Here is a 43,481-nt window from a genome sequence, read left to right on the forward strand (position 1 = left end):
AACGAACTCGCGGATCTCCGCCGTGGTGAATCCTGGGCTTATCGACATTCCCCTGCCTCCTTCTGATCGTGAACTGACTCACAATCAGCCTGACGCAGAGGGACGAAGGGTGTTTCTCCGCAACTCAGCAGGGACAGCGGGGAGCGGGAGCGGGAGCGGGAGCGGGGGCGGGGGCGGGAGCGGGAGCGGGAGCGGGGAGAGGCCAGCGGGGAGAGGCAGGGGGGCGCGGGAATCTAGCGGGCGGACCAGCCGCCGTCCATCGTGTAGCTGGAGCCCGTGACCATGGCCGCGTCCTCGGAAGCCAGCCAGGCGACGAGCGAGGCGACCTCCTCCGGCTCGACCAGGCGCTTGATGGCGCTCTCGGTGAGCATGATCCGGCTCAGCACCTCGGCTTCGGGGATGCCGTGCACCGCGGCCTGCTCGGCCAGCTGCTTCTCGACCAGGGGCGTGCGCACGTACCCCGGGCTGACGCAGTTGCTGGTCACGCCGTGCTCGCCGCCTTCCAGGGCCGTCACCTTGGACAGCCCCTCCAGGCCGTGCTTGGCCGAGACATAGGCGCTCTTGAACGGCGAGGCCCGGATGCCGTGCACCGAGGTGATGTTGATGATGCGGCCGAACCCGTTCTCGTACATTTTCGGTAGCGCAGCGCGGATGAGGAGGAAGGGTACCTCGAGCATCAGGGTGATGATGCGACGGAAGTCGACCGGGTCGAAGTCCTGGATCGGGTTGATCCGCTGGATCCCGGCGTTGTTCACCAGGATGTCCACACCGTCGACGGCCTCGGCCAGGATGTCGTCGGTGAGCGACGCGGTGTCGAGAAGGTCGACGGTCCAGCTGGAGCCGCCGAGCTCGTCGGCGAGCGCCGCGGCGCCGGCCCCATCGATGTCCGCGACGACGACGTGCGCGCCGCGTTCAGCGAGAGACCGGGCCACAGCCGCACCAATGCCACTCGCGCCCCCGGTGACCAGGGCGCGTTTGCCCGTCAGCGGCCCGGTCCGCGCCCAGGTCTCGGTGTCGGCCGAGGCCCGGGGCGCGTGCGCGAGTGCTTGAGTCATCTGTGTTCCTTCGTTGAGCCGGTTATCTGCCGTGGCGGTTAGCGGAGGGCCGGGGCCGGCTCCAGCCCGTGCTTGCGGGCGTCGACAGCGTCGATCTCGCGCAGCGATGCTCCCTTGGTTTCCTTGAGCGTGAGCACGGCGACCACGGTGATCGCGCAGGCGATCGCCAGGTAGATCGCGACCGGCACCCAGGAGCCGTACTCCTTGAGCAGGGCGACGGCGATGATCGGCGCCATCGAACCGGCCAGGATCGAGGTCACCTGGTAGCCGAGTGACACACCGGAGTAGCGCATCCGGGTCGGGAAGAGCTCGGCCATGATCGCCGGCTGGCCCGCGTACATCAGGGCGTGGAAGCAGAGGCCGAGGGTGATCGCCAGGACGATCAGCACCGGGTTCTTCGTGTCGAACATCGGGAAGGCGAACAGCGCCCAGCTCGCGCCGAGGAGGGCACCGGCCAGGTACACCGGCTTGCGCCCGAACTTGTCGGACAGGCGCCCGACCTGCGGGATCACGAGGAAGTGCACGAGGTGGGCCAGGAGCAGCGCGAACAGAAGCTGGCTGGTGTCGTAGGCGTGCACTGTGACGAGGTAGACGATCGAGAAGCTCACGATGATGTAGTACAGGATGTTCTCGGCGAAGCGCAGGCCCATGGCGCTGAGGATGCCGCGCGGGTACTTACGGATGACTTCCTTGACTCCGTAGCTGATGGCCTGCTCGGCTTCCACCTGGGCGCGTGCCTCGAGGAAGATCGGGGCCTCGTTGACGTGGGTGCGGATGTAGTAGCCGATGACCACGATGATGGCCGAGAGCCAGAACGCGATGCGCCAGCCCCAGCTCATGAACTGTTCAGCGGGCAGGAGCCAGGACGTGGCCAGCAGCACGAGCGTGGCGAGCAGGTTGCCCACCGGCACTGCGGCCTGCGGCCAGCTGGACCAGAAGCCCCGCGACGCGTTCGGGCTGTGCTCGGCGACGAGCAGCACGGCGCCGCCCCACTCACCGCCGACGGCGAAGCCCTGGATGAAGCGCAGGGCGATCAGCAGCGCCGGAGCCCAGTAGCCGATCGTGTCGAAGCCGGGCAGGCAGCCCATCAGGAAGGTCGCGACACCGACGAGGATGATCGTCACCTGCAGGGTGTGCTTGCGGCCCAGCCTGTCGCCGATCTGCCCGAAGACGATGCCACCCAGCGGACGGGCGATGAACCCTACCGCGTAGGTCAGGAAGGCGGCGAGGATGCCGTCCAACTCGCTGCCGGCGTTCGGGAAGAAGACCGTGCCGAAGACGAGGCTGGCGGCGGTCGCATAGAGGAAGAACTCGTACCATTCGACGACCGTGCCCACCATGGAGGCGGCAACGATCTTCTTCAGGCCCGACTTTTCCGAGTTTTTGCCGCCGGCCGATGAGGTTCCTCCGGAACCTGCCTCGACGCGCTGATTGACGCTCATGTCTGTCTCCTTCAGTGTCGCCTCTGACACCTGGTGGGTTTGTCCGGTCCCGTGTGTGCAGCACACACGGCTCCCCCGAGTATTCCTGCAGTCGGGCCGTGCCTCAATGACCACTTCGCCAGACGCCATGTGCATAATTGCAGATATGACCCTCCTGCCCGCGCCGACGCCGCAGTCGCTGCCGAACGCCGACGACCTCCTGATCCTGCTCGCCGTCGCGCGAACCGGCCGGTTCACGACGGCGGCCGACAGCCTGGACCTGAACCACACGACCGTTTCGCGCCGGATCGCGGCGCTGGAGAAGGTGCTCGGCGGCCGCGTGCTGTCGCGAACCGTCGGCGGCTGGGAGCTGACCGACCTGGGCACACGGGCCGCCCAGGCAGCGGAAGGCGTCGAATCGGCCATCGCCCTGCTCGGCGGAGAACCCGAGCGGCCGAACCAACTCACCGGCGTCGTGCGGATGTCGGCCACCGACGGCTTCAGCGCCTACATCGCCGCCCCGGCCGTCGCCGCCCTGCAGCGCCGGCATCCCTCACTCCGGGTGGAGATCGTCACGGTCACCCGGCGCGCCCTGCAGCACCGCTCCGGCCTCGACATCGAAATCGTCGTGGGCGAGCCGCAGGTGCACCGCGCCGAAGCATTCCGCCTCGGTCACTACATGCTCGGGATGTACGCCTCCCGGAGCTACCTCGCCGAATACGGCGCACCGACCACGGTTGCCGGGCTGACGGAACATCCGCTCGTCTATTTCGTGGATTCGATGCTGCAGGTCGACGACCTGGATGCCCCGCGCCGACTGGTGCCCACGATGCGGGACTCGCTCAGCTCGACGAACGTGTTCGTGCACGTGGAGGCCACCCGGGCCGGCGCGGGCATCGGGTTCCTGCCCTGCTTCATGGCGGACCGCCACCCCGACCTGGTGCGCCTGCTCCCGGACGACTTCCAGGAACGCCTTCCCTACTGGATGGTGCTACGACCCGATTCCCTGCGGCAGCCGGCCGTCGCCGCGGTCGTGGACGCGCTGCGCGCGCAGACAGCCGCGTACGAGCAGCCCCTGCTCGGCCGCCCGCGTCCGGCCGAGGCGACGGCTCCTGGCCTGCACGGCTCAGTAGACTAGGACGGCACTCGCGGGAGTGGTGAAATTGGCAGACACGCAGGATTTAGGTTCCTGTGCTTTCGAGCGTGGGGGTTCAAGTCCCCTCTCCCGCACCGGAGCCGAGTCGGCTGTGGCGAACGTGCACGGCCTTCGTGCGCAGCACCCGCCCCGCCTCCCGAAAGGTGAGGAAGACGACACCGGCGAGCAGCACGAATCCCGAGTCCGTCCACCCGAGCGGCCCGGTCTGGAACAACACCGCGACCCACGGCACATACACGATCACGATCATCCCGGCCAGGCCGACCGCGCAGGCCAGCCAGAACGTGGGATTCGAGAACTGATAGCGGGTGAACAGGCCCCGCTGGCTGCGGCGCTGGATGATGTTGAACAGCTGGCAGAGAAGGATCGTGACGTACGTCATCGTGGTGGCCTGCCGGGCGATCGCCTCGCTCACGGGTCCGGAGAACGGGTCGGCGCCGGCCCGTCCGTAGAAGAGCAGGTAGTTCGCGATCGCCAGCAGTCCGATGAGCGAACCTGCATACAGCACGTCACGGATGCTGCGGCGGTTGACGATGTGCGATTTCGGCCTGCGCGGCCCCTGCTGCATCACCCGGCCTTCTTCGGGATCGCGCCCGAGCGCGGCGATGGGCAGCAGCTCGCCGAGCAGGTCGATCGCGAGGATCTGAAGCACGTTGAGCGCGAGCGGCACCCCCGCGGTCATGGCGAGCCCGAGGCTCACGACGTTGACGACGAGTTCGGCGGCATTTGACGTGAGACACGCGAGCACACCCTTGGTGATGTTCGAGTAGATCACGCGCCCGTACTCGACGGCGCGAACCAGCGTGGAGAAGCTGTCGTCGAGCAGAACGACCTCGGCGGCCTCCTTCGCGACATCCGTGCCGGACGCCCCCATGGCGACGCCGACGCTCGAATGACGCAGCGCCGGGGCGTCGTTGATGCCGTCTCCCGTGACGGCGACGACGTGGCCCGATTTCTTCACCAGGTCGACGATGCGGGTCTTGTCCTCGGGGTCGACCCGGCTGAACACGGTGAAACCGCCGAGCGCGTGGGCGAGCACCTCGTCGTCGTCCATCGCGCCGAGCTCTTCGGCCGTGACGACGGTCAGCTCGCCGGTGCTGTCGAGCCCGGCCTGCCGCGCGATCGCCTCGGCGGTGCGCGAGAAGTCGCCCGTGATGATGTTCACCCTGATCTGCGCCCGAAGCGCCGTCCGCATCGCGTCGGGCACCGACTCCCGGATCGGGTCGACCATCGAGACGAGTCCGAGCAGCAAGAGGCCACGCTCGACGGTCTCGGGATCGACGGCTGCGGCATCCGCTGCCGTGGCCTCGCGAACGGCGTAGGCGAGATTGCGCAGACCGCGATCGGCCTGTGCCGTGTGCATCTCGAGGAAGGTCTGCCGGTCGGCGTCTGTGATGGGGCGCACGGACTCGCCGTCGGCGATGCGCGTGGCCCGTTGGACGACGCTCTCGGGCGCGCCCTTCACGTAGGCGGTGAGCGTGCCGTCGGGCCGTGCGCGGATCGAGGTCATGAGCTTGCGGGCAGAGTCGAACGGGAACTCCCGCACCTCGCGCTCGCTCGCCCTCTCGGCGGCCGGGTCGATGCCGGCCTTCGCGGCCACCGTGAGCAGCGCTCCCTCGGTGGGGTCGCCGAGGATGCGCCACCCGGCATGTGAGTCGTCGGGGGCGAGCAGCCGAGCATTGCTGCCGAGCACCCCGGTGCGCAGGAAGGCTCTCAGTCGGCCACCATCGGCGGATGACTCGGACGGGGCATCCGGAGCCGTCGGCTCGATGGTGCCCGCCGGCTCGTAGCCGATGCCGTGCACGGCATATTCGCGGCCGGCCACGACGAGTTCGGTGACCGTCATTTCGTTCTTGGTCAGCGTTCCGGTTTTGTCGGTGCAGATCACCTGGGTTGCGCCGAGCGTCTCCACCGCACTCAGCCGCTTGACCAGGGCCTGGCGCCGCGCGAGAGCCCTCGCCGCCTGTGCCAGCGCCGTATTCACCTCGGCGGGGAGCCCCTGGGGGATGACGGCGCTTGCGAACCCCACCACGAACAGCAGCGCTGTGTGGAAGGGAAGGTTCGCCTGCACGGCGACGACCAGCAGAACAAGAGCGAGACCCAGCGCGACATAGGTGATGAGGCGGGCCAGGTAGCCCATCTCGCGCTGCAACGGGCTCAGCGTGCGCGGTGCCGACTGGGCGAGGCGGGCGATGCGTCCAAGCTCGGTGCGGGCGCCCGTGGCAATCACCACGCCGATCGCCTGGCCCGTAGCCACCGTCGTGCCGGCATGGGCGGTGTTGTGCCGCTCAGCCACCGACACCGGGGTCATGATGGCGTGCGCGTACTTGCGGGTCGGGTCGCTTTCGCCGGTGAGGGCGAACTCGTTCGTCGCGAACGCGGTCGCCTCGATCAGTCGGATATCGGCCGGAACGGAGGCGCCCTCGTCGAGACGCACGATGTCGCCCACGACCAGCTCGATCGAGTCCACCTGGCCGGCCGCGTCATCGCGGAGCACCTGCGTGAGCGACTGCGCGAGGTGCTGCAGGGCCTCCATGGTCTTGCCCGCCCGGTACTCCTGGACGAATCCAATGCCCGTGTTCAGCAGCACCAGGAGCACGAGTGCGCCCGAGGTGACTGTGTCGCCGAGGTAGCCGGTGACCGCAGCGCAGGCGAGCAGCAGCACGATCATCCAGTCCTTGAACTGGCGGGCGTACCGCAGGAGCAGGGACTCCCGCAGCACCTGCACGATCACGTTGTCCCCATAGCGCTCGCGGTGCGCGGTCACTTCGGCGCTCGTGAGTCCCGTCCGGCGCGTGTCGAAGCGTCGCACTACCTCCTGCTCGGGGTACCGATAGGCGTCACCCGCGGCGATTGCGGCGGCGACGGGGTCGGTATCCGACGGCACCGAGGAACGGCTGCGGTCATCGCCCTGTGGTGCCGGGTTCTCATTCATGCACACTCCCCGAGTGAGCGGGCCGGGTGCCACATCCGGACCGTCGGATGTCGCGAGCCTAGCCAGCACGGGTCACGCGCGTCAGTGTTGTCCGGATACCGGGGAAGTTTCCCGAGGATAGGCGGTAGCCTGTGACAGCACCCGCGCCTCGCTGCCGCCCGGCCACTTGCCGCCGCCGACTGGAGTTCCCTCGTGATCCACACCGCACTGATCCCCTGGCTCGACCCGGAGCTCCTCATCGACGGGTTCGGCGCCTGGGCACTGCTCGGAGTGTGTGCGATCGTCTTCGCCGAGACGGGTCTGCTCGTCGGTTTCCTCTTCCCCGGCGACACCCTGCTCGTCATCACCGGACTCCTCACCTATGCCGGCGTGATCCGGATCGACATCTGGTGGGTCGCGCTGGCGATCGGCCTGGCCGCGTTCCTCGGCGGCGAGGCAGGCTACTTCATCGGCCGTCGCTTCGGCCCTCGCGTCTTCGAGCGCAAGGAATCGGGGCTGTTCAGCATCAAGAACGTCGAACGCACGAACGCCTTCTTCCTGCGCTTCGGCGGCGTCGCCGTGATCGTCGCCCGCTTCGTTCCGATCGTGCGAACCTTCGCCCCGGTCGCTGCCGGAGTCGGCCGCATGGACCAGCGCAAGTACACGCTCTACAACCTGATCGGCGCCCTCCTCTGGGGCACCGGACTCACCTACTTCGGGTTCTTCCTCGGCTACATTCCGCCGGTTGCCGACTTCGTACGCGAGTACATCGACCTGATCCTGATCGGCGCTGTCGCCATCACCCTCATCCCGACGGTCTTCCACTACATCCAGTCCGCGCTGAAGGCCCGCCGCGAGATCCGCGAGCGTGAGGTCCTGCCGACGACGGAGAGCCTCGTGCTTGATCCCGACGCTTTCGACACCGAGAACGACGGCAAGCACGAGGCCTGAAGCGCCGCCCCACACGCCGCCCCACACGCCGAACTGTGAGTTTGGCACCTTCGTGGGGCCCGGGAAGGTGCCAAACTCACAGTTCGGCGAAGGGGGTTCGGTGAGGGGGGCTCGGCTCAGTCGTGGGCGTGGGAGTCGTGGCCGGTACGGCCGGCCGGTTCCAGCTGGAACGTTGAGTGATCCACGTCGAAGTGGTGCGACAGGCAGTCGGACAGCTCATCGAGCAGCGCACCGGTCCCGCCCGATTGCAGGACCACCGGGTCGACGACCACGTGGGCGCTGAAGACGTGCGCCCCGGAGGTGATCGCCCACACGTGCACATCGTGCACGGCGACGACGCCGGCCGTCTCCCGGATGTGCTTCCGGATTTCCGCGACATCCGTGTCTTTGGGCACCGACTCGCTGAAGACCCGCACCACGTCACGGAGCAGGGACCAGGCCCGCGGCAGGATCATGGCCGCGATGAGCAGTGAGGCGATCGAGTCGGCCTGCTGGAACCCGGTGGTGAGGATCACCCCGGCCGCGATGATGACCGCGACCGAGCCGAGCGTGTCGCCGAGCACCTCGAGGTACGCACCGCGCATGTTGATCGAGTGTGCCGCCGCCGGGCGAAGCAGGAGCAGGGCGCCCACGTTGGCTACCAGCCCGATGACGGCGACGATGAGCATGGGCGTCCCGCTCACCTCGGCCTGGTCGGCGGAGATCAGCCGGGACACCGCGCCGATGACGACGCCGACGGCCACGGCCACCAGGATCAACCCGTTGATGAGCGCTCCGAAGACCTCGGCGCGCTGGTAGCCGTAGGTCTGCCGGTCGGTGGCCGGGCGTGCGGCGACCACGGTGGCCGCGAGCGCGATCAGGAGGCCGGCGAGGTCGGAGAACATGTGTCCGGCATCCGCAAGCAGCGCCAGCGACCCGGTCAGCCAGGCGCCGATCGCCTCGACGATCAGCACACAGGCGACGATGCCGATGGCGATCGTCAGCCGGGTGCGATTGCCGGCAGCCGCCGGGGAATGATCGTGAGCCATTAGGGCGAGAGCAGTGTCTCAAGTACCGGGATGAGGTGCTCGAACGCCCGCGCACGGTGGCTCTGTTCGTTCTTCACGTTGGTCGTCAGTTCGGCCGCGGAGATCGCGTAGCCGTCGGGCAGGAAGATCGGGTCGTAGCCGAAACCGCCGCTGCCGGACGGTTCGTGCAGGATGTGCCCCGCCCACTCCCCCGTCACGTGCCACTCGGTCTCGTCGGGGAGCGCGAGCGCCGCGACGCAGGTGAAGTGGGCGCCGCGATGCTCGTCCGGGATGTCCGCCAGCTGCCAGAGCAGCAGGCGCAGGTTCTCGCCGGCGTCTTTGCTCGGCCCCGCCCAGCGTGCCGAGAAGATGCCCGGCGAGCCGCCGAGCACGTCGACGCAGATGCCGGAGTCGTCCGCGATGGCCGGCAGCCCGGTGTGCGCTGCAGCCGCGCGGGCCTTGATCAGCGCGTTCTCGGCGAAGGTGGCCCCCGACTCGACCGGCTCGGGACCGTCGTAGGCGAGCACCTCGACCCCGGGGAGCTTGGGCTCGAGGATGCGACGCAGCTCGTCCACCTTGTGCTGGTTGTGGGTGGCGAGAACGATCCGCACGGCTCAGCGTCCCAGGGCGGTGGTCTGGAACTCGGTCAGGGTCACCGTGCCGGCGAGGGCGAGGTCGAGCAGCGAGTCGAGTTCGCTGCGGTCGAAGGGCGCGGCTTCCGCGGTTCCCTGCACCTCGACGAAGAGACCCCGGCCGGTGACGACCACGTTCATGTCCGTCTCGGCGCGGACATCCTCCACGTAAGCCAGGTCGAGCATCGGCTCACCCTTGACGATCCCGACGGAGACGGCGGAAACGCTGTCGAGCAGCGGCACGGCCTTCTGGCCGATGAACCTCTTCTCCCGGCCCCACTCGAGGGCGTCGGCAAGGGCAACGTACGCGCCCGTGATCGCTGCCGTGCGGGTTCCGCCGTCCGCCTGCAACACGTCGCAGTCGATCACGATGGTGTTCTCGCCCAGGGCCTTCATGTCGACGACGGCGCGCAGGCTCCGCCCGATCAGCCGGCTGATCTCGTGGGTCCGCCCGCCGATCTTGCCCTTGACCGATTCGCGGTCCATCCGGGAGTTGGTCGAACGAGGGAGCATGGAGTATTCGGCGGTCACCCAGCCCTTGCCCTTGCCGGCCATCCAGCGGGGCACGCCGTTGGTGAAGGAGGCCGTGCAGAGCACCTTGGTGCGCCCGTAAGAGATCAGTGCCGAACCTTCGGCCTGGTCGCTCCAGCCGCGTTCGATCGTGACCTCGCGAAGCTGGTCGGTGGTGCGTCCGTCGGCGCGCAGGGTGTCGCTCACGAGTTCTCCTTGGGGGTAGCTTGATTCTGAATAGCGGCGAACTCGGCAAGTTCGCTGAGGCTGATGGAGCCGGTCTCGATGAGGTCGACCCGGGAGATCTCCGGGCCGATCAGGCGGTGGGCCAGGGCGAGGAACTCCTCGGCGCTGTCACCGGTCGCCTCGTACCGGTAGGTGGGCGGGCCCGGCGCATCGCGCTCCAGGCCCTGGCTCACGAGCGTCCGGTACACATCGTTCGCCGTCTCGGTGTCGCTGGAGACCAGGGTCACGGCGTCGCCCATCACATAGGAGATCGCGCCGCGCAGGAACGGATAGTGGGTGCAGCCCAGCACGAGGGTGTCGACGCCGGAGTCTCGGAGCGGCGCCAGGTATTCCTCGGCAACCGCGAGCACCTCGTCGCCGGTCGTCACGCCGGCCTCGACGAACTCGACGAATCGCGGGCAGGCCTGGGTGAACAGACGGATGTCGGTGGCTGCGGCGAACGCATCCTCGTAGGCCAGGGAGTTGACGGTGCCCACCGTGCCGATCACCCCGACCCGTTTGTTGCGCGTCGTGCCGACCGCCCGTCGGACGGCCGGCTGGATGACCTCGATCACCGGCACGCTGTACCGTTCACGGGCATCCCGCAGCATGGCCGCGGAAGCGGTGTTGCAGGCGATCACGAGCATCTTGACGTCCTGGGCCACGAGGTCGTCGAGCACGTTGAGGGCGAACTGGCGCACATCCGCTATCTTCTTCGGCCCGTAGGGAGAATGCGCCGTGTCGCCGATATAGAGGAGCGATTCGCCCGGAAGCTGGTCCTTGATCGCCCGGGCGACAGACAGGCCGCCCACGCCGGAGTCGAAAATTCCAATCGGTGCATCCGTCACGTCAAACAACCTTAGTGGCGCGGGCTCCGGCCGGGCTGTGTCCGCCCGGCCGAGGCCGATAGGCTGTGCCGCGTGATCGAGTCCCCAGCCTTCCGCACCGACCGCTACGAACTCACGATGGTGGACGCCGCCATTCAGAGCGGCACCGCCGATCGAGAATGCATGTTCGAGACGTTCGCGCGGCGCCTGCCGAACGGACGTCGGTACGGCATCGTCGCCGGCACCGGCCGGCTGCTCGAGCTCATCCGCGATTTCCGGTTCACGGATGCCGAACTCGACTGGCTGCGGGAGCATGACGTCGTGCGCGCGCCCACCCTCGACTGGCTGGCCGACTACTCGTTCAGCGGCAACGTCTGGGGGTACCAGGAGGGCGAAGCCTACTTCCCGGGCTCGCCGTTGCTGGTGGTGGACGGCACCTTCGCGGAAGCCGTCATCCTGGAGACGCTCGTCCTGAGCACTCTCAACTACGACACGTCGGTCGCCAGCGCGGCCGCACGGATGGTCTCCGTGAGCCTCGGGCGTCCGATCGCCGAGATGGGCTCCCGGCGCGCGAACGAACACGCGGCGGTCGCCGCTGCCCGCGCGGCGTACATCGCCGGCTTCGCGTCGACCAGCAACCTCGAGGCCGGGCGCACCTGGGGCATCCCGACCATGGGCACGGCGGCGCATGCCTTCACCCTGCTCCATGACACCGAGGAAGACGCTTTCCGCGCCCAGGTCGACGCCTTCGGGAGCGCCACAACCCTGCTCGTGGACACGTACGACATCTCCCGCGGCATCGAACTGGCCGTGCGGGTGGCCGGCACCGGGCTGGGCGCCATCCGCATCGACTCCGGGGACCTGCCGACCGTGGCGGCCGCCGCCCGCGCGCAACTCGACTCGCTCGGCGCCGTGAACACGACAATCACCGTCACCAGCGACCTCGACGAATACGCGATAGCCGCTCTCTCCGGTTCCCCGGTCGACGCGTTCGGCGTGGGCACGTCCGTTGTCACCGGGTCGGGAGCGCCGGCGGCGGGAATGGTCTACAAGCTCGTCGCCCGGCGGGATGACGCCGGACCGTGGATGTCCGTGGCCAAGACCTCGATCGGCAAGGTGTCGGTGGGGGGACGCAAGAACGCCGTGCGCCTGCTCGACGGGGGCGGCACCGCGCGCGAGGAGGTCATCCTGGTCGGTGCCGAGCCGTCCGGCGACGTCGACGACGCCCAGCGCGAGGGCGTGGAACGGGGGCTGCTCGTGCCGTTCATCACCGATGGCGAGGTCGACGAACGGTACGTGGGAGCCTCGGGCACGCAGCGGGCCAGGGCGCACAACGCCTCCGTGATGCAGGAACTGCCGATCGAGGCGTTCCGGCTGGGGCGCGGCGAGGCCGTCATCCCCACCTCGTACCGGTAGCCGGGTGCGGCGTTACTTGGCCTTCATCTTTTCGTAGATGGCCTTGCAGGTCGGGCAGACCGGGAACTTCTCCGGGTCGCGCCCCGGCAGCCACTTCTTGCCGCACAGCGCGCGCACCGGCTTGCCGGTCATGGCCGATTCAAGGATCTTGTCCTTGGGCACGTAGTGCGAGAAGCGCTCGTGGTCGCCCGGTTCAATCTGTTCCTGCTTGATGAGCTCCTCGAGCTCACGATCCAGCGTCGACGTTCCGCCGCCGGGCTGGCCTGGTTCTGCGATGCTCGCGCGAAAGTCAGTCATGCGCCCAGTCTAAAACAGCCGCGAGGCTGTGGCCATGCGTGCGGCGTCGGGTCAGGCACGAAGCGCCGAGGCGAGGATCTCGGGACCGCGGCGTTCGAAGGTGCGCGCGCCCAGCCAGACACCCGCGACGAGGGCGCTGACACCGATGCCGAGGCCCCAGAACAGGGCCGGCAGATGCCAGACGGGATCGGAGAAGATTCCCAGCAGACCCATGATGATCGCCGGCAGCGACAGCAAGATCGCGCCGATGAAGGTGAGCGACTGGATCAACGCAGCCGTGGTATCCGACGATTGCGGCTGGGAGAACGGGCTGTCGCCCGGCTTCGTGGCCGGGTACGGGAAGCGGGCGGAGGTGAAGCTGGAGAACCCGAGGCCCGACAGCAGGATGCTGGTGCTCACGCCGAGCATCGACGGGAGCACGCTCCAATCGCCGTGCAGGAAGATGCTGATGGCGGATCCGAATCCGATCAGCGGAATACCGACGAGGAGCACCGGGATGAGCCGGCCGACCCGGTCGGCGGTTCCCCGGGTGCCCGACACCACGTGCAGCCAGACGGCGGTGCTGTCGAAGGCGACGTCGTTGTGCGTCGCCCAGCCCAGGAACACGCACATCAGCGGCACCGGCAGGAGGGCCAGGTATTCGCCGGGGACTCCGGCGATCGACAGCGGTATGACGGCCAGCACGGGCACGACGGGGATCATCACCAGCGAGACCCAGTAGCGGGAGTCACGACCCCAGTAGGTGAGGCTGCGCGCGGCAATCGCCCCGACGGAGTTCGGCGGCAGGCGATCGAACCAGCCGAGTCCACCGTAGTTCCTGACCTGCGCCTCGCGTCCGGGTGTGACGAGCATCTTCGCCACCAGCGCCTGCCAGGCAAGCCAGAGCAGATAGACCACGGCAGCGGCAATGAGCAGCTTGAGGAACGCGGCGCCCCACTGCCCCGTCGCGGCATCTCCCGGCACCGACCAGCCGGCTCCCAGGGGCGTCCAGCCGAGGATGCCGCCGAGGCCGCCGAGCACCGCGACGCCGTCCCGACCCCAGTCGACATTGAGCAGGAGGATGACCAGGGGCGAGATCATGACGAGGAGGAGCACTCCGAGAATTCCGGTGAACTCCCGCGACCGTCGTGTGGCCAGCAGGAATGCCGCGATCGACCTGCTCACTCTGGCGGCCAGGGTGCAGGTCGCCAGCAGCAGCGCAGCGGCGACCAGCGCGAGCAGCGTCTCCATGACTCCGCGGGACCAGGTCACCACCGTGCCGAGCAGCACGATCGTGAGCACGATCGCCGGCACCCCGAGGAGCGCGGACACCGCCAGGCCCAGCGACAGCCGGCGATTCGGGATGCCGAGCACGGCGAACGCGCGCGGGTCCATGCTGTCGTCCACACCGAAGACCAGCGGCACCAGGAAGAAACCGAGCACGACCAGGGACCCGGCGACGATCATCCCGTCGCGCACCAGGGCCGCATCGCCCACAGAACGCAGGCCGACCAGCACGACGACAATTCCCACCGCCAGGGCCAGCCCGTAGAGGAGGCCCACCGCGATCCCCACGACCTGCCAGGGACTACGCCGGAAGAGATTGGCGAGCAGCCGGAGTTTCAGTCCGAGAAACTGTGCAACCATTCCATGCCTTCCACAACCTTGCGCCCACCGGCCAGCTCGACGAATCGCTCCTCGAGCGTCTTCGCACCGCGAACCTGGGCGATGGTGCCGGCGGCGAGCACCTTTCCGTGCACAATGATCGCGACATGGTCGCAGACCCGCTGGATCAGGTCCATGCCGTGGCTGGAGATCACGACGGTGCCGCCGCTGGCCACGTATTTCTGCAGGATTTCGGTGACGTTGACCGCCGAGACCGGATCGACTGACTCGAACGGTTCATCGAGAACGAGCACGCGGGGAGAGTGGATCATGGCGCAGGCAAGCGCGATCTTCTTCGTCATGCCGGCGGAGTAGTCGGCGACCAGCCGGTTGAGCGCGTCTTCGAGGCCGAAGGCGGCCGCGAGGTCCGCGGACCGCAGCCGCACGGTCTCGGCGTCGAGTCCGCGAAGGATCCCGGAGTAGTACAGAAGCTGGGCCCCGGTGAGCCGGTCGAAGAGGCGCAGGCGGTCGGGCAGCACTCCGATGATCCGCTTGGCCTGGACCGGGTTTTTCCACACGTCGACGCCGTTCACGCGGATGGATCCCGAGTCCGGGCGGAGCATGCCGGTGATCATCGACAAGGTCGTCGTCTTGCCGGCGCCGTTCGGACCAACGATGCCGTAGAACGAGCCGGCTCGCACCTCGAGGCTGATGTCGGACACCGCAACGTTCTGCCCGAAGCGTTTGACCAGGCCGGATGCGTCAATCACGACCGGCGCTGCTTCCAGTGCGGATGCTGCTGACGGCGCTGCGGCCGGCGCGGCCACCGGCTTGCGCGCGTCGCTGGGCTTCTGGCTGCGAGCGGGGGCGGGACGGCCTGCGGCCGGGAGTGTCCTGGCCCGCTCGACGTCCGGGGCGGACACGGCGGGCGCAGCCTCGACCGGCACCGACACGGCGGCGGACTCGGCGACAGTGTGTCCGCCGTCGGATACGAGCGCGGCGGCGGTTGCGGCGGCTGACGTCGCCGCGGCCGTCGTCGTCGTCGCAGACTTCGCCGCCGCAGACTTCGCGGCTGCCGACCTGGCGGCGGTCGACTTGGCGGCGGCGGACCTGGCGGCGGCGGATTTGGCGGCCGTCGACTTTGCCGCGGCCGACCTGGCGGCTGTCGATTTGGCGGCCGTGGAGCGCGCCGCGCCGGTCTGTGCCGCCGCGTCCGACTTCGCCGCGGCGGTCCTGGCCGCACTCGTCCGGGCGGCGGTCTGCGCAGCGGTCGACTTCGCCGCCGGGGGCTTGGCAGCAGGCGGCTTGGCAGCGGCCGGGCGGGTCGCTTTCGGTGCTGCCGGGCGACTCCCGGAGGTGGACGTCGAGGCGGACGTCTCGGTGGACGTCTGGCTACCGCTCACGGCGCCGCTGGCGGGCTTCCGAACCGGAGGCTTGCGCACGGTTTTCGCCTTGTCGACGAGGGGCGCGGTTGCCGCGGCATCCGTCGACGGCCGCTTCCCGAGGGACGACTCAACGGCCGCCGCGCGGGAGGCGGAGGCCGTCTCTTCGGGCTCAGAGTCGGGCGTCAGGGGAGTCACCTCGCTAACCTACCAAGGACCGTCTGGACACGTGCGATCGATCCGAAATCAGTGCCGCCAACCTGTGAAAATCCTCCACGAACCACCACAAAACCGACACACGGGCCGGGGCAGGGTTCCCTCCGCGAGGGGCGACGCGGTACACTGACGTTGGCATAATGGTGTGTCTTAACGTGAACTTATGGGTGAACCGCAGGCAAACTTTCGACTTGAGAGTGCTGTGCCGCGGTCATCTACCCCCGTTTTGAGGAGATAATCGTGACCACCCAGGTAGTCATTCTTGCAGCAGGCATGGGCAGCCGCCTCGGCCGCTCGCTGCCCAAGCCCCTGACCGAGCTCAGCGACGGCCGCACGATCATGCAGCAGCAGTTCGACAACATCGCGCACGCTTTTGGCTCCAGGGCCAAGGTCACGATCGTTGTCGGCTACAAGCTCGAGCACATCATCGAAGCGTTCCCGCAGGCATCCTTCGTCTACAACGAGCAGTACGACCAGACGAACACGTCGAAGAGCCTCATGCGCGCCTTGCAGGCATCCGCTCCCGGCGGCGTGCTGTGGATGAACGGCGACGTCGTCTTCGACCCGGCCATCCTCGACCGCGCGGCCGCCATGATGGCCCGCGACCAGTCCTTCGTCATGGTCAACACCGACAAGGTCTCTGACGAGGAAGTCAAGTACACGACGAGCGCCGAGGGCTACATCAAGGAGCTCTCCAAGACCGTGAAGAACGGTCTGGGCGAGGCCGTCGGCATCAACTACATTTCCGCCAAGGACAAGGCGATGCTTCTTCGCCACCTCGCCAAGGTCGGCGACCAGGACTACTTCGAACGCGGAATCGAGCTGGCGATCGAGAAGAACCGACTCCTCGTCGAGCCCGTCGACATCTCCGACTTCTACGCCGTCGAGGTCGACTTCGCCGAAGACCTGGAGCGCGCAAACCTCTTCGTCTAGTCAACCGCGGCACGAGATCTGAAATAGGACGGGTGCAACCGGGCGAACAGCCCGGCTGCACCCGTCTTTCACGTCTTCCGTTCGGGGGCCGGGGCGGGCGCCCCTACGATAGACCGCGTGAGTAGTTACGCCGAAGTGCGCCCCGAGCAACGCACCCCGTTCGCGCGATACCGCCATTCGCTCTGGCTGCTCACCCAGCGTGACCTGCGGGTGCGCTACTCCACCTCGGTGCTTGGCTACTTCTGGTCCATACTCGACCCGCTCGTGATGGCCGGCATCTACTGGTTCGTCTTCACCCAGGTCTTCGACCGCACGGTTGGCAACGATCCGTACATCGTCTTCCTGCTCGCCGCGCTCCTGCCGTGGATGTGGTTCAACGGGGCGATCTCCGACTGCACGAGAGCGTTCCTGCGCGAGGCGAAGCTCATCCGTTCCACACGGATACCGCGCACGATCTGGGTCAACCGACTCGTGCTGTCCAAGGGCATCGAGTTCCTGGCATCCGTTCCGGTGCTGGTGATCTTCGCGGTGGCCTACGGCGCCCCCGTGACCCAGGGCATATTCCTCTTTCCGCTCGCCATCCTGATCCAGACGGTGCTCACGGCCGGAATCGGGCTCATGGTCGCGCCGCTGGTCGTGTTTTTCCGCGACCTCGAACGCGCCATCAAGCTCGTGCTGCGCTTCCTCTTCTACGCGTCCCCGATCATCTACGCCACGAGCGACCTTCCGTCCGGGCTGCAGCTCTGGGCCGCCTTCAACCCGCTCAGCGGACTGTTCAGCCTCTACCGCGCCACGTTCTTCCCGGAACAGGTCGACTGGTTCGTGGTCGGCGTGAGCGCCGTGATGTCGCTGGTCTTCCTCGCCCTCGGCCTGTTCGTCTTTGCACGCACGGAGCGCGCCGTATTGAAGGAGATCTAGTGGCGGCCCCCGTGATCGCACTGACCGATGTCGGAATCCGGTTCCGCCGGAATCGGCGCGGACGTCGAAACTTCAAGGATCTCTTCGCCGGCCGGAAGCGCCGCAGCCGCCCGGGCGAGTTCTGGGCGTTGCGCCATGTCTCGTTCACGGTGCAGCGCGGGGAAGCGATCGGTGTCGTCGGCCGGAACGGCCAGGGCAAGTCGACGCTGCTCAAACTCGTCACCGGCGTCGTGCTGCCCGACGAGGGCACCGTGCACGTCGTCGAGGGCGTGGCTCCGCTGATCGAGATCACCGGCGGATTCGTGGACGACCTCAGCGTGCGCGACAACGTCTACCTGACCGCCGGTCTTCACGGCATGACCCGCAAGCAGATCGACTCGCGCTTCGATGACATCATCGAGTTCGCGGAGATCGCGGACTTCATCGACACCCCCTACAAGCACCTCTCGAGCGGGATGAAGGTACGCATCGCCTTCGCTGTCATCTCACGCCTCGAGGAGCCCATCCTCCTGGTCGACGAGGTGCTCGCCGTCGGAGACAAGGCGTTCCGCGAGAAGTGCTACCGGCGCATCGAGGAACTGCTCGCCGGCGGACGCACGCTCTTCTTCGTCTCGCACAACGAACGCGACCTGCGCCGGTTTTGCACACGCGGTCTCTACCTCGACAAGGGCGACCTCGTTCTCGACGCGTCCATCACTGAGGTGCTCGTCCGCTACAACGCCGACTACGGCATCAAACCAGCCTGACCTCGCCCCGCGGTCCGGCCGGGGTGCGGCGCGCAGCCCGGCCCGGCGTCTCCTCCACAAGGGCCGCCCCCACCGCCTTGCCACCGCATCCGCCGGCCGGCGCCGCGGGACGCGCCGGCACGTCGGATGCCGCCGCTACCGTGACCGCCATGACAGCCAACGACAAACAACGGGTGCGACGCCTCTCCTCGACTCCCCTGGCCATGGCCTACCGCGTGCCCTGGCGCGTGGACCGGCGTCACGCCCCCACCTACCTCCTGGTCAATGCCGGGCCCGAGCCACTCTGGGGCGTGTCCGCGAGCATCGTCGGCGCGGCCGTTATGGGCGCCTCCGCGCCGCGGCGACTGCTCCCCGGCGAGGCTCTCCCCGTCACGGTTCGCGGCCGCGAGATCGCACGGGACACCGTGCTTGTCATGCGCTGGTTCCGGCCGTGCGGTGACGAGTACCTGTGGCGGGTGAGCTTCTAGCCGCGTCCCCGGCGCGCCCGGGCTTCCTGCTCGCGCCGGAAGTCCAGGGCCGTGTAGCTGTCGCGAGTGGGCGGCAATTGCTCGTCCGTGAGCCCGACGAGCAACTCGCTCGGCTCCAGGCCGAGAACGACGGCCAGCCGGATGAGGGTGTGAAAGGTCGGGTTTCCGTGGCCGCGGTCGATGCGCGCGTAGTTGGACACGTTCAGCCCGGCGAGGTGAGCCACCGTCTCCTGGTTCAGGGAGAGGGCGAGCCGCCGTTCGCGAAGCCGGAGCCCCAGGATCCGGGACGCTTCAGATTTCGGCTCAGGCATCCCTCATGTTTAGTTGCACGGTTTCTTGGGCACCAGATTGTGTAGGCGCAGGGCTTATATACGTGACGAGTCTTGACAGGCTCGACCACCGGAGGGGTCTCGCCCACCGGGGGCGCATGCGTAAACTCGAGGGACGACCATGGAGGGATGCGCAATGGCCAGGAAAGCGAAACCGATCATTTCGGAAACGGGCGGGACGCCCATGGGCGGGCAACTGCCGTCCGGGGTCGCCAAGGGGTTCGACCGCCTGATGGCGATCCATCGCCCGGCGGTGCTCGCTCACATCCGTGACATCCGTCGCCGTAACCCCGGCGCGACCCCCGATCAACTCATCGTGATCCTCGAGCGGCGCTACCTGACCGCGGTCACGACCGGGGGCGCCGCCGTTGGCGCAACCGCCGTCATCCCGGGAGTCGGTACCGGCATCACACTGGCCCTTTCCGGCGTGGAGACGGCCGGGTTCCTCGAAGCGACGGCCCTCTTCGCGCAGTCGGTCAGCGAGGTGCATAACATCGCCATCGAGGACCCGGACCGCGCTCGCGCGCTGGTGATGACCATGATGCTCGGCCGTGAGGGTTCGGATCTCGTACGCCAGCTCGCCGGGCAGTTCTCCGGAGGCGGAACCGCCAGGACCGCGTACTGGGGGGAATTGGTCACCACCAGCATGCCGCGCGCGATCCTCGGGCCGCTCACCGACCGACTGAAGAGCGCGTTCATCAGGCAGTTCGCGGCCAAGGGCGGCGCAAGCCTGATTGGCAAGGCTGTTCCGTTCGGGATCGGCGCCGTCATCGGCGGGGTCGGCAACCGCATCCTGGGCCGGAAGGTCGTGCTGTCCTCCCGCCTGGCCTTCGGGCAGCCCCCTCAGCATTACCGCCAGGAGCTTGACCCTCGTGTGCGCGAGATCACGGTCGGTGCCGGCCGGATGGCCCAGCTCGGCCAGGGCGCGCGCTCGGCGCTGCCGCGGGCCCTGCAGCGGCGGAAGCCTGTCCCGCACGCGGACCTCATGCCCGAACCGCCCGCCGGACCGGTGGTCCCGATTCCGCCGACCGGTGGCTGAGGCGGCCGGGGCGGCTGGGGCGGCTGGGGCGGCTGAAACGACTGTGGCGGCTGACTAGGCCGCGTCGCTGCCCTCGGTGTCTTCGCTGGCGTCTTCGCTGGCGTCTTCGCTGTTGCCGTCGCTGCCCTCGAGCATTCCTCGCTCGTCGACGACTTCCGGTTCGCCCGCGTGCAGCGCGGCGAACCGCTCCCACTCGTCCATCAGGTGCTGCACCGCGGCGTGGAACCGGGCCGTGGCCGCTCCCGGCGTGGTGTCGCCGAAGTAGCGCTGCACCCACACAGCAAGGCGCGCCTCGGCCGTCGGGTCGTGCGTCAGTCGATCCACGTCAGCCACGATGTCGGCGGCATCGGCGGAGTGCAGCCACTCGCAGTCGGACAGGTAGCCGCTCGTGTCGATTTGCGCGACCGGGTTCAGCGGCCGGGTCACCATGAGCGGCTTGCCCGTGGCGAGCCGATCGTAGACCATCGCTGAGATGTCGACGATGGCGACATCGGCCGCCGAGAGCTGCCAACCCAGGTCTGCCCCGGTGTCGTAGATGTGCTGGGCCGAGGAATCGCGGCCGTTGGCCGCCTCGATCGACGCGATGATCTGTTTGTTCGCCGCCGCGTAGACGGGATCGATGACGCCGCTGCGGGGGTGCGGGCGGTAGATGACGCGGTGCCGTCCGGTGCCGAGCAGCGCCGACACGAGGGCGACGCCGTGCGTCGCGATGGAGCCGTAGGCGGCCGCGGGGCGGTCGCCTTCCCAGGTCGGGGCGTAGAGAACCACCTGGCGCTCATCCGGCGCGTAGGGCAGCTCACCGGTGAAGTAGTCGGCCTGGGGCCGCCCGATCTTGATCGCCCGCTTATCGAAGTCGTAGTCCCACAGCACCTTGTTCAACCGCGCAAGCGCGGCATCGCCGGCCACGAACGAGTAGTCATACGCCTTGAACTGGTTCGTGACCATGTACATCTTGTCGCTCTCACCGTGATTGATGAAAACGTGCCAGCGGCGCCCATAGCGCATCATCTGGAAGTTCCTGGCGTTCTGGTTGACGTAGAAGACGATGCGGATGTCCTGCTCCGCGATCACGCTTTCCAGCTCGGAAACCTTGCGCACGTGGGCAACCGGGAGGGGCGACTCCTCCAGGAGCGTGAGGGTGCCGCCGCCGGTACGGCTCAGCACGAGCACCGGCCAGGTCTCGGCCAGCCTGGCGAGCGGCTTGTACCACTGGCGCATCTGGTACATGTTGACCGGGCCGTCGGCGAAGTACACGGCGATCTTGAAGTGGTTCACCGGTAATTCCACACCGGCCTCGCGTCGTTCCCGCAGCAAACGCGACACCTTGCGGGACGAAACGGCGTCCTTGACCAGCTTGAACGCAAGCTTGATGTCTTTTTTGATACCCACGTTTCCAGCCTACCCAGCCTGCGGCGGCGAAAAGTCAGACGACAGGAGGGCGCCCGGCCAGCGTCATGCGCCAGAGCGTGCGGGCGGACAGGGGACGGTGCTCCCCCGGGTCGGTCGCCCATCCTTCACGCCAGCCCTCGAACCATGCGGTCAGGGCCGGCCTGTTGCGTGCCCAGCGCAGCACCTGGATGGCGGTCCACGACCCGACGTAGATCGGAATGAAGAAAGCAGGCAGGTTGCGGCGCGCCAGCCACACCCGGTTGCGAGCGTTGAGCCGGTAGTACTCGGCGTGCCTGGTGGGGTGCATCACGGGGTGATTCGCCTCGAGGTCGCCGGCGTACCAGACGCGGAGCCCCTGGTCCCAGACGCGCCAGGCCAGCTCGATGCCCTCGTGGGCGTAGAAGAACGGCTCTGCCCAGCCGCCGGTCGCGTCGAAGACGGCGCGCGGCATCAGCACGGCGCCCTCCCAGACGGAGAACACGTTGCTGGAGTGAGTTGCCTGGCCCTTGAGGATGCGCGGGATCCACCGCCGGGGCGAGCCGGGGTCCTCGGGATCGACGACCCGGGGCTGCAGCAGGCCGATGCTCGGGTCGGCGCGGAGTTTGTCGATCGCCTCGATCAGGAAGTTCGGGTCGGGAATGCTGGCATCGTCGTCAAGGAAGAACAGGAACTCGCCGCTGACCTGGGAAACCCCGCGGTTGCGGCCGGCCGGGATGCCGAGGTTCGTCGGCAGCCCAAGGGAGGTGACCTCCTTGGGCAGGCCGGTCGGCTGCCAGCCGTTGCCGACGCAGACGATGTCGAGGTGCACCCCCTGCTGGGCCAGCAGGCTGCGGATGCCGCGGTCCAGGTCATCCGGCCGCGTTCCCTGCGTAAGCACGACGACACCGACGGTGGGTGTCGAGTTCGCGGCCGGAGTGTTCCGGCTAGGAGCGGACACGCTTGGAGGCCATGATTGCGACGAAGTGGCCGATGAGCGCCAGGAAGGCAAGCGGGACCAGGGCGATCAGCACGGCGCGGTCGACCAGCGGCTGGCCGGCGAAGAGGCCCACGAGGGCGGCGACGAAGATCAGCATGGTCAGCTCGACCGAGTGGTACAGCCGGTGGAAGGGCAGGAAGCGGGCCAGGCGACGGAGTTTCACGAGGGTGCCGGAGGTGGGCGCCTTCTCCCCGTGTGTGTCGGCGAGCTTCGTCAGGCCGGCGTTGGCCCGGGCGACGTGGACCATGTCGTTGAGCGCCTTGTTCAACACGATGATGAGCGCCAGCAGGACTCCGAGGGTCGTCCAGAGGAAATCCGCCGGGGCCTCGAACGGGTACGCGGCCGCACGGATGCCGAGGGCAATCGGGATCAGCGCCTCGGTGCTGTAGTGGCCGACCTTGTCGAGGAAGACGCCGGCGGGCGAGGACGTCTTGCGCCAGCGGGCGACCTCGCCGTCGCTGCAGTCGATGAGCATCTGCAGCTGCCCGAGAACGAGGGCGAGCAGGGCCCCCCAGATTCCGGGGATGAGGAGTGCGGCCGCGGTCGACCAGCCGACCAGGATCATCAGGCCGGTCACGCCGTTGGCCGAGATAGGAGTCTTCAGCAGCATCCACGTGACATACGGAGAGAGATCGCGCAGGTAGAGCGAAGCCGTCCAGTGTTCGGCGTTGGCACGCAGTCGAACCTCGGGCGGTTGCGCAACGGCGCGGAGCTCGGCGATGGAGGAGGGCCGTGCCGCCGCCGGGGTGCCTGGCGTCATAGTTACCTTCCCGCGTGTGCGGTGATGTTGCTCGTGAGTTTGAGGTAGCCGAGCACGAAGCCGACGCCCCAGCAGAAGTGGATGCACGGCAAGACTACGAGAAACCAGAGGGCAGCACGAAACCCGTCGGGGCGCGTCACCGCGATCGTGGCCACCAGCACGAAGACGAGGTAGACGGTGGGCATGACGAAACCGAGCAGCATCCACGGTGCGGTGCCCGCGATGAGCTGCACGAGCCCGGCGATTCCGAGCAGCAGCCCGATGGTCACACCGACGACCATGACGGGTGGCACGAAGTAGCGGAGGCCGTTGGACTCGGGGAAGCGCCGTGCGAGTTCTCCGCGCCACAGCCCGGTCGACAGCATCTGGCGGGCCAGGCGGGACAGGCTGGGTCGGGGGCGGTAGAGCACCTTGAGCCGGGGAGTGAACCACACCGAGCCGCCGGATTCGCGCAGGCGTCGGTTGAGTTCCCAGTCCTGGCCGCGCTTGATGCTCTCGTCGAACAGGCCGACGCTGAGGATGCTTTCGCGTCGGAAACAGCCGAGGTAGACGGTGTCCGCCTCGCCCTCTTTTCCGCCGACGTGGAACGGTGTGCCGCCCAGGCCGACGCGCGTGCCGTAGGCGCGGGCGACGGCTTTCTGGAAGGCGGTGACTCCCTGGGCGTCCATGATGCCGCCCACGTTGGCCGCGCCGGTGCGCTGGAGGGTCTCCACGGCGATGCGTGCGTAGTCAGGGGGCAGCACGGAGTGCGCGTCGACACGGATCACGACCGGGTAGTGCGATGCGCGGATCGCGGTGTTGAGGCCCGCCGGGGTTGACCCGACCTCGTTCGTGACCACCTGGATGCGCGGGTCGATCGCCGCCATCTCTTCGACGAGTTCGGTGGTCCCATCGATGCTCGGGCCGAGGGCCAGGGTGACTTCGAACGGGCCCTGGTAGTCCTGCCGGAGGAGGCTGTCGACGGCGGCGCGCACATGCGAGGCCTCGTTCAGCACGGGCATCACATAGGACACGCCGACGAGCAGTTCGTCTGCGTTCTGGGGCACCGGGCTGGCCGTCTTTCCGTTTGTGGGGCGGGTCGCTAGAGCCTATCAGGCACCGTATTTCACCCGGGGATGTGCGGACGCGACTGCGCCGCCGGTGTTGAGCCGGCGGCGCAGTCGCGTGGGAAGGAGCGATCGATCAGCTTGTGAGCTCACCAACCGTGACGGACACGGTGACCGCCTTGCCGTCGCGCACGTAGGTGAGCTTGGCATCGGCCCCCGCGGCGAGGGCGCGCACCTGGGCCGTCAGGTCGTTGGCATCGGTGATCGGCACCCCGTTGAAGTTGGTGACGACGTCACCCGACTTCAGGCCGGCCTTGTCGGCTGCGCCTCCGGAGGAGATCTCCTTGATGAGCGCGCCGACGGTCGCGCTGTCGGCGTCGCTGCTCGCACTCGTGACCGAGGCGCCGAGCAACCCGTGGGTTGCCTTGCCGTCGGCGATGAGCTCTTCGGAGATGCGCTGGGCCAGGTTCGACGGGATGGCGAACCCGACGCCGATGCTGCCGGCCGCGGCGGCGGCGCCTCCGCCGGCGTTGGCGATGGCCACGTTGATCCCGATCAGCTGGCCCTTGCCGTTGAGCAGCGCGCCGCCCGAGTTGCCGGGGTTGATCGCGGCATCCGTCTGGATGACGGGCAGGGAAATGCTGCCACCCGACTGGCCGGACTGCGGCTGCTGGCTACCGTCCTCGTTCGGGATGTCGAAGTTCCAGAAGTCGAACGGGTTCTGGCCGTCGTTCTGGTCCGGCGTGGCCTCTTCGGTCTTCGGCGCGGCGGAGGAGGCGACCGTGATGCTGCGGTTGAGCGCGCTCACAATCCCGTTTGTCACGGTGCCGGCCAGCCCCAGCGGTGCGCCGATGGCGATCGCCGTGTCGCCGACGTTGAGCTCGGCCGAATCGGCCCAGTCGATCGCCTTGAGCCCCGAAGCGTCGGTCAGCTTGATGACCGCGAGGTCGGAGACCGGGTCGGTACCGACCAGGGTCGCCTTGTACAGCTTGCCGTCCTGGCCGGTCACCGAAATCTTCGCGTCGGCCACGGCACCGTCGAGGGTCACGACGTGCGTGTTCGTGAGCACGTAGCCGTCTTCGCTGAGGATGACGCCGGAGCCCGTGCCGCCGGCGCTGCCGCTGGCCACGCTGATCGTGACGACGCTCGGCGATGACTTTGCGGCCACCGCGGTGATTTCGTTAACGCTTTCGCTGTTGTTGACGACGACGTTTCCGGGTCCCTCGGCCCGGCTGACCGGCACGCCGCTGCCCTGCTGGGTCAGGACCAGCGCGGTTACGCCGGCACCGGATGCGCCGCCGACGAGGGCGCCGATGGCCAGGGCCGCGATCAGGGCGACGCTCCCCTTGCGTCGCTCCTTCGGCGGGGCGGAGCCGAGCTGTTCGGTCGGGTAGTCGCCGGGGTATGCGGCGGTCGCCTGGGCCTGCGGCGCGCCCTGGACACCGGGGCCCGCGGCGCCGGGCACCGGGAACGGGCGTCCGAACGCATCGGTGCCGTAGGACTCGGTCGGACCGGTCTCGTTGAATTTGGGGGCCGTGGGGGCCGAGGGGGCCGGGACCTCGGGCGTGCCGTTGCCGCCGGATGCCTGCGGCTGGGCCGGCGGAGCATCCGTCACGGGAGGCGCGACGGGCGCGGCCTCGACGCGCGCCGACCCGGCGGGCTCTGGGGCCTTCGGCTGGTCTGGAGTGCTGCCTGGTTCTTCAGTGCTGTCGGTCATGGTGTGCTCCTTCCAAGCGTTGCCAGCTTTGCGCCCGAACCTGAACGTTTTATATGCACAGACTGAGAGCGTCCCATGACGAGGCCGTGACCTTACCCGGGGTGGCGCAGCTGCGTTCGGTCAGCAGCCGGGGCCGCTCGGGTTGCGGGTGCACTCCCGATCGACCAGCACGGTTCTCGCTGTGCCGGCGCGGGCGGTGATCGGGTTAGCCGGCACGGCCAGCGTACCCCCAATGCCCCGCCACGGCTGGCCCGCGAAACGGTACTGGGCCGAGTAGTCGACAGTGAGCGCGATGACGAAATCCCCGGCATCGAGGTAGGTGTGGCTGGTCGCCGTTTCCGAGAACTCGGGCAGGTGCAGATCGGCCCAGCTGGCCCCGCCCGTGGCCGAACCGCCCGTCGCTCCGTCGCCGTAGGCCCAGCGGTAGCCCGCGGGCGTGAACCTCACCTCGGCGGGGAACCCGAGCAGCAGGCCCGACCTGGTGTGCGCGGATGCCGCGGCGAAGAAGTTGGTGGGGAGCCCGATCACGGTCCAGCCGTTGGGTTCCATCCCCTGGGTCGGGACGACGGGCCGGAAGTTCACCAGGTCGCTCATGCTCACCACGAGGCTCGGGTCGCAGGGCGATCCCGGCGTGCAGTTGACGAAGAAGGGGTCCCGCACGATCACCAGCGGGTCCGCTACGTTGACGGTGCCCTGGTCGCCGTTCTGGCCGGGGTTCTCATCGGTCTGGGCCCCTCCGTCGGCCCCGGGAGGCGCTCCACCGCCTCCGCCGGAGTTGCTGTCGAATCCTGCCGACAGGTCCACCCCGCCGTGGTCGAACACGCCATTGGCTTCCGGGCAACTGAGGGTGGCCTGTTCGAATTTCCCGCAAGTGGCGGCCGCAGCACCTGTTACCGGGCCGGAGAGCAGCCCGGCAGACACGAACCACGTCGCAGCAACGATAAGGAGCACTCTTCGCTTCAACAAAAGTTGCCGCCCTCCCACACGCCGCGATAACCCAGAATCAACGAGTTGTCACCCATCTCAAATCGCACCTCGAAGGGCGTGATGGGCTTTCTCGACGGTGAAACAAGCGTCGCTCCCGTGGCATCAACCACGTCCAGGCCGGATACGTCTTCGCAGATGTAGAGCGAGATCAAGGCACCCGAAGATTCGATGCTCTGAACACCCGACACCTTAAAAGTGGTCGACCCAACGCTGTGCGCGCCCTCCGCGGCGTATCCAGCAAAACCCTGCAATTCTGAGTTCAATAGATCGTCAGCTACGAAAGTTGCGATTCGCTCGGGATCCTTGCCTCCATCACCTGTAATCGCATCGCTAGTCTCCAGGTACGCGGCGTAGGCCTTCTTGGCAGCGGCGAGTGCTTCCTCGTCTGACGCGAAGACCGGGGCATCCGTGGCGGCGGCCGTGTGGCTGGGAACGGGAGTCGGCGCCGGGGCACACGCGGCGAGCGCCGGCAGCGCGAGCATCACCGTGGCGCACACGGCGAGTAGGTGATGGGACTGAGTCCGCATGCGCTCACGCTAGGGCAGAAGCCCACCGCAGCGCGCGATCTATCCACAGGGTCCGAGACACGAGGCGACGACACATGTCGTAGCTTGGACCCATGCAGGTGACACGATGACGATTCCCGGCGGCTGGCAGCGCACGGCCCGCGGGGCCGGACTTCTCGCCGATGACGGCAGCGTCACCGCGAGCATCTTTGCCGAGATGAGCGCCCTGGCCGGTCGAACCGGAGCCATCAACCTCGGCCAGGGTTTCCCCGACGAGGATGGGCCAACCGAAGTACTCGAGGCCGCCCGGCAGGCGATCGCCGACGGAATCAACCAGTACCCGCCGGGGCGCGGCATGCCGGTGCTCCTCGAGGCCATCGCCCGGCACCAGCACCGGTTCTACGGCCTCACCGTCGACCCCGGATCCGAAGTACTCGTGACCGCCGGCGCGACCGAGGCGCTCGCCGCCACGATGCTCGCGCTCCTCGGGCCGGGCGACGAGGTCGTCACGTTCGAGCCGTTCTTCGACGCCTACGGCGGACTGATCGCGCTCGGCGGGGGCATCCATCGCACGGTGCGGCTGCGTGCCCCCGATTTCCAGCCCGACCTGGATGAGCTTCGCGCCGCCGTCACCGACCGCACCCGCCTCATCGTCGTGAACAACCCGCACAACCCGACCGGCGCGATCTTCCCCCGGGAGACGCTCGAGCTCATCGTGGAACTCGCCCACCGGCACGACGCGATCATCGTCACCGACGAGGTCTACGAGCACCTCACCTTCGGCGAGCCCCACGTGCCCGTTGCGACCCTGCCCGGGGCGAGGGAGCGCACCATCTCGATCTCCTCGGGCGGCAAGACGTTCAACACCACCGGCTGGAAGATCGGCTGGCTCACCGCGCCCGCCCCATTGGTGACGGCGATCCTGGCGGTCAAGCAGTTCCTCACCTACGTCAATGGGGCGCCGTTCCAGCCGGCGATCGCCACGGGCCTCGACCTGCCCGATACCTTCTTTGCCGGAATCGCGGCGGACCTCAGGGCCAAGCGCGACGTTCTGGCTCGCGGGCTGACGGCCGCGGGGTTCGGCATCACCGTGCCGCAGGGGTCTTATTTCATCGTCGCGGATGCCACGCCGCTGGGCTACCCGGATGGCGCGGACTTCTGTCGCCGGCTGCCCGATCTCGCCGGGGTCGTCGGGATTCCGATCTCGGCCTTCTGCTCCCCGGAACACCGGGCCGAGTACGCGTCGCTCGTGCGCTTCGCGTACTGCAAGAAGCCGGACCTGCTCGAACGGGCCGCTGCCCAGCTTTCCGGGATCTCGCGGCGTTCCGCCCACTGAGTTGCGGACAAAGTACCTTCACCAGAGAAATGAAGGTGCGATGTCCGCAACTCAACCCGGAGGCGGGCGGGAGCGCGGGTGGCTAGTGGGCCAGCGCCGGGTAGTCGGTGTATCCGGCCGCGCCGTCGCCATAGAAGGTCAGCGGGTCCGGCGTGTTCAGCGGCAGGTCTTCCAGCCACCGGCGCACGAGGTCGGGGTTGGCGATGGCCGGGCGCCCGACGACGACGGCGTCGGCGAGCCCGTCCGTCAGGAGCCCCCGCGCTTCGTCGCGGGTCGTGACGGTGCCGAAGCCGCTGTTGACGAGCGCCGGTCCGTCGAATCGTGCCCGCAGCTCCTGCACCAGTTCACCGGCCGGGTCCTTGTGCAGGATGCTCAGGTAGGCGAGCTTGAGCGGGGCGATCGCGTCGACCAGGGCGCCGTAGGTGGCACGCACGTCCGCGGCATCCGGCTCGAGGGCATCCTGGATGTTGTGCTCAGGCGAGATCCGCAGACCGACGCGCCCGGCGCCGATGGCCTCGGCCACGGCCGTGACCACCTCGGCCACGAAGCGCGCCCGGTTGGCCGGGGATCCGCCGTAGGCGTCGTCACGCACGTTCGAGTCCGGGGAGAGGAATTCGTGCAGCAGGTAGCCGTTGGCGGAGTGAATCTCCACGCCGTCCAGGCCGGCCGCGATGGCGTCCCTGGATGCCTGGACGAACTCGGCAAGGATGCCCGGCAGCTCAGCCGTGGCGAGCGCCCGTGGCACCGGAAATGCCTGTTTGCCGTCATAGGTACGCGTTTCGCCGTCGATCGCGATCGCGCTCGGTGCGACGACCTCGCGGCCACCGTTCGTTCCCTCGTGCGAGACGCGTCCGGCGTGCATGACCTGGGCGACGATGAGGCCGCCTTCCGCGTGCACCGCCTCGGCCACGTTCTTCCAGCCCTCGAGCTGCTCCGGCGTCACGAGGCCCGGCTGACCGGGGAAAGCCCGCCCGGCATGGCTCGGGTAGGTGCCCTCTGAGACGATCAGCCCCAGCGACGCCCGCTGCCGGTAGTGCTCCACCACGAGCGGTCCGGGCACACCCGCAGATCCGGAACGCAGGCGGGTCAGGGGAGCCATGACCATCCGGTTGGACAGTTCCAGCTCGCCTAGGGTCAGGGGGGTAAACAAATTCACAAAGAACTCTTTCCGTTGAAGCGGTAGTACGTGGGGGAAGCGGGTTCCCCCTGTCGCCAACCTCGCCATCCACAGCCCTATTCCGCCACCCGGCCAATCCACAGCCCCCGCCGGCGCCGAACTCCAGCCATGAGCACCCTGTTCCCGCCCACGCGACCCGCAGCGGAGCGCACGCCAATTCCCTCGGGATACTGCCCCTTCCCGATCACGACGGATGCCCGGACGTTCGGCCTGGCGACCAGTTCCGTGGCGGTGAGTTCGGGTCCCGTCACGGTGCGGCACGGCCGCCGAACGGGCAGCGACACCGCAACGATCCTGCTGCACGGCGCGGCCGGGTCGTGGTCGACCTGGACTCCCCTGCTGCGCGCCGCCGACGCGCTCGCGACCGGTGATACGCCGTCCGGCGCCTCCGTCGGCGACCTGATCATCCCGGACCTCCCGGGCTGGGGCGGCACTCTGCTGCCGATCGACGAGGACGCGCTCACCACCGAGGCGATGGCGGCCCTGGTCGCCGAGCTCGCCCGGGCGCTCGGCTACAGCCGCTGGGTGGTGATCGGCCACTCGATGGGCGGTTTCATCGCGCTGGAGCTGGCCTCAGCCGAGGTGCGCGCGACGGTGTCCGTCGGCCTGGTTTCGGCCACGACCTTCTCCGTGATCGAGAGTGTCCGGCATCCGCTGGCCCGATTCACGCTGCTGCCCGGATTCACCGCGCTCCGCCAGGTCATGCGGGCCCTCGGCCTGGCCGGGCGGGCCGGCACGGCGTTCGTTCGCGGCCTCGAACGGATGTCGCTGCTCCGCCCTCTCGTGGCGCCCCTGTTCAGTCGGCCCGGCCTGATCAGCGCCAGCGTCGTCGCCGCCCTCGGCGCCGAGGCCCGCCCGCGCGCGTTCGGCCTCGCCTCGAGGCGCGCCGGAGACTACGACCCCGAGTCGGCGTGGTCACGCATCGAGTGCCCGGTGCGTGCCCAGCAGGGCGACACGGATGTCTTCGTCGCCGACTCCGACGCCGCGCGGCTGGGCCGCGTGATCCGCGACTTCACGTCCTGCACTCTGGTCGACACCGGACACTTCGGGCACATCGAGCGGCCCGAGGAGACGCTGCGTCTGCTCCCCCGCCGAGGCTAGGGAACCCTGGACACCTTGTTCTCGACAGCGGCCAGGCGCGCGTCGAGCGCGTCGAGCGCGTCGAGCGCGTCGAGGCGAGCCAGCACCTGCCGATTGACCTGAGCGTTGTCCTCGCTGGCCCGCGTGGCGCCGGTTCCCGCCAAGGCGATGTCCTTCTTGTTCTTGAAGTACAGCGCGAAAATGGCGATCGTGATTCCGCCGATGATCGCAGCCAGGGGTATTGAGTAGACCCAGTAGTCCATGTCAGTGCTTCCTTTCCCGGTGCGGGCGCCGACTCAGTCGTTCTGACACCCGCTGGGCCACACCCTACCCACGGGGCCGCCCGGTGTCGCTTCTCTTGCGGTGGGCTTGCTGAGCGAGGATAGTTGAGAGAACCTCCAGCTCCTTTGTGAGTGGTTATAATCGCTTTCATCAGCTTCCGGAACCCCAATTTACCGACCGACTGAAAGCGACACCATGGGCTCGTTGACATACGACAGGGTGACAGTCGATTTCGATGATCGAATTCTGGCTCACCTGCAGATCGTTATTGTGCAGAAGCTCCGCCGGGGCGAGAGCTTCCTGCTTTCCTGGAGGAATGCCGCGGAGGTCGGTGACGGCCGCAGCTCAGCCTGGCTGCACCCCGCCATCCCGCTCTACTTCAAATTCTCGGGAGGCCAGCCTCCCTCGATCAATCCGCTGTGGCTCGCCCAACTCACCCGCTCCGCCAACAGCTCGCAGGGGCTCGTGGCCACCGGTGAGGACCGCTCAATGGTCGAACCGGCTCATTCCTCCCGGCCCGAAGCCTCGTTCCACATCCACGCCGCTCCAACCTCGCAGTCGACCGTGGCGAGAGAAGGCTGAGCCGTGCTGCCGGCCCAGGCTAGCGAGGGCCGATGCCGAATCGACGCAGGGCGAGAGCCGGGTTGAGGGCCCGCACGGCCGCGATACGCTGCGCCGAGACCCAGGCCACCGCGACGTCCGTCGCCTCGCCGATCGTCACGAGTTCGACGCCCATCGGATCGACGACCATGCTGTTCCCCGCCCCCACGGGCGGGGCGTGGTCCGCTGCGGCCAGATAGATCGTGTTCTCCAGGGCGCGGGCCGTGACGAGTGTGCGCCAGTGGTGTTCTTTCAGCGGTCCGCGCACCCACTCGGCCGGCACCAGCACGAGCTCGGCCCCCGCGTCGACGAGGCGCCGGGTCACCTCGGGGAACCGGATGTCGTAACAGGTCTGAAGTCCGACGCTCAGGCCGGCCAGGTCGAACGTCTCCGGCGGCTCGATCTCGCCCGCCAGCACCCAGTCGGATTCGCGATCGCCGAAGGCATCGTAGAGATGAAGCTTGCGGTACTTCGCCACCAGGCGCCCCGCGGGGTTCACCGCGACGACGGTGTTGGAGAACCGCTCCCGCCCTGCGGTCTGCTCCAGCATCCCGGCCACAACGTGCACGCCGAACTCCGCGGCCAGCTCGCCGAGCGCGACCACGAACGGGCCGTCCAGCGGCTCAGCCGCGGCGACGAAGGCCGGCCCCATCACCGGCTCGAAGAAGGCCGAGTACTCGGGGAACACGACCAGGGCCGCCCCGCGGTCGACCGCGGTTGCGGTGAGCGCGCGCATTGCCCGAAGGTTCTCTGCCCGGTCGGCTCCCGGCCGGAACTGCGCGACGGCGACCCCGATGGCGACCGCGGAGCCGGCGGCGGGACGGCGGGGGGCCAGGGGATGTTCCATGGCGCCAGCCTATCCGCGCTGCGGCGGTGCGGCGGTGCGGCGGTGCGGCGGCCGTGCGGGCGTTCCGAATGGGCGGGGTCGCGATAACTGCATCACGTCGTGGCACCATGTGGGCAGGGCTCAGCCGACGCAGAGGACGTGACGATGAGGATCCTGGTCGTGGAAGACGACGATCAGATGGGCGAGCTGATCGAGCGCGGGCTCAGCGCCGAGGGCTACGACGTCGTTCGGGTGTCCAACGGGGTCGACGCCCTCATCGCCGCATCCGCCGACGGGTTCGCCCTGGCTGCAATCGACGTGATGCTTCCGCACATGTCCGGATTCGAGATCTGCCGCCGCATCCGCGAAACCGGCAACACGATGCCGTTGCTCCTGCTCACAGCCCGGGACACGGTTGACGACCGCGTGTTCGGGCTGGACAGCGGGGCAGATGACTACCTCACGAAGCCGTTCGCCTTCCCCGAGCTCACCGCCCGGGTACGCGCACTCCTGCGGCGTCACGCGATGGGGACGCCTCCGATCCTGGAGCTGGGCGCGCTCGTGCTGGATTCGCGCGACCTCACCGTGACGGTGGCCGGCCGCCCGGTACCGATGAGCCCCAAGGAAGGGGCACTGCTTCGCCTGCTCTGCAGCCGTGCCGGAACCACCGTGAGTCGGACGACGATCCTGGAAGAGGTCTGGCACGGCACCGGGCACATCGACCCGAACATCGTCGACCAGTACGTCAGCTACCTGCGTCGGAAGATCGATCCGAGCACTTCCGGAGTGCGGATCGTGACCGTGCGCGGCTCGGGGTACCTGGCCGAGGCGGCGGAATGAAGGGGCTGCGGGCGCTCTCGATCCGCGCCCGCATCACCCTGGGAAGCCTGCTGATCGCCGCGGTCTTGTTCGGCATTGCGGCCACGTTCTTCCGGCTCGAGGTGCAATCGATCCTCGATCAGACAACGGCGACGTTGCTCGAAAACGACACGGCGCCGGTCGCGGCCGAGCTCGGCAACGACCCGACCCGGGCGCCGGACCCGGCGGGCGAGGGACAGCTCATCGCCGTGGTGGATCCCAACGGCACCGTTCGGGTGAGCTCCCTTCCCCGGAGCCTCATCAAACGCATCTCGTCACTGGTCACGCTGGGCGACGATCCCGAGCTCGTCGATACCGGCAGGAACACCTATCGCGTCGTGGCAGAGCAGGTTCGCACACCGGACGGAACCTGGATTGTCGTGGCCGCCCGCAACCAGGAAGCGTTGACGCTGCTCCTCGACGAGCTCACCCGGGTGCTCATGATCGGTGCCGCCGTGCTGCTGGTCGGCTTCGGCATCGCGTCCTGGCTGCTCACCGGGGCCGCCCTGCGACCGGTGAACCGGCTGCGAGCAGAGGCGGAGAGCCTGAGTTCGAGCGGGTCGGGGGCGCGGCTGGCGGTGCCACCGGGTCGCGACGAAGTCAGCCTGCTCGCCGTCACTCTCAACACGTTCATCGGTGCGCTGCGTCGCGGCATCGACCGGGAAAAACAGGTCGTGTCGGATGCGAGCCATGAACTTCGCACTCCCCTGGCCGTTCTCAAGGCCCAGCTGGACCTGGCCCACCTGGATGCCGGCGACGCTGCCGCTCTCGAGCGGGACATCGATGAGGCATCCGCCACCGTTGACCGGCTCACTCGACTGGCCACCAATCTGCTTGAGTTGTCGAAGTTGGAGAGCGAACAGACCAGGCCCGAAATCAGCTGGACGGACCTCACCTCCGAGATCACGGCCTCAGTCGACCGGGCGCGCGCCGTCCAGGACAGTCGCGGCCTCGAAGTGGCCTACGACACCGGCGGCGCCGATCCCGCCGGCCGCTACCCGATCTCGCGCACGAACCTCGGCCAGCTTCTCGACAACCTCATCTCCAACGCAATGACCGCCATGGACGGGCACGGGACGGTGACGGTGAGTGTTCGCCAGGACGACAGTGCGGCGCTGCTGACGGTCGCGGATACCGGCCCCGGGATGCCCGACGAATTCATCCCGCTGGCCTTCGATCGGTTCTCCCGCCCGGACCCGTCCCGCGCGGGCACATCCGGTGGCTCCGGCCTGGGTCTGGCCATCGTGCGGGCGATCGTCGATCGGGCGCACGGATCCGTCGAATTGCGAAACACCGACCCCGGGCTGTCCGTGCTGGTGAAGCTCCCCCGCACCACGACGGGAAGTCTGTGAAACTTCGCAGGAATACCGCTCTGATCCGCATGCAAAATTCACACGACCCGGCCTAGATTCGGGGCGTGACCTCCGTACTCGCCCCTCCGATGACCGCCGCCGCCCCTCGGCTCCGGTCGGCCGGGGAGCGGACATTCGCGCCGACCGCCGCCCTCCTCGGGCTGGTCGGATTCGTCGTCTCGGCCGCAGGGTCGTGGCAACCGTCGTTGTGGGGAGACGAGGCAGCGAGCGTCATGTCGGCGGAAAGGCCGTTGCCCTCCTTGTTCCGGATGCTCGGACACGTGGACGCGGTGCACGGCGGCTACTACCTGTTCCTCCACGTCTGGATCCGGGTGTTCGGTACCTCCGAGCCGGCGGTCCGGCTTCCCAGCGCCATCGCCATCGGTGCGGCGGCCGCGGGAACCGCAGTGCTGGCGCGGAACCTGTTCGACGCCAGGGTCGCGGTCATCGCTGCGCTCGCATTCGCCGTGCTTCCCCGCGTGACGTACATGGGTGCGGAGGCGCGATCGAGCGCCCTCGCGAGCGCCGTCGCCGTGTGGCTGAGCGTCTTGCTCGTGCTGGCCCTGCGCGCCGACGAGAAGCCGACCTGCCACCGACTAGCGCTGTGGACCGGCTACGCCGTGCTGTGGGCCGCCGGGCTCTACCTGTTCCTCTACCTGGCCCTGCTGATTCCCGTGCATGCCCTCGCGGTGCTGCTGCTCGGGCGCACGCGGACGCGGGGCATCCCCGCGCTCGGCCGTTGGGCCGTCGCAACAGGCGCCGGCCTCGCGCTCGCAGCCCCGATCCTCTACTGGGGCGTCAGCCAACGCCATCAGGTCGACTTCCTCGGCCGCCGCCCGCTGCCGACGCTGGACGACGTCGCCGTGCTCCAGTGGTTCGGGAACGCCGCGGTCGCCTCCGCCGCCTGGGCACTCATCCTGTTCGCCGTCGTCAGGGCATTCCGCGGGTGGCGGCGACGGGAGGCCGGCAGGGCCGCGTTCCCCGGGGCGCTGGCGACGATGCTCGCCTGGCTGATCATCCCGACCGCGGTCCTCGTGCTCGGAACCTGCCTCGGCGCGCCACTCTACTCGCGCCGCTACCTCTCGTTCTGCGCCCCCGCTGCCGCGATCGCCCTCGCAGCGGGCCTGGCCGCGATGCGGTGGCGCTGGTCGCATGCGGCCGGGGTGCTCCTCATCGCCGTGCTCGCCGTGCCGACCTATCTGGCCCAGCGCGGGGAGTTCGGAAAGAACGGCGGCAGTGACTGGCGTCAGGCCGCCGCCGTCCTGCAGGAGGAAGCCACTCCGGGCGACGCCGTCGTGTTCGACGAGAGCGTCCGACCGTCCCGGCGGCCGCGGGTGGCGATGCACGTCTACCCCGCCGCCTTCCGCGGCCTCCGAGACATCACCCTCGCCCAGTCGTATCTCACTGCCGCCGGCCTCTGGGATCGCACGGTGCCGCTCTCCGCCGCCGTCGGTGCCCTCGACGGCTCCGACACGGTCTGGCTGCTGCAGAACCAGGGCAGCCGAACCAGCACGCGCGGCAGTGACGTCCGGACTCTCCGCGAACACGGCTTCACGGTCGCCGAGGTCACCGTCGTCCACCGCACCCTGATCATCGAAATGACAAGATAGCACTATGCCGCAGACGCTCGTCATCATCCCGACGTACAACGAACGAGAGAACATCCAGTCGATCGTTGCCCGCGTGCTGTCCGCAGTTCCCGGCAGTGAGGTTCTGGTCGTCGACGACGCCTCCCCGGACGGCACGGGCGAACTCGCCGGCGCGCTCGCCGCCCGGCACCCGAACGTGCACGTGCTCCACCGTCTCACCAAGGAGGGCCTCGGCGCCGCCTACCTCGAGGCCTTCACCTGGGGCCTTTCCCGCGGCTACGACAGGCTGGTGCAGCTGGATGCCGACGGCTCGCACCTTCCGGAACAGCTGCCCGACCTGCTCGCCGCGGCCGAAACGGCCGACGTGGTGCTGGGATCGCGCTGGGTGCCCGGCGGAGCGGTGCGCAACTGGCCGTGGCACCGCCTCGCCCTGTCGAGGGGCGGGTCGACGTACTCCCGCATCCTGCTGAATCTGCCGCAGCAGGACGTGACCGGCGGCTTCCGCGTGTACTCCGCGAACGCCCTCGAACGGATGCAGCTCAATCGCGTCGACAGCCTCGGGTACTGCTTTCAGATCGACATGCTCCTGCACGCCGTGCGGGCCGGGCTGCGCGTGGTCGAGGTTCCCATCACGTTCATCGAACGCACCCACGGCACGTCGAAGATGAGCGGCGCGATCGTTCTCGAGGCGATGGCCAGGGTCACCCGGTGGGGTCTGACCGGCCGCGGGATCCGCCGCCAGGGCGCAGCGGCGCCGACGCCCTCGTCTCGTCTGGGCTAAAGCCGGCCTCCCCCGGCCACTCCGCGAGGTAACCGGTTGGGAGTTATGGTCATTGTGACTATATGATGGAGTCCTGCAGTTAGAGTCACTATGACCTTTACCCAAGGGTGCCCCTATGACGTCACAGAACCAGGCCACGCTCGCCGTGTCGACGGTGATCTTTGCCCTGCGCCCCGACGAGGCATCCGGGCTCATGACGCTGTGGCTGCCGCTCGTACGGCGCATCCGGGAACCGCACCTCGGCCAGTGGGCGCTGCCGGGCGGCTGGCTTCCGGGCGACGAGGAACTGGCGGCGGCGGCGTCCCGGACCCTGCGGGAGACGACGGGCCTGACGCCGAAGTACCTCGAGCAGCTCTATACCTTCGGCGACCTCGGCCGCTCCCCCGGCACCCGCGTGGTGTCGATCGTCTACTGGGCGCTCGTGCAGTCCGACGAGGCCGCGCTGGCCGCCGTCGGCGAGAACGTGCAGTGGTTCCCCGCCGACCGGCTGCCCCAGCTCGCCTTCGACCACAACCGCATCGTCGACTACGCGCTCTGGCGCCTCCGGACGAAGGTCGAGTACGCCCGCATCGCGCACGCCTTCCTCGGCGAGACCTTCACCCTCGCCCAGCTGCGCGACGTGCACGAGGCCGTGCTGCAGAAGCCGCTCGACCCGGCGAACTTCCGGCGCACGGTCGAGGCGTCCGGCACGGTCGTCGACACCGGCCAGCACCTTGCCGGAGCCCGTCACCGCCCCCCGCGCCTGTACCGCTACAACGATTCCAGCCGCCTCGCCGACCAGGGGCCGCTCGGCCCGTCCATCGGCTGAACCACACGCCTCGCCTGACCCGACACATTCGCACCCGACCCACCTGAACCCGAGACCAAGGAACAACGCCATGACGATTGCATCGGTTGACCGGACCATCCAGCTCATCACCACGGGAGAGACCGTCGGCAGCACCTGCAGCCCCGATCTCGCCACCGCCCCGTGGGAGTTCGATTCCGGCACTCCCGGCTACGGCCCCGGGTCTTCGATGGGTGACGTGATCCCGACCGGGTCTCCGCGCCAGGGCGAACTGCCGGAGCGGTACCGCACGGCCTCCACGGAGGAGCTGCGCGCGAGCATCCGGGCCGCCAAGGAGACCCTCGGCGACCGGGTGCTCGTGCTCGGGCACTTCTACCAGCGCGATGAGGTGCTCCAGCACGCCGACTTCGTGGGCGACTCGTTCCAGCTCGCCCAGGCGGCCAGGAGCCACCCGGAGGCCGAGGCGATCGTCTTCTGCGGCGTGCACTTCATGGCGGAGACGGCCGACCTGCTCTCCGGCCCGGAGCAGGCCGTCATCCTGCCCAACCTCGCCGCCGGCTGTTCGATGGCCGACATGGCCGACATCGACTCGGTCACCGAGTGCTGGGAGCAGCTCGAGGACCTGTACGGCACCGAGCCGGATGCCGACGGCCGGGTCCCGGTGATCCCGGTCACCTACATGAACTCCTCCGCGGCGCTCAAGGGCTTCTGCGGCGAGCACGGCGGCATCGTCTGCACCTCCTCGAACGCCGAAACCGTGCTCGAGTGGGCGTTCGAGCGCGGCCAGCGCGTGCTGTTCTTCCCCGACCAGCACCTCGGCCGCAACACCGCCAAGGCGATGGGCGTTTCGCTGGAACAGATGCCGATGTGGAACCCGCGCAAGCCCCTCGGCGGGAGCACGGCCGAGGAGCTGGACGACGCCCGGGTGATCCTCTGGCACGGATTCTGCAGTGTGCACCGGCGCTTCACGGTCGACCAGATCGCCACGGCGCGCATCGAGCACCCGGGCGTGCGAGTGATCGTGCACCCGGAGTGCCCGATGCCCGTCGTCGACGCGGCCGACGAGTACGGCTCGACCGACTACATCCGCAAGGCGATCGCGGCCGCGCCGGGCGGCTCGACCTTCGCGATCGGCACCGAGATCAACCTCGTGCAGCGGCTCGCCGCCCAGCACCCCGAGCACACGATCTTCTGCCTCGACCCGGTGGTCTGCCCCTGCTCGACCATGTACCGCATCCACTCCGGCTACCTCGCCTGGGTGCTCGAGGGCCTGGTCGGCACGGCGGAACGCCCGGCCGAGGTGATCAACCGGATCACGGTGTCAGCGGACGTCGCCGGGCACGCCCTTGTCGCCCTTGAGCGGATGCTCGCCGCGAAGCCGCCCGCCTCGGTGGTCGAGCCTGTCGAGACCTCCGTGGTCGCGGCCCCGGGGGTCTCGCGCGCCGATACTGTCGTCAGCGCCGAGGCCTGACCATGGGATCGGTGCTGGTTGTCGGCAGCGGCCTCGCCGGGCTCACTGCCGCGGTGCGCGCGACGGATGCCGGCCACGACGTCACCCTGGTGACGAAGGCCTCGCTGCCGGAAAGCAACACCCGCCACGCCCAGGGCGGGATCGCGGCCGCCATGTTCCGGGACGACTCCGTCGACACGCACATCCTCGACACGCTCCGGGCGGGGGCCGGGCTCTGCGATGCGGAAGCGGTGCGCGTGCTCTGTGCCGAGGGGCCGGCACGCGTGCGTGACCTGATCCGCTTCGGCGTCGACTTCGACCGCGACGACTCCGGCCTGACCCGTGGCCTCGAGGCCGCCCACTCGCGCTCGCGCGTGCTGCACGCCGGCGGCGACGCCACCGGCGCGGAGATCGAGGCGGCCCTGGTGGCGACGGTGCGGGCGCGGGCGGCGGCCCAGGGCTCCGCCGCGGTCGGCACGCTCCGCATCCTCGAGCACACGATGCTCACCGACCTCGTTGTGCGGGGCGGGCGCGTGCTGGGCGCGACCGTGGTGGGCGCGGGGGGTCTCGACAGGCTCGACCACCGGGAACTCGACCACCGGGTGCTGGACGCCGACGCGGTGATCCTCGCGACCGGCGGCGCCGGTTCCCTCTACCGGCACACCACGAACCCCGCCCTCGCGACGGGCGACGGGGTCGCCGCGGCCTGGCGGGCCGGGGCATCCGTTGCCGACCTCGAGTTCTACCAGTTCCACCCGACCGCGCTGGCGATCCCCGGAACGCCGCTCGTCTCCGAGGCCGTCCGCGGCGAGGGCGCCGTGCTGCGGAACGCGAAGGGCGAGCGCTTCCTGCTCGCCGCGCACCCCGATGCCGAGCTCGGCCCCCGCGACGTCGTGGCCCGGGCCATCGCGCGCGAAATGGCCGCCCAAGGCGGCGTGCCCGTGCTGCTGGACGCCACCGGCCTCGGCCGCGAGCTGCTCGAGGCTCGCTTCCCCACCATCACCGAGGCCTGCCGCGCGGCCGGCCTCGACTGGGCCCTGGAACCGATCCCGGTCGCCCCGGCGGCGCACTACTGGATGGGCGGCATCGTCACCGATGTCTGGGGGCGCAGCTCGCTCCCCGGCCTGTACGCGGTCGGCGAGGCCGCCCGCACCGGCGCCCACGGCGCCAACCGCCTGGCCTCGAACTCGCTGCTCGAAGCGGCCGTCTTCGCCGACCGTGCCGTGCGCGCGCTCTCCCTCCCCTTAGCGCCGTCCGATCCGTTGCCCGATCCGTTCTCCGATCCGTTCTCCGAATTCGACGCAGATTTTGCGCGACACGCCGCCCTGGCCCTGCCGCGCGCGGTCACGCCGCCGGAAATGTCCGGCGAATTCGGAGGGGCCGAGGGTGACGGCGAGAGAGGCCGGGCCTCCGGATTCTCGCGGGAGGCGCTGCAGGGGCTGATGTGGGAGTCGGCCGGCGTGCTGCGAAGCGGTGCCGGGCTGGCCGCGGCAGCCGTCACCCTGGCCGGCTGGACCAGGCCCGAGACCGGGCCCGGCGCCTCCGTGAGCGCCCACGAAGACGCCAACCTGCTCGACCTCGCGCGGCTCACCGTGCAGGCGGCCCTGGCCCGTGAGGAGTCCCGCGGCGCCCACCACCGCGTCGACTTCCCCTCCGCTCGCGCGGAGCTCGCCTACCCGCTGGCCTGGGCGCTCGGGGGCGACCGGGCGACGGGTCTCACGAACCGCACACCGCTCGCAAACCACACAGACCCCGCACCCGTCATCCAGGCCGAGGAGGCCATCGCATGCTGACCAGTCACGCCATCGACACCGTTGTGCGCGCCGCCCTCGAGGAGGACGCCCCCTGGGGTGACCTCACCTCCGAGGTGCTCATCCCCGCCGGCGCGCTGGCGACCGCGCAGCTCGTGGCCCGGGAGTCCGGCGTGTTCAGCGGCGAAGCCGTGTTCGAGGCCGCTTTCCGGCTCACCGACCCGCGCATTCTCGTGCGCCGCCTCGCCGCCGACGGCGCCCCGTTCGAGGCCGGGGAGGTGCTCGCGGAGGCGTCCGGCCCGGCCCGGGGCATCCTGCAGGCCGAACGGATCGGCCTGAACTTCGTGCAGCGGATGAGCGGGATCGCCACCCTCACCGCCCGGTACGTGGCCGAAACCGAGGGCACCCCGGCCCGGATCGTCGACACGCGCAAGACCACGCCGGGACTGCGCGCCCTCGAGCGCCAGGCCGTGCGCGACGGCGGCGGGCGCAACCACCGCTTCAGTCTCTCCGACGCCGTGATGGCCAAGGACAACCACCTCGCCGTGCTCGGCGTCGGCGGGCTCGGCCTCACCGAGGCTCTGCTCCAGGTGCGCGACCGGCTCTCGCACACGACGCATTTCGAGGTCGAGGTCGACCGGATCGACCAGATCGAGCCCGTGCTCGCCGCCGGGATCGACACGATCATGCTCGACAACTTCACCCCGGACCAGCTCCGCGAGGGCGTCGCGATCGTCGCCGGACGCGCGATCGTTGAGGCGAGCGGCGGGGTGTCTCTCGAGACCGTCCGCGCGATCGCCGAGACCGGCGTCGACGTGATCTCCGTGGGCGCGCTCACCCACAGCGTGCGCTCCCTCGACCTCGGCCTCGACATCGTCATCCTCACCGAGGGCTGATCGGCCCGGCCATGATCTACCTCGACAACGCCGCCACCACGCCGGTGCGCCGGGAGGTGCTCGAAGCCCTCTGGCCGCATCTGGCCGGCGGGTTCGGCAACCCCTCGAGCCACCACCGCGTGGGCGAGGCGGCCGCCCGGGCCCTGGCGGAAGCCCGCCGCACGGTTGCCCGCCTGCTCGGCTGCCGTCCGGGCGAGCTCACCTTCACCAGCGGCGGAACAGAAGCGGCCAACCTCGCGGTCAAGGGCATCGCCCTCGGCGCTCCCCGCGGCCGGCACCTGATCACCACCCCGATCGAGCATGAGGCGGTGCTCGAGTCCGCCGACTTCCTGCGCCGGCTGCACGGCTTCGAGGTCACCATGCTGGCAACGGATGCCTCCGGCCTCGTCGATCCGGACGAGCTCGGGCGCGTCATCCGCCCGGGCACCACCCTCGTCTCGGTGCAGTACGCGAACAACGAGGTCGGCACGGTGCAGCCCATCGCGGCCCTGGCCCAGGTCGCCCGCGACGTCGGCGCCCCCTTCCACACCGACGCCGTGCAGGCGGCCGGCTGGCTCCCCCTGGACGTCGGCAGCCTTGGCATCGACGCGCTCGGCATCTCCGGCCACAAGATCGGCGCCCCGCAGGGCATCGGCGCCATCTACCTGCGCGGCCGGCTGCCGATCGAGCCGGTCCTGCACGGCGGCGGCCAGGAGCGCGGCAAGCGCAGCGGCACCGAGAACGTTGCCGGGGCGGTCGCGCTGGCCACGGCGCTCCGGCTGGCCGAGCAGGAGCGCGAGGAGGCGGCCCTGCGCACGACGGAGCTGCGCGACACCTTCATCGCCGCCGTGCTTCGCGACACCCCGGGCGCCCGGCTCACCGGCCACCCCGGCCGGCGGCTGCCCGGCAACGCGTCGTTCGTCTTCCCGGGCACGAGCGGCGAGGCCGTGCTGCTCGAACTCGAACAGCACGGCATCGTCTGCTCCAGCGGGTCGGCCTGCGCCGCGGGCAGCGACGAGCCGTCCCATGTGCTCACCGCGCTCGGGTACCCCGCCGAGGTCGCCCAGACCGCGGTGCGGTTCACCCTCGCCGCGACGACGACGGCCGAGGAACTGGCCGCGGCCGCGGCATCCGTGCGCGCCGCCGTGGACGCGGTCAGGCGTCTCGGCGCCCGTTAAGACCCCGCGCGCGCTACGCGGGTCGTGCGCCGCTGCGCGCGTGATGCGCGCTGATTGCCATGATGGTCGTAAGACACCCTAGGCAAGCAGTGCGGGGAATTGGAGCAGCTATGAATGACCCGATTATTGGCGTGACGCGGACGGGGCGGCGGT

41 protein-coding genes and 1 tRNA gene are annotated in these 43,481 nt (G+C 69.0%); 21 read left to right on the forward strand and 21 right to left on the reverse strand.

The genetic code is table 11. The features are described 5' to 3' along the window. Nucleotides 1–233 precede the first annotated feature (233 nt). Nucleotides 234–1,055 (reverse strand): 3-hydroxybutyrate dehydrogenase, encoded by an 822-nt coding sequence (locus E3T54_RS11520; RefSeq protein WP_134475804.1) that lies wholly within the window; start codon nucleotides 1,053–1,055, stop codon nucleotides 234–236. Between the two features lie 38 nt (nucleotides 1,056–1,093). Beyond that, nucleotides 1,094–2,497, reverse strand: a complete 1,404-nt coding sequence (locus E3T54_RS11525) for an MFS transporter (RefSeq protein ID WP_092324191.1) — start codon at nucleotides 2,495–2,497, stop codon at nucleotides 1,094–1,096. Nucleotides 2,498–2,642: 145 nt separating this feature from the next. On the opposite strand from E3T54_RS11525, the gene E3T54_RS11530 reads away from it, so the two are divergent. Then, nucleotides 2,643–3,614, forward strand: a complete 972-nt coding sequence (locus E3T54_RS11530; RefSeq protein WP_174843287.1) for a LysR family transcriptional regulator — start codon at nucleotides 2,643–2,645, stop codon at nucleotides 3,612–3,614. Nucleotides 3,615–3,624: 10 nt separating this feature from the next. Further along, a tRNA-Leu gene (locus E3T54_RS11535) sits at nucleotides 3,625–3,706 on the forward strand. Here the strand turns inward: E3T54_RS11535 and E3T54_RS11540 are convergent. Then, on the reverse strand, nucleotides 3,688–6,567 hold the full coding sequence (locus E3T54_RS11540; RefSeq protein WP_134475806.1) for a cation-transporting P-type ATPase: 2,880 nt from the start codon (nucleotides 6,565–6,567) through the stop codon (nucleotides 3,688–3,690). The two genes, E3T54_RS11535 and E3T54_RS11540, sit on opposite strands and share 19 nt — an antisense overlap. 195 nt (nucleotides 6,568–6,762) lie before the next feature. On the opposite strand from E3T54_RS11540, the gene E3T54_RS11545 reads away from it, so the two are divergent. Further along, complete coding sequence (locus E3T54_RS11545; protein ID WP_174844417.1) at nucleotides 6,763–7,497, forward strand: VTT domain-containing protein; 735 nt, start codon at nucleotides 6,763–6,765, stop codon at nucleotides 7,495–7,497. A gap of 116 nt (nucleotides 7,498–7,613) precedes the next feature. Here E3T54_RS11545 and E3T54_RS11550 read toward each other — a convergent pair whose 3' ends face one another. The 4 genes from E3T54_RS11550 to murI are packed head-to-tail and all read right to left on the reverse strand — an operon-like array spanning nucleotide 7,614 to nucleotide 10,719. After that, nucleotides 7,614–8,525, reverse strand: coding sequence for a cation diffusion facilitator family transporter (locus tag E3T54_RS11550; RefSeq protein ID WP_134475808.1), 912 nt, complete (start codon nucleotides 8,523–8,525; stop codon nucleotides 7,614–7,616). Further along, on the reverse strand, nucleotides 8,525–9,115 hold the full coding sequence (gene rdgB, locus E3T54_RS11555) for an RdgB/HAM1 family non-canonical purine NTP pyrophosphatase (RefSeq protein ID WP_134475809.1): 591 nt from the start codon (nucleotides 9,113–9,115) through the stop codon (nucleotides 8,525–8,527). Before rdgB ends, E3T54_RS11550 begins: the two co-directional genes overlap by 1 nt. A gap of 3 nt (nucleotides 9,116–9,118) precedes the next feature. Next, nucleotides 9,119–9,853 (reverse strand): ribonuclease PH, encoded by a 735-nt coding sequence (gene rph, locus E3T54_RS11560; protein WP_092324184.1) that lies wholly within the window; start codon nucleotides 9,851–9,853, stop codon nucleotides 9,119–9,121. Next, on the reverse strand, nucleotides 9,850–10,719 hold the full coding sequence (gene murI, locus E3T54_RS11565) for a glutamate racemase (protein WP_134475810.1): 870 nt from the start codon (nucleotides 10,717–10,719) through the stop codon (nucleotides 9,850–9,852). Before murI ends, rph begins: the two co-directional genes overlap by 4 nt. Before the next feature lie 72 nt (nucleotides 10,720–10,791). On the opposite strand from murI, the gene E3T54_RS11570 reads away from it, so the two are divergent. Next, on the forward strand, nucleotides 10,792–12,114 hold the full coding sequence (locus E3T54_RS11570; RefSeq protein WP_134475811.1) for a nicotinate phosphoribosyltransferase: 1,323 nt from the start codon (nucleotides 10,792–10,794) through the stop codon (nucleotides 12,112–12,114). Nucleotides 12,115–12,126: 12 nt separating this feature from the next. Here the strand turns inward: E3T54_RS11570 and E3T54_RS11575 are convergent, their stop codons facing one another. The 3 genes from E3T54_RS11575 to E3T54_RS17720 are packed head-to-tail and all read right to left on the reverse strand — an operon-like array spanning nucleotide 12,127 to nucleotide 15,575. After that, nucleotides 12,127–12,411 carry a DUF3039 domain-containing protein gene (locus E3T54_RS11575; protein WP_092324178.1) on the reverse strand — a complete coding sequence of 95 codons (285 nt, stop codon included), beginning with the start codon at nucleotides 12,409–12,411 and terminating at the stop codon, nucleotides 12,127–12,129. 51 nt (nucleotides 12,412–12,462) lie between these two features. After that, a complete protein-coding gene (locus E3T54_RS11580; RefSeq protein ID WP_134475812.1) occupies nucleotides 12,463–14,037 on the reverse strand; it encodes a hypothetical protein in 1,575 nt (524 codons plus the stop codon). Beyond that, nucleotides 14,013–15,575 carry an ABC transporter ATP-binding protein gene (locus E3T54_RS17720; protein WP_370255478.1) on the reverse strand — a complete coding sequence of 521 codons (1,563 nt, stop codon included), beginning with the start codon at nucleotides 15,573–15,575 and terminating at the stop codon, nucleotides 14,013–14,015. Before E3T54_RS17720 ends, E3T54_RS11580 begins: the two co-directional genes overlap by 25 nt. A 258-nt stretch (nucleotides 15,576–15,833) precedes the next feature. On the opposite strand from E3T54_RS17720, the gene E3T54_RS11590 reads away from it, so the two are divergent. The 4 genes from E3T54_RS11590 to E3T54_RS11605 all read left to right on the forward strand — a co-directional run bounded on the left by E3T54_RS11590 (nucleotide 15,834) and on the right by E3T54_RS11605 (nucleotide 18,657). Beyond that, nucleotides 15,834–16,526: an NTP transferase domain-containing protein gene (locus E3T54_RS11590; RefSeq protein WP_092324172.1), complete on the forward strand. Its 693-nt coding sequence runs from the start codon at nucleotides 15,834–15,836 to the stop codon at nucleotides 16,524–16,526. A 117-nt stretch (nucleotides 16,527–16,643) separates the two neighbouring features. Then, complete coding sequence (locus tag E3T54_RS11595) at nucleotides 16,644–17,444, forward strand: ABC transporter permease (RefSeq protein ID WP_241977185.1); 801 nt, start codon at nucleotides 16,644–16,646, stop codon at nucleotides 17,442–17,444. After that, nucleotides 17,444–18,190: an ABC transporter ATP-binding protein gene (locus E3T54_RS11600; protein ID WP_134475813.1), complete on the forward strand. Its 747-nt coding sequence runs from the start codon at nucleotides 17,444–17,446 to the stop codon at nucleotides 18,188–18,190. Before E3T54_RS11595 ends, E3T54_RS11600 begins: the two co-directional genes overlap by 1 nt. 149 nt (nucleotides 18,191–18,339) lie before the next feature. Then, the gene (locus E3T54_RS11605) at nucleotides 18,340–18,657 is read left to right on the forward strand and encodes a hypothetical protein (RefSeq protein WP_134475814.1); all 318 of its coding nucleotides are present in this window, start codon (nucleotides 18,340–18,342) and stop codon (nucleotides 18,655–18,657) included. Here the strand turns inward: E3T54_RS11605 and E3T54_RS11610 are convergent. Next, complete coding sequence (locus E3T54_RS11610) at nucleotides 18,654–18,968, reverse strand: helix-turn-helix domain-containing protein (RefSeq protein ID WP_092324165.1); 315 nt, start codon at nucleotides 18,966–18,968, stop codon at nucleotides 18,654–18,656. The two genes, E3T54_RS11605 and E3T54_RS11610, sit on opposite strands and share 4 nt — an antisense overlap. Before the next feature lie 154 nt (nucleotides 18,969–19,122). Between E3T54_RS11610 and E3T54_RS11615 the strand changes: the two genes are divergently transcribed. Then, the gene (locus E3T54_RS11615) at nucleotides 19,123–20,025 is read left to right on the forward strand and encodes a hypothetical protein (protein WP_134475815.1); all 903 of its coding nucleotides are present in this window, start codon (nucleotides 19,123–19,125) and stop codon (nucleotides 20,023–20,025) included. Nucleotides 20,026–20,079: 54 nt separating this feature from the next. Here the strand turns inward: E3T54_RS11615 and E3T54_RS11620 are convergent, their stop codons facing one another. The 7 genes from E3T54_RS11620 to E3T54_RS11650 form a co-directional block, all read right to left on the reverse strand. After that, complete coding sequence (locus tag E3T54_RS11620; protein WP_134475816.1) at nucleotides 20,080–21,414, reverse strand: hypothetical protein; 1,335 nt, start codon at nucleotides 21,412–21,414, stop codon at nucleotides 20,080–20,082. A gap of 34 nt (nucleotides 21,415–21,448) precedes the next feature. Further along, on the reverse strand, nucleotides 21,449–22,351 hold the full coding sequence (locus E3T54_RS11625) for a glycosyltransferase family 2 protein (RefSeq protein ID WP_134475817.1): 903 nt from the start codon (nucleotides 22,349–22,351) through the stop codon (nucleotides 21,449–21,451). After that, the gene (locus E3T54_RS11630) at nucleotides 22,338–23,150 is read right to left on the reverse strand and encodes a CDP-alcohol phosphatidyltransferase family protein (protein WP_092324160.1); all 813 of its coding nucleotides are present in this window, start codon (nucleotides 23,148–23,150) and stop codon (nucleotides 22,338–22,340) included. The genes E3T54_RS11625 and E3T54_RS11630 overlap by 14 nt, the downstream gene beginning before the upstream one ends. Nucleotides 23,151–23,152: 2 nt before the next feature. Beyond that, nucleotides 23,153–24,151 carry a glycosyltransferase family 2 protein gene (locus tag E3T54_RS11635; RefSeq protein WP_134475835.1) on the reverse strand — a complete coding sequence of 333 codons (999 nt, stop codon included), beginning with the start codon at nucleotides 24,149–24,151 and terminating at the stop codon, nucleotides 23,153–23,155. 181 nt (nucleotides 24,152–24,332) lie between these two features. Then, nucleotides 24,333–25,913: a S1C family serine protease gene (locus tag E3T54_RS11640; RefSeq protein ID WP_134475818.1), complete on the reverse strand. Its 1,581-nt coding sequence runs from the start codon at nucleotides 25,911–25,913 to the stop codon at nucleotides 24,333–24,335. Nucleotides 25,914–26,033: 120 nt separating this feature from the next. After that, entirely contained in the window at nucleotides 26,034–26,864 is an 831-nt protein-coding gene (locus E3T54_RS11645; protein ID WP_134475819.1) for a hypothetical protein, read from the reverse strand. 8 nt (nucleotides 26,865–26,872) lie between these two features. Beyond that, nucleotides 26,873–27,427: a hypothetical protein gene (locus tag E3T54_RS11650; protein WP_134475820.1), complete on the reverse strand. Its 555-nt coding sequence runs from the start codon at nucleotides 27,425–27,427 to the stop codon at nucleotides 26,873–26,875. 106 nt (nucleotides 27,428–27,533) lie between these two features. On the opposite strand from E3T54_RS11650, the gene E3T54_RS11655 reads away from it, so the two are divergent. Beyond that, nucleotides 27,534–28,742, forward strand: coding sequence for an aminotransferase class I/II-fold pyridoxal phosphate-dependent enzyme (locus E3T54_RS11655; RefSeq protein WP_134475821.1), 1,209 nt, complete (start codon nucleotides 27,534–27,536; stop codon nucleotides 28,740–28,742). A gap of 82 nt (nucleotides 28,743–28,824) precedes the next feature. On the opposite strand, the gene E3T54_RS11660 is transcribed toward E3T54_RS11655, so the two are convergent. Next, nucleotides 28,825–29,898 carry an alkene reductase gene (locus E3T54_RS11660; protein ID WP_134475822.1) on the reverse strand — a complete coding sequence of 358 codons (1,074 nt, stop codon included), beginning with the start codon at nucleotides 29,896–29,898 and terminating at the stop codon, nucleotides 28,825–28,827. Nucleotides 29,899–30,027: 129 nt separating this feature from the next. On the opposite strand from E3T54_RS11660, the gene E3T54_RS11665 reads away from it, so the two are divergent. Next, nucleotides 30,028–31,020, forward strand: coding sequence for an alpha/beta fold hydrolase (locus E3T54_RS11665; RefSeq protein WP_134475823.1), 993 nt, complete (start codon nucleotides 30,028–30,030; stop codon nucleotides 31,018–31,020). On the opposite strand, the gene E3T54_RS11670 is transcribed toward E3T54_RS11665, so the two are convergent. Beyond that, nucleotides 31,017–31,262 carry a hypothetical protein gene (locus E3T54_RS11670; RefSeq protein ID WP_134475824.1) on the reverse strand — a complete coding sequence of 82 codons (246 nt, stop codon included), beginning with the start codon at nucleotides 31,260–31,262 and terminating at the stop codon, nucleotides 31,017–31,019. The two genes, E3T54_RS11665 and E3T54_RS11670, sit on opposite strands and share 4 nt — an antisense overlap. Nucleotides 31,263–31,476: 214 nt before the next feature. Here E3T54_RS11670 and E3T54_RS11675 point away from each other — a divergent pair, with 214 nt between their 5' ends. Then, complete coding sequence (locus tag E3T54_RS11675) at nucleotides 31,477–31,863, forward strand: ATP-dependent DNA ligase (RefSeq protein WP_241977186.1); 387 nt, start codon at nucleotides 31,477–31,479, stop codon at nucleotides 31,861–31,863. A gap of 19 nt (nucleotides 31,864–31,882) precedes the next feature. On the opposite strand, the gene E3T54_RS11680 is transcribed toward E3T54_RS11675, so the two are convergent. Then, complete coding sequence (locus tag E3T54_RS11680; RefSeq protein WP_134475825.1) at nucleotides 31,883–32,728, reverse strand: carbon-nitrogen hydrolase family protein; 846 nt, start codon at nucleotides 32,726–32,728, stop codon at nucleotides 31,883–31,885. Nucleotides 32,729–32,872: 144 nt separating this feature from the next. On the opposite strand from E3T54_RS11680, the gene E3T54_RS11685 reads away from it, so the two are divergent. The 9 genes from E3T54_RS11685 to E3T54_RS11725 all read left to right on the forward strand — a co-directional run bounded on the left by E3T54_RS11685 (nucleotide 32,873) and on the right by E3T54_RS11725 (nucleotide 43,328). After that, nucleotides 32,873–33,547, forward strand: a complete 675-nt coding sequence (locus E3T54_RS11685) for a response regulator transcription factor (protein WP_092324146.1) — start codon at nucleotides 32,873–32,875, stop codon at nucleotides 33,545–33,547. Further along, nucleotides 33,544–34,917 (forward strand): cell wall metabolism sensor histidine kinase WalK, encoded by a 1,374-nt coding sequence (locus E3T54_RS11690; RefSeq protein ID WP_134475826.1) that lies wholly within the window; start codon nucleotides 33,544–33,546, stop codon nucleotides 34,915–34,917. Before E3T54_RS11685 ends, E3T54_RS11690 begins: the two co-directional genes overlap by 4 nt. A gap of 65 nt (nucleotides 34,918–34,982) precedes the next feature. Next, a complete protein-coding gene (locus E3T54_RS11695; protein ID WP_134475827.1) occupies nucleotides 34,983–36,527 on the forward strand; it encodes a glycosyltransferase family 39 protein in 1,545 nt (514 codons plus the stop codon). A gap of 4 nt (nucleotides 36,528–36,531) precedes the next feature. Beyond that, nucleotides 36,532–37,287: a polyprenol monophosphomannose synthase gene (locus tag E3T54_RS11700; protein WP_134475828.1), complete on the forward strand. Its 756-nt coding sequence runs from the start codon at nucleotides 36,532–36,534 to the stop codon at nucleotides 37,285–37,287. Between the two features lie 115 nt (nucleotides 37,288–37,402). Continuing rightward, complete coding sequence (locus E3T54_RS11705) at nucleotides 37,403–38,095, forward strand: NUDIX domain-containing protein (RefSeq protein ID WP_134475829.1); 693 nt, start codon at nucleotides 37,403–37,405, stop codon at nucleotides 38,093–38,095. 70 nt (nucleotides 38,096–38,165) lie between these two features. Continuing rightward, complete coding sequence (gene nadA, locus E3T54_RS11710) at nucleotides 38,166–39,545, forward strand: quinolinate synthase NadA (RefSeq protein WP_134475830.1); 1,380 nt, start codon at nucleotides 38,166–38,168, stop codon at nucleotides 39,543–39,545. A 2-nt stretch (nucleotides 39,546–39,547) separates the two neighbouring features. Beyond that, nucleotides 39,548–41,317 (forward strand): L-aspartate oxidase, encoded by a 1,770-nt coding sequence (nadB, locus tag E3T54_RS11715; protein WP_134475831.1) that lies wholly within the window; start codon nucleotides 39,548–39,550, stop codon nucleotides 41,315–41,317. Beyond that, nucleotides 41,311–42,171 (forward strand): carboxylating nicotinate-nucleotide diphosphorylase, encoded by an 861-nt coding sequence (gene nadC / locus E3T54_RS11720; protein ID WP_134475832.1) that lies wholly within the window; start codon nucleotides 41,311–41,313, stop codon nucleotides 42,169–42,171. Before nadB ends, nadC begins: the two co-directional genes overlap by 7 nt. An 11-nt stretch (nucleotides 42,172–42,182) precedes the next feature. Beyond that, on the forward strand, nucleotides 42,183–43,328 hold the full coding sequence (locus E3T54_RS11725) for a cysteine desulfurase family protein (protein WP_134475833.1): 1,146 nt from the start codon (nucleotides 42,183–42,185) through the stop codon (nucleotides 43,326–43,328). Nucleotides 43,329–43,481 lie beyond the last annotated feature (153 nt).

It is taken from the genome of Cryobacterium sp. Sr8 (assembly GCF_004403225.1).
GTDB lineage: Bacteria > Actinomycetota > Actinomycetes > Actinomycetales > Microbacteriaceae > Cryobacterium > Cryobacterium psychrotolerans.

Bases quoted from the DNA above. Each gene is read 5' to 3' on its own strand.
- nadA (WP_134475830.1), top strand. From the start codon at position 38,166: ATGACGATTGCATCGGTTGACCGGACCATCCAGCTCATCACCACGGGA.
- nadB (WP_134475831.1), top strand. From the start codon at position 39,548: ATGGGATCGGTGCTGGTTGTCGGCAGCGGCCTCGCCGGGCTCACTGCC.
- E3T54_RS11615 (WP_134475815.1), top strand. From the start codon at position 19,123: ATGGCCAGGAAAGCGAAACCGATCATTTCGGAAACGGGCGGGACGCCC.
- E3T54_RS11635 (WP_134475835.1), bottom strand. From the start codon at position 24,151: ATGCCCGTGCTGAACGAGGCCTCGCATGTGCGCGCCGCCGTCGACAGC.
- E3T54_RS11540 (WP_134475806.1), bottom strand. From the start codon at position 6,567: ATGAATGAGAACCCGGCACCACAGGGCGATGACCGCAGCCGTTCCTCG.
- E3T54_RS11550 (WP_134475808.1), bottom strand. From the start codon at position 8,525: ATGGCTCACGATCATTCCCCGGCGGCTGCCGGCAATCGCACCCGGCTG.
- E3T54_RS11725 (WP_134475833.1), top strand. From the start codon at position 42,183: ATGATCTACCTCGACAACGCCGCCACCACGCCGGTGCGCCGGGAGGTG.
- nadC (WP_134475832.1), top strand. From the start codon at position 41,311: ATGCTGACCAGTCACGCCATCGACACCGTTGTGCGCGCCGCCCTCGAG.
- E3T54_RS11640 (WP_134475818.1), bottom strand. From the start codon at position 25,913: ATGACCGACAGCACTGAAGAACCAGGCAGCACTCCAGACCAGCCGAAG.
- E3T54_RS11650 (WP_134475820.1), bottom strand. From the start codon at position 27,427: ATGCGGACTCAGTCCCATCACCTACTCGCCGTGTGCGCCACGGTGATG.
- E3T54_RS11680 (WP_134475825.1), bottom strand. From the start codon at position 32,728: ATGGAACATCCCCTGGCCCCCCGCCGTCCCGCCGCCGGCTCCGCGGTC.
- E3T54_RS11700 (WP_134475828.1), top strand. From the start codon at position 36,532: ATGCCGCAGACGCTCGTCATCATCCCGACGTACAACGAACGAGAGAAC.
- E3T54_RS11705 (WP_134475829.1), top strand. From the start codon at position 37,403: ATGACGTCACAGAACCAGGCCACGCTCGCCGTGTCGACGGTGATCTTT.
- E3T54_RS11630 (WP_092324160.1), bottom strand. From the start codon at position 23,150: ATGACGCCAGGCACCCCGGCGGCGGCACGGCCCTCCTCCATCGCCGAG.
- E3T54_RS11530 (WP_174843287.1), top strand. From the start codon at position 2,643: ATGACCCTCCTGCCCGCGCCGACGCCGCAGTCGCTGCCGAACGCCGAC.
- E3T54_RS11580 (WP_134475812.1), bottom strand. From the start codon at position 14,037: ATGGTTGCACAGTTTCTCGGACTGAAACTCCGGCTGCTCGCCAATCTC.
- E3T54_RS11610 (WP_092324165.1), bottom strand. From the start codon at position 18,968: ATGCCTGAGCCGAAATCTGAAGCGTCCCGGATCCTGGGGCTCCGGCTT.
- E3T54_RS11670 (WP_134475824.1), bottom strand. From the start codon at position 31,262: ATGGACTACTGGGTCTACTCAATACCCCTGGCTGCGATCATCGGCGGA.
- E3T54_RS11605 (WP_134475814.1), top strand. From the start codon at position 18,340: ATGACAGCCAACGACAAACAACGGGTGCGACGCCTCTCCTCGACTCCC.
- E3T54_RS11655 (WP_134475821.1), top strand. From the start codon at position 27,534: ATGACGATTCCCGGCGGCTGGCAGCGCACGGCCCGCGGGGCCGGACTT.
- E3T54_RS11520 (WP_134475804.1), bottom strand. From the start codon at position 1,055: ATGACTCAAGCACTCGCGCACGCGCCCCGGGCCTCGGCCGACACCGAG.
- E3T54_RS11675 (WP_241977186.1), top strand. From the start codon at position 31,477: ATGGGCTCGTTGACATACGACAGGGTGACAGTCGATTTCGATGATCGA.
- E3T54_RS11685 (WP_092324146.1), top strand. From the start codon at position 32,873: ATGAGGATCCTGGTCGTGGAAGACGACGATCAGATGGGCGAGCTGATC.
- E3T54_RS11525 (WP_092324191.1), bottom strand. From the start codon at position 2,497: ATGAGCGTCAATCAGCGCGTCGAGGCAGGTTCCGGAGGAACCTCATCG.
- E3T54_RS11690 (WP_134475826.1), top strand. From the start codon at position 33,544: ATGAAGGGGCTGCGGGCGCTCTCGATCCGCGCCCGCATCACCCTGGGA.
- E3T54_RS11665 (WP_134475823.1), top strand. From the start codon at position 30,028: ATGAGCACCCTGTTCCCGCCCACGCGACCCGCAGCGGAGCGCACGCCA.
- E3T54_RS11575 (WP_092324178.1), bottom strand. From the start codon at position 12,411: ATGACTGACTTTCGCGCGAGCATCGCAGAACCAGGCCAGCCCGGCGGC.